55 protein-coding genes (2 of these 55 running past the window's edge) are annotated in these 55653 nt (G+C 67.1%); 39 read left to right on the top strand and 16 right to left on the bottom strand.

The genetic code is table 11. From position 1 onward, the window contains the following. Nucleotides 1–53, bottom strand: partial view of a DUF58 domain-containing protein gene (locus BLV60_RS04695; RefSeq protein WP_093050743.1) — the beginning only. The gene continues 925 nt to the left of window position 1, outside the view; only the first 53 of its 978 coding nucleotides appear in the window; it begins with the start codon at nucleotides 51–53; its stop codon lies beyond the left edge, outside the window. Then, entirely contained in the window at nucleotides 50–970 is a 921-nt protein-coding gene (locus BLV60_RS04690) for an AAA family ATPase (RefSeq protein ID WP_093050740.1), read from the bottom strand. The genes BLV60_RS04695 and BLV60_RS04690 overlap by 4 nt, the downstream gene beginning before the upstream one ends. 80 nt (nucleotides 971–1050) lie before the next feature. On the opposite strand from BLV60_RS04690, the gene BLV60_RS04685 reads away from it, so the two are divergent. The 12 genes from BLV60_RS04685 (at nucleotide 1051) to cydX (ending at nucleotide 15769) form a co-directional block, all read left to right on the top strand. Next, nucleotides 1051–2004: a histone deacetylase family protein gene (locus tag BLV60_RS04685; protein ID WP_093050737.1), complete on the top strand. Its 954-nt coding sequence runs from the start codon at nucleotides 1051–1053 to the stop codon at nucleotides 2002–2004. A gap of 46 nt (nucleotides 2005–2050) precedes the next feature. After that, nucleotides 2051–3331: a mechanosensitive ion channel family protein gene (locus tag BLV60_RS04680; RefSeq protein WP_093050734.1), complete on the top strand. Its 1281-nt coding sequence runs from the start codon at nucleotides 2051–2053 to the stop codon at nucleotides 3329–3331. A gap of 135 nt (nucleotides 3332–3466) precedes the next feature. Continuing rightward, nucleotides 3467–4216: an electron transfer flavoprotein subunit beta/FixA family protein gene (locus BLV60_RS04675; protein WP_093050731.1), complete on the top strand. Its 750-nt coding sequence runs from the start codon at nucleotides 3467–3469 to the stop codon at nucleotides 4214–4216. A 2-nt stretch (nucleotides 4217–4218) separates the two neighbouring features. Then, nucleotides 4219–5151, top strand: a complete 933-nt coding sequence (locus BLV60_RS04670; protein ID WP_093050728.1) for an electron transfer flavoprotein subunit alpha/FixB family protein — start codon at nucleotides 4219–4221, stop codon at nucleotides 5149–5151. Nucleotides 5152–5225: 74 nt separating this feature from the next. Next, a complete protein-coding gene (locus BLV60_RS04665) occupies nucleotides 5226–7016 on the top strand; it encodes an acyl-CoA dehydrogenase (RefSeq protein WP_093050725.1) in 1791 nt (596 codons plus the stop codon). A gap of 79 nt (nucleotides 7017–7095) precedes the next feature. Next, complete coding sequence (locus tag BLV60_RS04660) at nucleotides 7096–8058, top strand: NAD(P)H-dependent flavin oxidoreductase (protein ID WP_093050722.1); 963 nt, start codon at nucleotides 7096–7098, stop codon at nucleotides 8056–8058. Nucleotides 8059–8117: 59 nt separating this feature from the next. Continuing rightward, complete coding sequence (locus BLV60_RS04655) at nucleotides 8118–9230, top strand: acyltransferase family protein (RefSeq protein ID WP_093050719.1); 1113 nt, start codon at nucleotides 8118–8120, stop codon at nucleotides 9228–9230. A 156-nt stretch (nucleotides 9231–9386) separates the two neighbouring features. Then, nucleotides 9387–11075, top strand: a complete 1689-nt coding sequence (gene cydD / locus BLV60_RS04650; protein WP_093050716.1) for a thiol reductant ABC exporter subunit CydD — start codon at nucleotides 9387–9389, stop codon at nucleotides 11073–11075. Next, on the top strand, nucleotides 11072–12784 hold the full coding sequence (gene cydC / locus BLV60_RS04645; protein WP_093050713.1) for a thiol reductant ABC exporter subunit CydC: 1713 nt from the start codon (nucleotides 11072–11074) through the stop codon (nucleotides 12782–12784). The genes cydD and cydC overlap by 4 nt, the downstream gene beginning before the upstream one ends. Before the next feature lie 44 nt (nucleotides 12785–12828). Then, complete coding sequence (locus tag BLV60_RS04640) at nucleotides 12829–14448, top strand: cytochrome ubiquinol oxidase subunit I (RefSeq protein ID WP_093050710.1); 1620 nt, start codon at nucleotides 12829–12831, stop codon at nucleotides 14446–14448. Further along, complete coding sequence (gene cydB / locus BLV60_RS04635) at nucleotides 14445–15599, top strand: cytochrome d ubiquinol oxidase subunit II (RefSeq protein ID WP_093050707.1); 1155 nt, start codon at nucleotides 14445–14447, stop codon at nucleotides 15597–15599. Before BLV60_RS04640 ends, cydB begins: the two co-directional genes overlap by 4 nt. Nucleotides 15600–15619: 20 nt before the next feature. Beyond that, the gene (gene cydX / locus BLV60_RS04630) at nucleotides 15620–15769 is read left to right on the top strand and encodes a cytochrome bd-I oxidase subunit CydX (RefSeq protein WP_093050704.1); all 150 of its coding nucleotides are present in this window, start codon (nucleotides 15620–15622) and stop codon (nucleotides 15767–15769) included. Between the two features lie 11 nt (nucleotides 15770–15780). Here the strand turns inward: cydX and BLV60_RS04625 are convergent, their stop codons facing one another. Next, nucleotides 15781–16362: a GbsR/MarR family transcriptional regulator gene (locus BLV60_RS04625; protein ID WP_093050701.1), complete on the bottom strand. Its 582-nt coding sequence runs from the start codon at nucleotides 16360–16362 to the stop codon at nucleotides 15781–15783. A 49-nt stretch (nucleotides 16363–16411) separates the two neighbouring features. After that, entirely contained in the window at nucleotides 16412–17437 is a 1026-nt protein-coding gene (locus BLV60_RS04620) for an AraC family transcriptional regulator (RefSeq protein WP_093050698.1), read from the bottom strand. 111 nt (nucleotides 17438–17548) lie between these two features. Here BLV60_RS04620 and BLV60_RS04615 point away from each other — a divergent pair, with 111 nt between their 5' ends. The 7 genes from BLV60_RS04615 to BLV60_RS04585 all read left to right on the top strand — a co-directional run bounded on the left by BLV60_RS04615 (nucleotide 17549) and on the right by BLV60_RS04585 (nucleotide 23910). Further along, nucleotides 17549–19108, top strand: coding sequence for a long-chain-fatty-acid--CoA ligase (locus BLV60_RS04615; protein WP_093050696.1), 1560 nt, complete (start codon nucleotides 17549–17551; stop codon nucleotides 19106–19108). A 40-nt stretch (nucleotides 19109–19148) separates the two neighbouring features. Further along, the gene (locus tag BLV60_RS04610) at nucleotides 19149–20333 is read left to right on the top strand and encodes a lipid-transfer protein (protein ID WP_093050693.1); all 1185 of its coding nucleotides are present in this window, start codon (nucleotides 19149–19151) and stop codon (nucleotides 20331–20333) included. Nucleotides 20334–20346: 13 nt separating this feature from the next. After that, on the top strand, nucleotides 20347–20787 hold the full coding sequence (locus tag BLV60_RS04605; protein WP_093050690.1) for a MaoC family dehydratase N-terminal domain-containing protein: 441 nt from the start codon (nucleotides 20347–20349) through the stop codon (nucleotides 20785–20787). A gap of 14 nt (nucleotides 20788–20801) precedes the next feature. Continuing rightward, nucleotides 20802–21221: a MaoC family dehydratase gene (locus BLV60_RS04600; protein ID WP_093050687.1), complete on the top strand. Its 420-nt coding sequence runs from the start codon at nucleotides 20802–20804 to the stop codon at nucleotides 21219–21221. A gap of 25 nt (nucleotides 21222–21246) precedes the next feature. Next, complete coding sequence (locus BLV60_RS04595) at nucleotides 21247–22077, top strand: SDR family NAD(P)-dependent oxidoreductase (protein WP_093050685.1); 831 nt, start codon at nucleotides 21247–21249, stop codon at nucleotides 22075–22077. A gap of 2 nt (nucleotides 22078–22079) precedes the next feature. Then, nucleotides 22080–22868: an enoyl-CoA hydratase-related protein gene (locus BLV60_RS04590; RefSeq protein WP_093050682.1), complete on the top strand. Its 789-nt coding sequence runs from the start codon at nucleotides 22080–22082 to the stop codon at nucleotides 22866–22868. A gap of 100 nt (nucleotides 22869–22968) precedes the next feature. Next, nucleotides 22969–23910 carry a LysR family transcriptional regulator gene (locus tag BLV60_RS04585; RefSeq protein WP_176928711.1) on the top strand — a complete coding sequence of 314 codons (942 nt, stop codon included), beginning with the start codon at nucleotides 22969–22971 and terminating at the stop codon, nucleotides 23908–23910. 12 nt (nucleotides 23911–23922) lie between these two features. Here BLV60_RS04585 and BLV60_RS04580 read toward each other — a convergent pair whose 3' ends face one another. From BLV60_RS04580 to BLV60_RS04555, 6 genes are all read right to left on the bottom strand, one after another. Beyond that, on the bottom strand, nucleotides 23923–24927 hold the full coding sequence (locus BLV60_RS04580; RefSeq protein ID WP_093050676.1) for an isopenicillin N synthase family dioxygenase: 1005 nt from the start codon (nucleotides 24925–24927) through the stop codon (nucleotides 23923–23925). A gap of 34 nt (nucleotides 24928–24961) precedes the next feature. Beyond that, nucleotides 24962–25792 (bottom strand): ABC transporter permease, encoded by an 831-nt coding sequence (locus tag BLV60_RS04575; RefSeq protein WP_093050673.1) that lies wholly within the window; start codon nucleotides 25790–25792, stop codon nucleotides 24962–24964. Next, the gene (locus BLV60_RS04570; RefSeq protein ID WP_093051796.1) at nucleotides 25789–26622 is read right to left on the bottom strand and encodes an ABC transporter ATP-binding protein; all 834 of its coding nucleotides are present in this window, start codon (nucleotides 26620–26622) and stop codon (nucleotides 25789–25791) included. Before BLV60_RS04570 ends, BLV60_RS04575 begins: the two co-directional genes overlap by 4 nt. Beyond that, nucleotides 26619–27647, bottom strand: a complete 1029-nt coding sequence (locus BLV60_RS04565) for an adenosine deaminase (RefSeq protein WP_093050670.1) — start codon at nucleotides 27645–27647, stop codon at nucleotides 26619–26621. The genes BLV60_RS04570 and BLV60_RS04565 overlap by 4 nt, the downstream gene beginning before the upstream one ends. A gap of 1 nt (nucleotide 27648) precedes the next feature. Continuing rightward, nucleotides 27649–28779 (bottom strand): ABC transporter substrate-binding protein, encoded by a 1131-nt coding sequence (locus BLV60_RS04560; RefSeq protein WP_256328855.1) that lies wholly within the window; start codon nucleotides 28777–28779, stop codon nucleotides 27649–27651. Nucleotides 28780–28958: 179 nt separating this feature from the next. Continuing rightward, complete coding sequence (locus BLV60_RS04555; RefSeq protein WP_093050667.1) at nucleotides 28959–29891, bottom strand: DUF2167 domain-containing protein; 933 nt, start codon at nucleotides 29889–29891, stop codon at nucleotides 28959–28961. A gap of 188 nt (nucleotides 29892–30079) precedes the next feature. Between BLV60_RS04555 and BLV60_RS04550 the strand changes: the two genes are divergently transcribed. After that, complete coding sequence (locus BLV60_RS04550; protein ID WP_093050661.1) at nucleotides 30080–30334, top strand: ParD-like family protein; 255 nt, start codon at nucleotides 30080–30082, stop codon at nucleotides 30332–30334. Then, the gene (gene map, locus BLV60_RS04545) at nucleotides 30334–31125 is read left to right on the top strand and encodes a type I methionyl aminopeptidase (protein WP_093050658.1); all 792 of its coding nucleotides are present in this window, start codon (nucleotides 30334–30336) and stop codon (nucleotides 31123–31125) included. Before BLV60_RS04550 ends, map begins: the two co-directional genes overlap by 1 nt. 130 nt (nucleotides 31126–31255) lie before the next feature. Here the strand turns inward: map and BLV60_RS04540 are convergent, their stop codons facing one another. Together BLV60_RS04540 and BLV60_RS04535 are read right to left on the bottom strand one after the other, a co-directional pair. Then, complete coding sequence (locus tag BLV60_RS04540; protein ID WP_093050655.1) at nucleotides 31256–31666, bottom strand: nuclear transport factor 2 family protein; 411 nt, start codon at nucleotides 31664–31666, stop codon at nucleotides 31256–31258. Beyond that, complete coding sequence (locus BLV60_RS04535) at nucleotides 31663–33291, bottom strand: bifunctional 3-(3-hydroxy-phenyl)propionate/3-hydroxycinnamic acid hydroxylase (RefSeq protein ID WP_176928710.1); 1629 nt, start codon at nucleotides 33289–33291, stop codon at nucleotides 31663–31665. The genes BLV60_RS04540 and BLV60_RS04535 overlap by 4 nt, the downstream gene beginning before the upstream one ends. Nucleotides 33292–33440: 149 nt before the next feature. Here BLV60_RS04535 and BLV60_RS04530 point away from each other — a divergent pair, with 149 nt between their 5' ends. From BLV60_RS04530 to BLV60_RS04495, 8 genes are all read left to right on the top strand, one after another. Then, nucleotides 33441–34550: an alcohol dehydrogenase catalytic domain-containing protein gene (locus tag BLV60_RS04530; protein ID WP_093050649.1), complete on the top strand. Its 1110-nt coding sequence runs from the start codon at nucleotides 33441–33443 to the stop codon at nucleotides 34548–34550. A 9-nt stretch (nucleotides 34551–34559) separates the two neighbouring features. After that, nucleotides 34560–35111: a cupin domain-containing protein gene (locus BLV60_RS04525; RefSeq protein ID WP_093050646.1), complete on the top strand. Its 552-nt coding sequence runs from the start codon at nucleotides 34560–34562 to the stop codon at nucleotides 35109–35111. Nucleotides 35112–35117: 6 nt separating this feature from the next. Further along, a complete protein-coding gene (locus BLV60_RS04520) occupies nucleotides 35118–35837 on the top strand; it encodes an FCD domain-containing protein (protein WP_093050643.1) in 720 nt (239 codons plus the stop codon). Nucleotides 35838–35869: 32 nt separating this feature from the next. After that, nucleotides 35870–36427 (top strand): VOC family protein, encoded by a 558-nt coding sequence (locus BLV60_RS04515; protein ID WP_093050640.1) that lies wholly within the window; start codon nucleotides 35870–35872, stop codon nucleotides 36425–36427. A gap of 43 nt (nucleotides 36428–36470) precedes the next feature. Beyond that, complete coding sequence (locus BLV60_RS04510) at nucleotides 36471–37334, top strand: fumarylacetoacetate hydrolase family protein (RefSeq protein WP_093050637.1); 864 nt, start codon at nucleotides 36471–36473, stop codon at nucleotides 37332–37334. Between the two features lie 67 nt (nucleotides 37335–37401). Then, complete coding sequence (locus BLV60_RS04505; RefSeq protein ID WP_256328854.1) at nucleotides 37402–38373, top strand: tripartite tricarboxylate transporter substrate binding protein; 972 nt, start codon at nucleotides 37402–37404, stop codon at nucleotides 38371–38373. 10 nt (nucleotides 38374–38383) lie between these two features. Beyond that, a complete protein-coding gene (locus BLV60_RS04500; protein WP_093050634.1) occupies nucleotides 38384–38962 on the top strand; it encodes an amino acid synthesis family protein in 579 nt (192 codons plus the stop codon). Further along, nucleotides 38962–39978 (top strand): zinc-dependent alcohol dehydrogenase family protein, encoded by a 1017-nt coding sequence (locus BLV60_RS04495; RefSeq protein WP_093050631.1) that lies wholly within the window; start codon nucleotides 38962–38964, stop codon nucleotides 39976–39978. Before BLV60_RS04500 ends, BLV60_RS04495 begins: the two co-directional genes overlap by 1 nt. Before the next feature lie 217 nt (nucleotides 39979–40195). Here the strand turns inward: BLV60_RS04495 and BLV60_RS04490 are convergent, their stop codons facing one another. After that, entirely contained in the window at nucleotides 40196–40882 is a 687-nt protein-coding gene (locus BLV60_RS04490) for a Fe2+-dependent dioxygenase (RefSeq protein WP_093050628.1), read from the bottom strand. 26 nt (nucleotides 40883–40908) lie between these two features. Continuing rightward, complete coding sequence (locus tag BLV60_RS04485) at nucleotides 40909–43215, bottom strand: TonB-dependent receptor (RefSeq protein ID WP_093051790.1); 2307 nt, start codon at nucleotides 43213–43215, stop codon at nucleotides 40909–40911. A gap of 265 nt (nucleotides 43216–43480) precedes the next feature. Here BLV60_RS04485 and BLV60_RS04480 point away from each other — a divergent pair, with 265 nt between their 5' ends. From BLV60_RS04480 to BLV60_RS04465, 4 genes are read left to right on the top strand one after another with little or no spacing between them, the layout of a single operon-like run. Beyond that, nucleotides 43481–44611 carry an AAA family ATPase gene (locus BLV60_RS04480; protein ID WP_093050625.1) on the top strand — a complete coding sequence of 377 codons (1131 nt, stop codon included), beginning with the start codon at nucleotides 43481–43483 and terminating at the stop codon, nucleotides 44609–44611. After that, entirely contained in the window at nucleotides 44608–45060 is a 453-nt protein-coding gene (locus tag BLV60_RS04475) for a bpX5 domain-containing protein (RefSeq protein WP_093050622.1), read from the top strand. The genes BLV60_RS04480 and BLV60_RS04475 overlap by 4 nt, the downstream gene beginning before the upstream one ends. Beyond that, nucleotides 45057–46916 (top strand): hypothetical protein, encoded by a 1860-nt coding sequence (locus tag BLV60_RS04470; RefSeq protein ID WP_093050619.1) that lies wholly within the window; start codon nucleotides 45057–45059, stop codon nucleotides 46914–46916. Before BLV60_RS04475 ends, BLV60_RS04470 begins: the two co-directional genes overlap by 4 nt. Further along, nucleotides 46900–49836 carry a bpX6 domain-containing protein gene (locus BLV60_RS04465; RefSeq protein ID WP_093050616.1) on the top strand — a complete coding sequence of 979 codons (2937 nt, stop codon included), beginning with the start codon at nucleotides 46900–46902 and terminating at the stop codon, nucleotides 49834–49836. The genes BLV60_RS04470 and BLV60_RS04465 overlap by 17 nt, the downstream gene beginning before the upstream one ends. Nucleotide 49837: 1 nt before the next feature. Here BLV60_RS04465 and BLV60_RS04460 read toward each other — a convergent pair whose 3' ends face one another. Beyond that, the gene (locus tag BLV60_RS04460) at nucleotides 49838–50260 is read right to left on the bottom strand and encodes a cupin domain-containing protein (protein ID WP_093050613.1); all 423 of its coding nucleotides are present in this window, start codon (nucleotides 50258–50260) and stop codon (nucleotides 49838–49840) included. An 80-nt stretch (nucleotides 50261–50340) separates the two neighbouring features. Beyond that, the gene (gene pip, locus BLV60_RS04455) at nucleotides 50341–51294 is read right to left on the bottom strand and encodes a prolyl aminopeptidase (RefSeq protein WP_093050610.1); all 954 of its coding nucleotides are present in this window, start codon (nucleotides 51292–51294) and stop codon (nucleotides 50341–50343) included. A 105-nt stretch (nucleotides 51295–51399) separates the two neighbouring features. Here pip and BLV60_RS04450 point away from each other — a divergent pair, with 105 nt between their 5' ends. The 6 genes in view from BLV60_RS04450 to BLV60_RS04425 are tightly spaced (at most 47 nt apart) and all read left to right on the top strand, a layout consistent with a single transcriptional unit that may run on beyond the window. After that, nucleotides 51400–51858 (top strand): ArsR/SmtB family transcription factor, encoded by a 459-nt coding sequence (locus tag BLV60_RS04450; RefSeq protein WP_093051787.1) that lies wholly within the window; start codon nucleotides 51400–51402, stop codon nucleotides 51856–51858. Then, nucleotides 51747–52208: an SRPBCC family protein gene (locus BLV60_RS04445; RefSeq protein ID WP_093050607.1), complete on the top strand. Its 462-nt coding sequence runs from the start codon at nucleotides 51747–51749 to the stop codon at nucleotides 52206–52208. Before BLV60_RS04450 ends, BLV60_RS04445 begins: the two co-directional genes overlap by 112 nt. Further along, a complete protein-coding gene (locus BLV60_RS04440; protein WP_371127350.1) occupies nucleotides 52201–53778 on the top strand; it encodes an MFS transporter in 1578 nt (525 codons plus the stop codon). The genes BLV60_RS04445 and BLV60_RS04440 overlap by 8 nt, the downstream gene beginning before the upstream one ends. A gap of 47 nt (nucleotides 53779–53825) precedes the next feature. Beyond that, nucleotides 53826–54011: a hypothetical protein gene (locus BLV60_RS04435; RefSeq protein ID WP_093050601.1), complete on the top strand. Its 186-nt coding sequence runs from the start codon at nucleotides 53826–53828 to the stop codon at nucleotides 54009–54011. A gap of 32 nt (nucleotides 54012–54043) precedes the next feature. Further along, nucleotides 54044–55156 carry a chorismate synthase gene (gene aroC / locus BLV60_RS04430; RefSeq protein ID WP_093050598.1) on the top strand — a complete coding sequence of 371 codons (1113 nt, stop codon included), beginning with the start codon at nucleotides 54044–54046 and terminating at the stop codon, nucleotides 55154–55156. After that, nucleotides 55156–55653, top strand: the start of a protein-coding gene (locus BLV60_RS04425; protein ID WP_256328851.1) for an MFS transporter. The gene runs 699 nt beyond the window's last position; only the first 498 of its 1197 coding nucleotides appear in the window; its start codon is at nucleotides 55156–55158; its stop codon lies off the right edge, out of view. Before aroC ends, BLV60_RS04425 begins: the two co-directional genes overlap by 1 nt.

Below are 55653 nucleotides of genomic sequence, written 5' to 3'. Positions count from 1 at the left end.
CGCGACAGGAACCAGCCGTCGATGCGCGAGCGGAGGGCGCCTGCAGGGCTCACGGCAGCGGCACTGCGGCGATCATGGCGCGCACCTGCTCGACGGCGCCGCGGCCTGCGTCGCCAACCGGCGTGAGGCGGTGCGCGATCGTCTGCGGCAGCACGGCCTGCACGTCATCGGGAGCGACGTAGTTGCGGTTGGCCAGCAGCGCCTGCGCCTTGGCCGCACGCAGCACCGCAATGCCGGCGCGCGGCGACAGGCCCTGCAAAAACCAGCGGCCAGAGCGCGTGGCCGCGATAAGGTCTTGCACGTAGTTGAGCAGCGGATCGGCCGCATGCACCTGCTGCACACGCTGCTGCAGGGCGGTCAGCTCGCCGGCGGTCAGCATCGCGGGCAGGGAGGCCAGCATTTCTCGGCGGTCGACGCCCGAGAGCAGCTGGCGCTCGGCGGCGCGGTCGGGGTAGCCGAGCGAGATGCGCATCAGGAAACGGTCGAGCTGCGACTCGGGCAGCGCGAAGGTGCCGAGCTGGTCCTGCGGGTTCTGCGTGGCGATCACGAAGAAGGGCGTGGGCAGGGGGCGGGTCTCGCCTTCGACGGTGACCTGCTTTTCTTCCATCGCCTCGAGCAGCGCGCTCTGGGTCTTGGGGCTGGCGCGGTTGATTTCGTCGGCCAGCAGCACCTGCGCGAAGATCGGCCCGGGGTGGAACACGAAGGCCTGCTGGCCCCGGTCGTAGATTGCCACGCCCGACAGGTCGCCCGGCATCAGGTCGGCGGTGAATTGCACCCGGGAGAACTGCAGCCCGAAGGTATGCGACAGCGCGTGGGCGAGGGTGGTCTTGCCGACCCCCGGCACGTCCTCGATCAGCAGGTGCCCGCCCGCCAGCAGACAGGCAACGCAGTCGCGCACTTGGGCCTCTTTGCCCACGATCACCGTGTTAAGCTGAGTTAACAAAGTGGCTAGCTTTGCAGCAACGTCCATATTTGTATCCATATGCAAACGATACCGTAAGACCTGCCGGCCCCATGCCGCGTGAGGTCTAGACGTGGCGACAGAGACACATGGGCAAGACAGGCTACTTCACACATCGCGACTTCTGGAAGCACGACATGGGCGGGGGGCATCCCGAATGTCCCGGGCGCCTGGATGCCATCGAAGACCGCCTGCTGCTTACCGGCGTGGGTGACGCACTGGAGCACTGCGAGGTGCCGCTGGCCACCCTGGAGCAGCTCACCCGGGCGCACAGCACGGAGCACGTCGAGTACCTCGAGGAACTGCATCAGCGCCTGGTGGCCGACGAGCCCGCCGGCGGCCCCGACCACGCGCAGGTCGACCCCGACACGATGCTCACCCGCTTCACCCTGCTGGCCGCGCGCCGCGCCGCCGGCGCTGCGATTGCCGCGACCGACGCGGTGATTGCCGGCGATCTGGAAAACGCCTTCTGCTCGGTGCGCCCGCCCGGCCACCATGCCTGCCGCGAGCAGGCGATGGGTTTCTGCTTCTTCAACAACATCGCCATTGCCGCGCGGCACGCCATCGACGTGCACGGCCTGGAGCGCGTGGCCATCGTCGACTTCGACGTGCACCACGGCAACGGCACCGAGAACATCCTGTCGAACGACCCGAACGTGCTGATGGTCGGCTTCTTCCAGCATCCGTTCTACCCGTACAGCGGCACGGTGCACCCGGCGTCGAACATGCTGAACCTGCCGATCCCGGCCTACACCCGGGGCATGGACGTGCGTGAGCTGATCGAGGCGATCTGGATGCCGCGGCTGGAAGAATTCAAGCCGCAGATGGTCTTCATCAGCGCCGGCTTCGACGCTCACCGCGAGGACGACCTGGGTCAGTTGGGCCTCAACGAGAACGACTTCGCCTGGATCACGGGCCGCATACAGGATGTTGCCAGGCGCCATGCGAAGGGCCGTATCGTCTCGATGCTCGAAGGCGGCTACAACCTCGATGCGCTGGCGCGCAGCGTGGAAGCCCACATCCGCGTTCTCGCGGACCTGTAACGCAGCCGGCGCGAATGGCGCCCACGCTTCCGTTTTCTTTCAATAGATGAATTTCAACGATTTCACCCAACGCCTCGCCCAGGTCGATGCGCGCGGCCTCGGCATCGAGCTGGTTGCGCTGGTGGCCTGCGTGGCGCTGGCCTGGGCCGTGAGCAAATGGTTCGGCCGCGACCAGCCCAAGGACTCGATCTGGTTCGGCGAAAGCACCTTCGACGGACTGCTGTTCCCGCTGCTGGCGCTGGTGCTCACCGATCTCGCCCGGCGCGTGGTGATCGATTTTCAGACCGTGCTGGTGCTGCGCATCGCGGTGCCAGTGTTTCTGTCGCTGGCGGTCATCCGGCTGTTTGCGCGAGTGCTGCGGGCGGTGTTTCCGGCGTCCAACGTCGTGCGGCTGATCGAGCGCACAGTCTCCTGGCTGGCCTGGATCGCGGCGGTGCTCTGGATCGTCGGGCTGCTGCCGCCAGTGCTGGCCGAACTCGACCAGATCACCCTGGCCTTCGGCAAGACGCGCGTGAGCCTGCAGACGATCTTCCAGGGCGTGCTGTCGGCGGGGCTGGTGCTGGTGATCTCGCTGTGGATCTCGAGCACCATCGAAAAACGCATCCTGCGCGAGGCCGTCACCGACCTGTCGATGCGCAAGGTGGCATCGAACGCGGTGCGTGCCTTCCTGCTGCTGGTTGGGCTGCTGTTCGCGTTGTCGGCAGTGGGGGTGGACCTCACGGCGCTGTCCGTGCTGGGTGGCGCGCTCGGCGTGGGCCTTGGCTTCGGGCTGCAGAAGCTGGCGGCCAATTACGTGAGCGGTTTCGTGATCCTGCTCGAGCGCTCGATCCGCATCGGCGACAACGTGAAGGTCGACACCTTCGAGGGCCGCATCACGGACATCAAGACCCGCTACACCCTCATTCGCGCGGGCAACGGACGCGAGGCCATCGTGCCGAACGAATCGCTCATCACCAGCCGGGTGGAAAACCTGTCGCTGGCCGACCGCAAGTTCAACATCACGACCACCATCGTGGTCGGCTACGAGAGCAACGTGGCGCAGGTGCAGACCATCCTGTGCGATGCGGCCAAGGCCCAGCCGCGCGTGATGACCGACCCGGAGCCCGTGGCTTTCCTCATGAACTTCGCGCCCGACGGCCTGGAGTTCACGCTGAACTTCTGGGTGGCCGACCCCGACAAGGGCAAGGACAACCTGCGCTCGGCCATCAACATCGCCATCCTCGACGGGCTGCGCGGCGCGGGCATCGACATTCCCTATCCGCAGCGGGTGGTGCGTGTGGAGTCTTTACCGGATGGACTCGCCCAGCCGCCCAACGCTGTTTTATAATCACGGAAAAGCACGATCGTTCTTTTTTCTTGGCGCCTGCGCCGATGAGAAGAACGGAGAGGCCGCAAAGGTCGCGTCCTAGAATGACCGGCTGCCCTCGAAGCCCCCTTTTTGCAATCCAATGGAGTCAAGTCAATGAAGGTTCTTGTACCTGTCAAACGGGTCGTCGACTACAACGTGAAAGTGCGCGTCAAGAGCGACGGCACCGGAGTGGACATTGCCAACGTCAAGATGAGCATGAACCCCTTCGACGAGATCGCCGTTGAAGAAGCCGTGCGCCTGAAGGAAAAGGGCGTAGTCACCGAAGTCATCGCCGTCTCCTGCGGTGACGCCAAGTGCCAGGAAACCCTGCGCACCGCCATGGCCATCGGCGCCGACCGCGGCATCCTCGTGGAAACCCCCGAAGAACTGCAGCCCCTGGCCGTCGCCAAGCTGCTCAAGGCGCTGGTGGACAAGGAACAGCCGTCGCTCATCATCCTTGGCAAGCAGGCCATCGACGACGATGCCAACCAGACCGGCCAGATGCTGGCTGCCCTGGCTGACCTGCCCCAGGCCACCTTCGCCTCCAAGGTCGAAGTCGCTGGCGACAAAGCCACCGTCACCCGCGAAGTCGACGGCGGCCTGGAAACCATCTCCCTCACGCTGCCGGCCGTTATCACCACCGACCTGCGCCTGAACGAGCCGCGCTACGTCACCTTGCCCAACATCATGAAGGCCAAGAAGAAGCAGCTCGACGTCTTCAAGCCTGAAGACCTGGGCGTCGACGTCAAGCCGCGCCTGAAGACCCTGAAGGTGGCTGAGCCCCCGAAGCGCGGTGCCGGCATCAAGGTGCCTGACGTTGCAACGCTGGTGGACAAACTGAAGAACGAAGCGAAGGTGATCTGAACATGACCGCACTTGTTATTGCCGAACACGACCACGCGACCGTCAAGCCCGCGACCCTCAACACCGTGACTGCTGCACTCGCCTGCGGCGGCGATGTCCATGTGCTGGTGGCCGGTGCCAATGCCGCCGAAGCCGGCAAGGCCGCCGCGCAAATCGCCGGAGTCTCCAAAGTCATCGTGGCCGACAGCCCCAGCCTTGCGGAAAACCTGGCCGAGAACGTCGCAGCCCAGGTGCTGGCGATTGCATCCAACTACAGCCACATCCTGTTCCCCTCGACTGCCAACGGCAAGAACGTCGCGCCTCGCGTGGCTGCCAAGCTCGATGTGGCCCAGATCAGCGACATCACCAAGGTCGACAGCCCCGACACCTTCGAGCGCCCGATCTATGCCGGCAACGCCATTGCCACCGTGCAGAGCAGTGACGCGACCAAGGTGATCACCGTGCGTACGACCGGCTTCGACGCCGCAGCAGCCACGGGTGGCAGTGCAACCGTCGAAACCGCCGAAGGCGTCGCAGACAGCGGCAAATCGAGCTTCGTGGGCCGAGAAGTCACCAAGAGCGAACGCCCCGAGCTGACCGCAGCCAAGATCATCGTCTCGGGTGGCCGGGCCCTGGGCAGCGCCGAGAAGTTCACCGAAGTGATGGCCCCTCTGGCCGACAAGCTGAACGCGGGCCTGGGCGCCAGCCGCGCAGCCGTTGACGCAGGCTACGCCCCCAACGACTGGCAAGTGGGCCAGACCGGCAAGATTGTCGCGCCTCAGCTGTACATCGCAGCAGGCATCTCGGGTGCGATCCAGCATCTGGCCGGCATGAAGGACTCCAAGGTGATCGTGGCGATCAACAAGGACGAAGAAGCCCCGATCTTCTCGGTGGCCGACTACGGCCTCGTGGCCGACCTGTTCACGGCTGTGCCGGAACTGGTGAAGGCGCTCTGATCGCATTGCTGCACTGAGCCAGAGGGCATCGTTCGCGATGCCCTTTTCGTATCCGCTGTATCTGGAGACAAGACATGAGCTACACCGCCCCCATCAAGGACATGCTGTTCGACATCGAGCACCTGGCCAACATCGGCGAGATCGCGAAGCTGCCGGGCTTCGAAGACGCCGGCCTCGAAACCGCGCAGGCCGTCCTCGAGGAATGCGCGCGCTTCAACCAGGACGTGGTCGCGCCGCTGAACGTGGCGGGCGACCGCAATCCCTCGTCGTTCAAGGACGGCGTCGTCACCACCACGCCGGGCTTCAAGGAAGCTTTCGCGCAGTACGTGTCAGGCGGTTGGCAGGGCCTGCAGCATCCGGCGGACTTCGGCGGCCAGGGCCTGCCCAAGACCATCGGCGCGGCTTGCGGCGAGATGCTCAACTCGGCCAACATGAGCTTCGCTCTGTGCCCGCTGCTGAGCGACGGCGCCATCGAGGCGCTGCTCACGGCCGGCTCCGACGAGCTCAAGGCGGTGTACCTCGAAAAGCTTGTGAGCGGCCAGTGGACCGGCACGATGAACCTCACCGAGCCGCAGGCCGGCAGCGACCTCGCCATGGTGCGCAGCCGCGCCGAGCCGCAGCCTGACGGCACCTACAAGGTGTTCGGCACCAAGATCTTCATCACCTACGGTGAGCACGACATGGCCGAGAACATCGTGCACCTCGTGCTGGCCCGCGTGACTGGCGCGCCCGAGGGCGTGAAGGGCATCAGCCTGTTCGTGGTGCCGAAGTTCCTCGTCGGCAAGAACGGCACGCTGGGCGAACGCAACGACGTGCATTGCGTGAGCATCGAGCACAAGATGGGCATCAAGGCCTCGCCCACTGCCGTGCTGCAGTACGGTGACCACGGCGGCGCAGTGGGCTACATCGTCGGCCAGGAGAATCGCGGCCTCGAGTACATGTTCATCATGATGAACTCGGCCCGGTATGCGGTGGGCATGCAGGGCATCGCGATTGCCGAGCGGGCTTACCAGCACGCCGTGGCCTATGCAAAAGACCGCGTGCAGAGCCGCCCGGTCGATGGCTCCATCAATGCCAGCGCGCCCATCATTCATCACCCCGACGTCAAGCGCATGCTGATGACGATGCGCGCCTACACCGAAGGCTGCCGCGCAATGGCCAGCGTGGCCGCTGCCGCCTACGACGCCGCGCATCATCATCCCGACGCGGATGCGCGCAAGCAGAACCAGGCCTTCTACGAATTCATGGTGCCGCTGGTCAAGGGCTACAGCACCGAGATGAGCCTCGAAGTGGCCTCGCTCGGCGTGCAGGTGCACGGCGGCATGGGCTTCATCGAGGAGACCGGCGCGGCGCAGTACTACCGCGACGCCAAGATCCTGACGATCTACGAAGGCACCACCGCCATCCAGGCCAACGACCTCGTGGGCCGCAAGACCGCACGCGACGGTGGCCAGACCGCAAAGGCGATTGCCGCGCAGATCGAGAAGACCGAAGCCGAACTCGCCAAGAGCGACAGCCCCGCCGCGGCAGCCGTGCTCAAGCGCCTGAAGGCCGCGCGCCTTGCGTTCATCGACGTGGTCGATTTCGTGGCCGGCCAGACCAAGGCGTCGCCCAATGCGGTGTTCGCCGGCAGCGTGCCCTACCTGATGCTCGCGGGCAACCTCGTGGCAGGCTGGCAGCTCGCGCGTTCGCTGATCATTGCGCAGGACCTCGCTTCGCGCAGCTTCGACACCGACTTCATGCTGGCGAAGATTGCCACCGCGCGCTTCTATGCCGAGCACATCCTCAACAAGGTGCCGGGCATCCGCGACAGCATCGTCGACGGCGCCGAGAGCGTCACGGCGATGGCGCTCGACGCCTTCTGACGCACCGCCGCTGTCGCCCATCTGACGGGCGATGGCGGCTTCTCTCTCTTATAAAACCGAACCCATCTCCGGAGACGACATGTCCAAGCTGCCCCCCGTACTCGCGAACCTGCCGCTGCCGATCATCGGCTCGCCGCTGTTCATCATCAGCAACCCGAAGCTCGTGATTGCGCAATGCAAGGCGGGCGTGGTCGGCTCGATGCCGGCGCTCAACGCGCGCCCCGCGGCGCAGCTCGAAGAGTGGCTGATCGAGATCACCGAAGAGCTCGCGGCCTACAACAAGGCCAACCCCGACAAGCCTGCCGCCCCGTTCGCCATCAACCAGATCGTGCACAAGAGCAATGACCGGCTCGAGCACGACATGGAGATGGTCGTGAAGTACAAGGTGCCGATCGTCATCACCTCGCTGGGCGCGCGCACCGACGTGAACGATGCGGTGCACAGCTACGGCGGCGTGACGCTGCACGACATCATCAACAACAAGTTCGCGCAGAAGGCGATCGAGAAGGGCGCTGACGGCATCATCGCCGTGGCGGCCGGTGCCGGCGGCCACGCGGGCGTGAAGAGCCCGTTTGCGCTGGTGCAGGAGATTCGCCAGTGGTTCGATGGCCCCATCGCGCTGTCGGGCTCCATTGCCACCGGCGGTGCGGTGCTTGCCGCGCAGGCCATGGGCGCCGACTTTGCCTACATTGGCACGGCCTTCATCGCGACCGAGGAAGCGCGCGCGAGCGACGACTACAAGCAGGCCATCGTCGACGGTAGTTCGGACGACATCGTCTATTCGAGCCTCTTCACCGGCGTGCACGGCAACTACCTTGCGCCCAGCATCGTCAAGGCCGGCATGGACCCGGCCAACCTGCCCGAGGGCGACGTGAAGACCATGAACTTCGGCGGCGGCGAAGGCAGCAAGGCCAAGGCCTGGAAGGACATCTGGGGCTCGGGCCAGGGCATTGGCGCCGTGACCGAAGTGGCCAGCGCCGCGGCCTTCATCGAAAAGCTCAAGCGCGAATACCAGGAAGCAAGGCAACGGCTCGCGCTTTGACTGCCACTGCGAACGGCGCCGCGCCTGCTGCCGGCGCGCCGCCGTCATCGCTGGGGCGCATGCCGCTGCTCGACGCGGCGAAGGGCATCGCCTGTGCGGTGATCGTCGGACACCATCTCTCGCGCTATGGCCCGATGCCGGCAGGCGCGTACGCGCTCGCGCCTGACTTTTTCTCGTGGCTGGCCAACGAAGGCCGGCTGGCGGTGCAGGTGTTTCTCGTCATCGCCGGCTTTCTTGCGGCCGCCAGCCTTGCGCCCGACGGCATGCTGCGCGTGGAGCGGCCGGTGACGCGCATCCTGCAGCGCTATGGGCGGCTGGTCATGCCGTACCTCGCCGCGCTCACTGTGTGCGTGCTGGTCGCGGCGGTGGTGCGGCCGTGGCTCGATGAAGAGGTTGTGCCTGCGTCGCCGACCTTCGGGCAACTGGTCGCCCATGGATTGCTGCTGCAGGACCTGCTGGGCTACGAGTCGCTGTCGACGGGCGTCTGGTACGTGGCCATCGACTTCCAGCTGTTCGCGCTGGCGCTGGCACTGGTGGGCCTGCCCACGATGCTGCAGCGCTCCAGCGGCTCGCCACCGCTGAGCGCACAGGCGCGCTGGATGCCCGTGGCGCTGGTGCTCGGGCTGGCCGTGGCTTCGCTGGCGCTCTTCAATCGCAATGCCGGGCTGGACGACACAGCCTTCTATTTCTTCGGCACCTACGGTGTGGGCATGCTGGTGTTCTGGATCGGGCGCGCCACGCGGTCCAGCACCTGGCAGAGCGCGATCGCACTGCTGGCGCTGGTGGGGGCGGGCGCGCTGGCTATCGACTGGCGCAGCCGTATCGCCACGGCGCTGGTCACGGCGCTGCTGATTGCCATTGCGCAGCGCCGCAACTGGCTGTCGCCTAAGCACTGGCCTGCCGTGGCCCTGCCTTTGCTGCGGCTGGGGCGTATGTCGTACTCGCTGTTCCTGATCCACTTCCCGGTGCTGCTTGCCATGAATGCGGCGGTTGCGAATTCCGGGCCACACGGTGCGTGGTTCGACGCGGTCGGCCTCGTGGCGACCTTCGGCCTGTCGGTGGCTGCGGCGGCGCTGCTGTACCGCTGGGTGGAAGCGCGCCCGGCCTCGTGGCGAGCGGTGTTCACGCTTTTTGCTGCGCTGCTGGTTACCGGGCTAGTCGTTTCTCATTAAGGACAGGGGCGCCCGCGCAGGCGCACTGGCCGAATCTTCCTGAACCCGGTTGCGCTCGAGCGCCGGAGCGTGCAGTCTGCGGGCTCGTCAGCCGCTCGCATCTTCGGTATGATTGTGGAGATTTCAGTAATTACTGAAAATACACGAAGCCAAGGAATGACCAAGCACTCGCCATCCCGATCGCCGCTGCGGGCTTTCGCGTCGCCTGACGTCGGCGGGGTGGTGCAGGGCGCCGCGGCGCTGTTCTGGCTGCCGCAGGCGGCGCTGCTGGCGATGGCGGTGCAGGGACTGGCTTCCGGGCGCGGTTTCGCTGCAGTGATCTGGCCCGCCGGCGCGATCCTGCTGCTTGGGCTGCTGCGGGCGGGTTGCGAGGCCTGGGGCGCTCGCCGGACCTTTACCCGTGCACGTGCACAACTCACGGCGCTGCGCGAGCAAACGGCCACGTCGCTGGCCGGTAGCTCGCCGCTGGACCGCAGCCGCGCGCCTTCCGGCCTCGCAGCCAGCGTGCTCGCCGAGCAGGCCGAGGCTCTGGTGCCGTACCTCGTGCGCTACCAACCCGCGCGTTGGCGCGCGACGGTGGTGCCGATCTTCATCCTGTGCGCGGTGGCCGCCTTTTCATGGGTGGCCGCGCTGGTGCTGCTGTTCGCGGCGCCGCTCATTCCGGTCTTCATGGCCATCGTCGGCTGGCGCGCCAAGGCTGCGAGCGAAGCGCAGATGGTGGAGATGGGCGGCATGAACGCCTTCCTGCTCGACCGGCTTCGCGGGCTGGCGACACTGCGTGCGCTCGATGCGGTGGAGACCACGGCGCAGCGGCTGGGCGATGCAGCGCACTCCCTGCGCCGGCGGACGATGGCGGTGCTGCGCATCGCGTTTCTCTCGTCAGCCGTGCTGGAGCTTTTCTCGGCGCTGGGCGTGGCGATGGTGGCCGCGTACGTCGGCTTTCACCTGCTGGGCTCGCTCGGCTTCGGCGCTTGGGGCCGGACGCTGAGTCTGGGCGAGGGGCTGTTCGTGCTGTTGCTGGCGCCGGCGTTCTTCGAGCCCCTGCGAGAGCTGTCGGCGGTCTGGCATGACCGGGCTGCAGGTGAAGCGGCGCTGGAGGCACTCGACCGCTTGCAGCGCAACGACCTGCCGCTGCCCGGCGCGAACGCCTCGCTGATGCGCGCCGCGACGGGCGTGCCAGTCGGCGCGCCGACCATCGTCATCCACAACCTGCATTTCTCCTGGCCCGGCGAGCAGCACGAGGTCTTCGAAGGCTACGAGCTTCGCATCGCGGCAGGTGAACACATTGCGCTGATGGGCCCCAGCGGCTCTGGCAAGACTGCATTGCTCTCAATACTCGCAGGCCTCGTGCCCGCCACGCGCGGCGAGATCTCGATCGGCGGCGTGGCGCTCACGGACCACACCGTGGCGGCGCTGCGCCAGCGCATGACGTGGATGGGCCAGGCGCCGCACGTCTTCGCCGGCTCGGTTGAAACCAACGTCGCATTGGGGCGCGTGGGCGTGGACACCCCACAGGTCGCCGAAGCCATGCGCTTCGCATCGCTTGAAGCCGTGACGCAGGCGCATCCCGGTGTGACGCTAGGCGAGGGTGGCCATGGCCTGTCTGGTGGAGAAGCCGTGCGACTTGCCCTCGCGCGCGTCGCGGTGCACCCGCACGCCGATCTGCTGCTGGTAGACGAACCAACGGCGCACCTCGACACCGAAACCGCTGAGCGCGTCGCCGACGCTCTGGTGGCACTGGCGCGCGGCAAGACCCTCGTCGTCGCCACGCACGACCCGGTGCTGGCGGCTCGCATGGACCGCGCGGTGAACCTCGGCGCAGAAGCGCTGGAGAAGGCCGCATGAAGGCGACGCCAATCCACGCCACGAATTGGCGCGATCTGCGCCTGGTCCTGCGCCCCTTCCTTGCCGCGCAGCCACGTCCTCTTCTGCTCGGCTGCCTGCTCGCCGCAGTCACCGTGCTCGCGGGGATGGCGCTACTCGGCCTCTCGGGCTGGTTCATCACCGCGACCGCATTGGCCGGCCTGCACGCGGCCACCGCCTTCACCTTCGACGTGTTCATGCCCTCCGCCGGCATCCGCCTGCTGGCACTCGGTCGTACGGCATCGCGCTATGGCGAACGCCTCGTGACGCACGACGCGACCTTCGCCGTGCTCGCAGCGCTGCGCGTTCGCCTGTTCCGCGGTTGGGCAAAGGCCGAGGCGGCGCGCGAGTTGCTGATGCGCCCGGCCCGCCTGCTGTTTCGTTTGACGGCGGACATCGACGCGCTGGAATCGCTCTACCTTCGCCTGCTCGTGCCAGCCGCCGCAGCGCTCGGCGCGGCATTGCTGGCCGGCGTGGTGCTCGGCTTCATGCATGTCGCCATGGGCCTCGCGCTGATGCTCTGGCTCGTGACCGTCGGCTGGGGCATCGCGTTCGTCGTCGCAAGGCGAGCCCGCCGGCCGGCCGTGCAGCGGGCGCATGCCGTCGAGGCGCTGCGCGCACGCGCAGTCGATCTCGTGGCGGGGCAGACCGATCTGGTGATGGCCGGCCGCATCGGCGCGCAGCGCCAGGCGTTGATGAACGCCGACATGCATCTCGCAAAGGCCGACCTGGCATTGAACAAGCTCGAAGCGGCGGCCGGCTTCGCCTATGGCAGCGCGGGCGCCCTGACCCTCGTCGGCGTGCTGCTTGCCGTCGGCCTGCTGGTGGGCGAGGGCGTCATCGGCCCGCCGGCGGCGGCACTGGCGCTGCTGGTGGCGCTCACTGCCACCGAGCCCTTCGCGGCCTTGCGCCGCGGTGCGCTCGATGCGGGCCGCACGTGGCTGGCGGTGCGGCGTCTTGCACCGCGCATGAGCGAGGAGTCCGCCTCAACCTCAACGGCGAACGAACCAGATGCGACGCTCGCATTGCAACTGAAGCGCGTCACCGTGGTCCACGATGGCAGCCGCACACCCGTCCTGAGCGACGCGACATTGACCCTGAACGCAGGCGAGCGCGTCGCATTGATCGGCGCAAGCGGCGCAGGCAAGTCGACGCTGCTCGCCGCCATTGCAGGCGAAATCACGCCGCAGTCCGGCAGCAAGAGCGCACAGCCCGCATGCCTTCTGACCCAACGCACCGAACTCTTCCAGGACAGCCTGCGCGACAACCTCCGCCTCGCCGCGCCCAACGCCACCGACGACCAACTGCACGCCGTACTGCACGCGGCAGGCCTCGAAGACGAAGTGCGCGCATTGGCCACAGGCCTCGACACCCGACTCGGCGAAGGCGGCCTGGGCCTCTCCGGCGGCCAGTCGCGCCGCCTTGCGCTGGCCCGCCTGCTGCTGCGCCCGGTGCCCCTCTGGCTGCTCGACGAACCCACCGAAGCGCTCGACGCCGCCACCGCACACGACGTGCTGCAACGCCTCGCCCGACACGCAGGCCCACGCACCTTGCTGATCGCCACTCACCTGCGCCGCGAAGCCGCGCTCGCCGACCGCCTCGTGTGCATGCGCCAGGGCTGCATCGTCGCCGACCTGCGGCGCGGCACTGAAGCCTTCGACGCCGCACTGCGCAGCCTGCGCCCCGACTGAACACTTACAAAGAAAAAACAGGCAACCCAAAAGGAAGAACCCCCATGGACCTCGACATCGTCGCGCTATCGCGCCTGCAGTTCGCCGTCACGGCGCTGTACCACTTCCTGTTCGTGCCGCTGACGCTCGGGCTTTCGATCATCCTCGCCATCATGGAGACGGTCTACGTGATGACCGGCCGCGTGATCTGGCGCGACATGACGAAATTCTGGGGCGTGCTGTTCGGCATCAACTTCGCGATGGGCGTGGCCACCGGCATCGTGATGGAGTTCCAGTTCGGCATGAACTGGAGCTACTACAGCCACTACGTCGGCGACATCTTCGGCGCGCCGCTGGCCATCGAGGGGCTGATGGCCTTCTTCATGGAGGCCACCTTCGTCGGGCTGTTCTTCTTCGGCTGGGACAAGCTCTCCAAGGTGGGCCACCTGATCTCGACATGGGCCGTGGCCATCGGCTCCAACTTCTCGGCGCTGTGGATCCTCATTGCCAACGGCTGGATGCAGAACCCCGTGGGCGCGGCCTTCAACCCGCAGACCATGCGCATGGAAGTGACCGACTTCTTCGCGGTGCTGACCAACCCGGTGGCGCAGGCCAAGTTCGTGCACACCGTGTCGGCGGGGTACGTGTGCGCCGCCGTGTTCGTGCTGGGCGTGTCGGCCTGGTATGTGCTCAAGGGCCGTCACCTCGAACTGGCCAAGCGCTCGATGACGGTCGCGGCCTCGTTCGGCCTGGCCGCCGCGCTGTCGGTGGCCGTGCTCGGCGACGAGAGCGGCTATCTCTCGGGCGAGCACCAGAAGATGAAGCTGGCCGCCATCGAAGCCATGTGGGAAACGCAACCCGCGCCTGCCGCCTTCACCGTCATCGGCTTCCCTGACCAGGAGGCGCGCGAGACGCATTACGCCATCCACATCCCCGCGGTGATGGGCCTGATCGGCACGCGCTCGCTCAACACAGTGATGCCCGGCATCGACGAGCTCGTGAAGCGCGCTGAAGCCCGCATCCGAGAAGGCCTCAAGGCGTACGACGCGCTGCAGAAGATCCGCGAGGCAGGCGGCACCGGCAAGGTGACGCAGGGCGTGCGCGGGGACTTCGAGGACAACGGCATCAACATGGGCTACGCGCTGCTGCTCAAGCGCTACGTGGACGATCCGCGCACAGCGACGGACGAGCAGATCACCAAGGCCGCATGGGACACCGTGCCGCAGGTGGCGCCGCTGTTCTGGCTGTTCCGCGTGATGGTGGGCATCGGCATGCTGCTGATCCTGCTGACGGGCACCTTCTTCGTGCTCTCCGCCCGCCGCAAGCTCGACAGCTACCGCTGGCTGCTGAAGCTCGCCGTGTTCGCGATCCCGCTGCCGTGGATCGCCATCGAGTCGGGCTGGCTGGTGGCGGAGTTCGGCCGCCAGCCGTGGGTGATCGAAGGCGTGCTGCCGACAGCTGTAGCTGTGTCGAACCTCGGCGTGAAGACGCTGCTGCTCACGCTCGCTGGCTTCATCGCGATCTACACCACGCTGCTCATCATCGAGATGAAGCTGATGCTCAAGGCCATCCGCAAGGGGCCCGAAGCCGAGCATGCGCCGGACGAGGGCGACACGCTCTCGCACATTCCGCCGGCCCACGCAGGCGCGGCCATTCCTTCTCCTTCCACCGGGAGCGCAGCATGATCCTCCACACACTCCTTGACTACGACACCCTGCGCATCATCTGGTGGCTGCTGATCGGCGTGCTGCTGGTGGGCTTCGCCGTGACCGACGGCTTCGACCTGGGCAGCGGCATGCTGCTGCCCTTTGCCGCGCGCAACGACATCGAACGCCGCGTCGTCATCAACAGCGTGGGCCCGGTGTGGGAAGGCAACCAGGTGTGGCTGATCCTCGGCGGCGGCGCGATCTTCGCGGCGTGGCCGCAGTTGTACGCCGTGTCTTTCTCGGGCTTCTACCTTGCGATGTTCGTGATTCTCACGGCGCTGATCCTGCGGCCCGTGGCCTTCAAGTTCCGCAGCAAGCGCGAGTCGCCGCAGTGGCGCGCGCGCTGGGACTGGGTGCTGTTCTTCAGCGGCTTCGTGCCAGCGCTGATCTGCGGCGTGGCCGTGGGCAACGTGCTGCAGGGTGTGCCGTTCCGCTTCAGTGCCGACATGCACATCTTCTACGACGGCAGTTTCTTCGGCCTGCTGAATCCGTTCGCGATCCTGTGCGGGCTGGTGTCGGTGGCAATGCTCGTGATGCACGGCGCGGCATGGCTGCTGCTGAAGACTGCCGGGCCGGTGGCCGAGCGCGCTCGCACCTACGGCATGGTCGCCGCCGTGCTCACCATCGCGCTGTACGCACTGGCCGGTGTGCTGCTGGCAACGAGCATCGGCGGCTACCGCATCAGCAGCGTGGTCGATGCGGTGGGGCCGTCGAACCCGATGCTGAAGACAGTCGAGCTGCACGCCGGCGCATGGACCGTCAACTACGCGGCGCACTCGTGGACGCTCGCTGCACCGGCGGCTGGCTTCGTCGGCGCGCTGGGTGCTTTGCTCGGGCTCGCGCTGCGCCGCCCGGTGCTCGCGCTGCTGACCGCGGCGCTCGGCATCGCCGGCATCATCCTCAGCGTGGGAGCGTCGATGTTCCCGTTCATCCTGCCGTCGTCGATCGATCCGCGCGCCAGCCTCACGGTGTGGGACTCGTCGTCGAGCCACCTCACGCTGTTCATCATGCTGGTGGTCACGGCCTTCTTCATTCCGCTGATCGTGGCCTACACCAGCTGGGTCTATCACGTGCTGTGGGGCAAGGTCGACGAGCAGGCCATCCGCGACGAGAGCGGCCACGCCTACTGAACGAACAGAGGAGAAAAAAGATGTGGTACTTCGCCTGGATCCTCGGCCTGCCGCTGGCAGCCGCTTTCGCCGTACTCAATGCGATGTGGTACGAACTCATGGACGACGAGGCCGTGCGCAAGGCCAAGCTCGGAACGCCCGAGCCGCCGGCGGGGCAGGAGCGGCTCTAGAGGCTCCAGGCCTATTCGGCGGCCTTCTTCTTCGACGCTGCGCCGCCGGTGATGCGGTCCTTGAGCGTCAGCACCTTCGTCACGGTCGCGCCCATGCCCATGAGCTTCATGGCGGTCTCGGGCGCGAGCCGCTGCACATCGTCGAACCACTTCATCAGCCGGTCGATCAGGTCGTGCATTTCGCGCATGCGCTCCTGCGCGTGACGCTCGGCGTCGCTCGTGGGCGATTCGAGCAGGGCGTTGCGCAGCATCGAGAGCGTGGGCTCGATCTCGCGGCGGCGGCGCTCCTCGGCCAGCACGCGAAAGATTTCCCACACGTCCGAAGGCGCCTCGAAGTATTCGCGCCGGTCGCCCGGGTGATGCCGCAGGTGCACCAGTCGCCAGGCCTGCAGTTCCTTCAGGCCCATGCTGACGTTCGAGCGCGAGAACTCGAGCAGCTCGGCGATCTCGTCGGCGTTGAGCGCGCGCTCCGACAAAAAGATCAGCGCGTAGATCTGCCCGACGGTGCGGTTGATGCCCCACTTGCTGCCCATCTCGCCGAAATGGGCGACGAACTGGCGGTTGAGGGGAGGGAGATCGGAGGAAGTTGCCATGCGCCGGATTGTCGCGCGGATGGCTGTAATTTCGGAAAGTCCTGAAAACTCAATCCGCTGGCGCGCGCCGCCGGTACGACCCCGGCGCGCCTCCCGTCCATGCCTTGAAGGCCCGCTGGAACGCCGCGCTGTCGGCAAAGCCCAGCTCCTCCGCCAGCACCGCGAGCGGCACGGTGCTGGTGTTGAGCCGCACGATGGCGAGGTCGCGCCGCAACTGGTCTTTCAGCGCCTGGAACGAGGTGCCCTCGGTCGCCAGGTGCCGCTGCAGCGTGCTGACCGACATGTGCAGCACGTTCGCCGTGGTCGCGAGGTCAGCCCATGCCGGGCGGTGCTGCTGCAGCACCGCACGCACCCGCGCGCTCACGGCCTGCTCGGCGAGCCGGGGCAGGATCACGTTGGCTGGCGCGGCCGCCAGAAAAACCTGCATCTCCTGCGCGTCACGGTGCACCGGCGTGTCGAGCGCGCTGGCGTCGAACCACACGGCCGACAGCGGCTGGCCGAACTGCAGCGGCCCCGGGAACACCTTGGCGTAGCCGTCCGCATAGGGCGGCAGCTCGAAGCCGAAGTCGAAGCGGCGCGCCACCAGCCGGCCGCCGTGCAGCCATGCGAAAAGCCGCCAGTACACCCGCAGCATCAGCTCGTGCAGAAAGTTCTGGTGCGTGGCGGGCTGGATGTTCAGCTTCACGCCGAAGCCCGCGAGCGGGCCTTCGTGCAGCAGCACCAGCGACAGGTCGTCCTGCAGCAGGCTGAAGGTGTGGGCCACGCGGCGCAGCGCCACCTCGAAGGTGCGCGCGCCCAGCGTGGAGCGCGTCATCAGCGCAAAGCTGCCGCGGCGCAGGCGCCGGGTGAGAAAGCCCAGTGCCTCGTCGTCCATCCGGTCCATCAGCAGTGCGAACAGCGCAACGTACTGTTCGGCCGTGATGCGCGCGCCGGTCTCGTCGAGCAGGGCGGGGGCGATGCCCGCGTCTTCCAGTGCCATGTCGATATCGATCGGCGCTTCGCTGCCGCGCGCACGAATGCCCGACAGCATGCCGTGGACGAAGGCGATCGGAATGGTGACGGGCGGTTGCAGCATGAGCCTTGTCGATTGACGTTTTCTGCCATGCGATCGAAGCGAAGTGCAATCGCCGGGCAGCCGCCGGATTTCTACCATGCGGCTACACAAGAACGAGACGGAGACAAACCCATGTACCTCACCCAGGGCCTTCACCGGGCCGTGCAGCAGCGCCCCGATGCCATTGCCGTGCGCTTTGCCGGCCGTGCACGGAGCTTCCGCGACTTTGCCGAACGGGTCGCACGCCTGGCCGGTGCGCTGCAGCGGCTGGGCATGCGGGCGGGCGACCGCGTTGCCATGCTGTCGCTCAACTCCGACCGCTATCTCGAATACCAGATGGCCGTGCCCTGGGGCGGCGGGGTGCTCAACCCCTGCAACATCCGCTGGTCGGCTGCCGAGATTCTTTACTCGCTGGAAGACTCGGGCTCCAGCATCCTGCTGGTCGACGAGACCTTCCGGCCGGTGGTCGAGCAGATGCGCGGCCAATCGAAGAGCCTGCGCGAAGTCGTCTACTGCGGCGACGGCCCGGTGCCGCCCGGCATGCACAGCTACGAAGGCCTGATCGACGCCGCCCAGCCGGTGCCCGATGCCGTGCGCCGCGGCGAAGACCTGGCAGGCATCTTCTACACCGGCGGTACCACCGGTTTCCCCAAGGGCGTGATGCTGAGCCACACCAACATCTGCAGCTCGGCGCTCGCGGCGCAGGCAGAAGGGCTGGCCCCGGCCGGCGGCTGCTACCTGCATGCCGCGCCGATGTTCCACCTGGCCGACATGGGCCTGGCCACGCCGCACTGGTTTGCGGGCAACACGCACGCGATCATTCCCATGTTCGCGCCCGAGGGCGTGCTCAACGCCATCGAGCGTGACCACGTCACCAGCCTGCTGCTGGTGCCCACCATGATCCAGATGCTGGTGGACCACCCCGCCATGCGGGAGCCGCGCGACCTGAGCAGCCTGAAGAACATCACCTACGGTGCCTCGCCAATCTCCGAGGCCGTGCTGAACCGCGCGATGGAGGCCTTTCCGGGTGTCGGGTTCGTGCAGGCCTATGGCATGACCGAGCTGTCGCCCATCGCCACGCTCAACCCCGCGTACTTCCACACGGCCGAAGGCCGCAAGCACGGCAAGCTGCGCTCGGCGGGCCGTGCCGCCGTGTGCATGGAAGTGCGCATCGTCGATGCCGACGACAAGGAGGTGCCGCGCGGCACCGTCGGCGAAGTGGCCGTGCGCGGCCCGAACGTGATGCAGGGCTACTGGAACAAGCCCGAGCAGACGGCGGCCGCGCTGCGCGACGGCTGGATGCACACCGGCGACGGCGCCTACATGGACGACGACGGCTTCATCTTCGTGGTCGACCGGCTGAAGGACATGATCATCAGCGGCGGCGAGAACGTCTATTCGGCCGAGGTAGAGAACGCCATCAACCAGCATCCCGCGGTGGCCGCCTGCGCCGTCATCGGCATTCCGAGCGAGGAGTGGGGCGAGGCGGTGCATGCCGCGCTGGTGCTCAAGCCGGGGCAGGCAATCAAGCCCGAGGAGCTGATCGCGCACTGCAAGACGCTGATTGCCAACTACAAGTGCCCGCGCAGCGTGGCCATCCTCGACGCGCTGCCGCTGTCGGGCGCCGGCAAGGTGCTGAAGACAAAGCTGCGCGAACCCTTTTGGCAAGACCGCCAGCGAGGCGTAGCCTGAGCCTGTCTGTTTTCTTATTCGAACCTCCAAGGAGCCTCTCATGAGTCAAGACGTCTATGTCGTCGGGGTCGGCATGATCCCGTTCACCAAGCCGGGCGCGAACCAGCCCTATCCGCAGATGGCCACCCATGCCACGAATGCGGCGCTGAAAGACGCCGGCATCGGCTACGAGCTGGTGCAGCAGGCCTACGTGGGCTACGTGTACGGCGACTCCACCGCCGGGCAGCGCGCGTTGTATGAAGTGGGCATGACGGGCATTCCGGTCGTCAACGTCAACAACAACTGCTCCACCGGCTCGACCGCGCTGTTCCTCGCGCGCCAGGCCGTGGCCAGCGGCGCCGCCGACTGCGTGCTGGCGCTCGGCTTCGAGCACATGAGCCCCGGCGCGCTCGGCGCGGTGTTCAACGACCGGCCCAGCCCCTTCGACCATTTCGAAAGCATCACCGACGAGCTGGTCGGCAATGAGCAGGTGCCGCTCGCGCTGCGCTACTTCGGCGGTGCAGGGCTTGCGCACATGCAGCAGTACGGCACGCAGATGTCGACCTTCGCGAAGATCCGCGCCAAGGCCAGCCGCCATGCGTCGAACAACCCGGTGGCGCTGTTCCGCACCGTCGTCACCGAAGACGAGGTGATGGCCGCGCCCGTCATGTGGCCCGGCGTGATGACGCGGCTGATGGCCTGCCCGCCCACCTGCGGCGCAGCCGCGGCCATCGTGTGCTCGGCCCGCTTTGCCGAACGCCACGGGCTGGACCGCAGCGTGCGTATCAAGGCGCAGGCCATGACCACCGACCGGCCCATCACCTTCGAGAGCCGCGACATGCGCGAGGTGGTCGGCTTCAGCATGGCACAGGAGGCCGCGCAGAAGGTGTACGACGCGGCCGGCGTCGGCCCGCAAGACGTGGACGTGGTCGAGCTGCACGACTGCTTCGCGCACAACGAACTCATCAGCTACGAGGCGCTGGGCCTGTGCCCGGTGGGCGGCGCCGAGAAGTTCGTGGTCGATGGCGACAACACTTATGGCGGCAAGGTGGTGACCAATCCGTCGGGCGGGCTGCTGTCGAAGGGGCATCCGCTCGGGGCCACGGGGCTGGCGCAATGCACGGAGCTGGTCCAGCAGCTTCGGGGCACAGCCGACAAGCGGCAGGTCGAGGGTGCGCGGATGGCGCTGCAGCACAACCTCGGGCTGGGCGGCGCCTGCGTGGTGACGCTCTACGAGCGCGTCTGAGAAAGGCCACCCGATGATCGACAAGAAATGGATCGGCCACGAGCTGCCGCCTTCGGTGCTGCCCATCGAGCGCAGCCGCCTGCAATTCTTCGCCAAGGCCATCGGCGAGACCGACCCCGTCTACACCGATGCCGCCGCCGCGCGTGACGCCGGCTACCCCGACCTGCCCGCGCCGCCGACCTTCCTGTTCGCGGCCGAGCTCGACTCGGGTGCGTCCGACCGGTTGCTGGCCGACCTGCAGATTCCGCTGTCGAAGCTGCTGCACGGCGAGCAGGGCTTCAGCTATCACCGGCCGGCCTGCGTGGGCGACACGGTGACGGTGCGCTCCACCATCACCGACATCTACGACAAGAAGAACGGTGCGCTCGAATTCGTCATCAAGACATCGCGCGCCACCAACCAGCGCGACGAACTGGTGGCCGAGCTGCGCACGGTGATCGTCTGCCGCCACTGAAGGAGCCCGCACCGATGAATGCCCTGACCTACGACGCCGTGAACATCGGCGACGAGCTGCCCTCGCTGCAGCTGCCGCCTGTGAACCGCACCACGCTCGCGCTGTTCGCCGGCGCCTCGGGGGACCACAACCCCATTCACATCGACACCGACTTCGCGCGCAAGGCCGGCATGCCCGATGTGTTCGCACAGGGCATGCTGGGCATGGCGTGGCTCGGGCGCCTGCTCACGCAGTGGGCGCCGCAATCGCAACTGCGCCGTTTCGACGTGCGCTTCCAGGGCATCACGCACCTGGGGCATGCGGTGCGGTGCAGCGGGCGCGTGGTCGAGAAGCTCGAGCACAACGGCGAGCGCTGCGTGCGCGTCGAGGTGCTCAGCGCCAACCAGTATGGGCAGACGCGCATTGCGGGCGAAGCGCTCGTCGCGCTGCGCTGACATCAACCGAAGAAAGACCAGAGACATGACACTCAAGCTCGGCGGCAAGGTCGCCCTCATCACAGGTTCGGGTCGCGGCATCGGCCGGGCCATCGCGCTCAAGCTCGCATCCGAAGGTGCGCGCATCGTCGTCAACGACCTCGATGCCGGGCCGGCTGAAGAGACCGTACAGGCCATCCGTGCTGCCGGCGGAGAAGCGGTGGCCTGCGTCGGCAGCGTGGCCGCACCGGACTTTGCCGAGCGCTTCGTCGGCACGGCGGTGAACGAATTCAAGGGTCTCGACATCATCGTCAACAACGCCGGCTACACCTGGGACAGCGTGGTGCAGAAGATGACCGATGAGCAGTGGTACGCCATGATCGACGTGCACCTCACGGCACCGTTCCGCATCCTGCGCGCAGCGCAGCCGGTGATCCGCGCGCTGTCGAAGTCCGAGACCGAGGCGGGCCGGCGCGTTGTGCGCAAGGTGGTCAACATCTCGTCGGTGGCGGGGCTGTTCGGCAACGCGGGGCAGGCCAACTATTCGGCGGCCAAGGCCGGCATCGTCGGCATGACGCAGACGCTGGCCAAGGAGTGGGGCCGCATGAACGTCACCGTCAACTGCGTGGCCTTCGGCTTCATCCAGACGCGGCTGACCGCGAGCACCGCCGAGGCCACCACCGCGAACATCGAGGGCCGCGAGATCAAGGTGGGCATCAACCCGGGGCTGCTGGCGATGATGGAGCAGTCCATTCCGTTGGGACGCGGCGGCACGACCGAAGAAGCCGCAGGCGCGGTGTACCTGCTGTGCGCGCCCGAATCCGACTACGTGAGCGGGCAGACGCTGATGTGCACCGGCGGGCTCACGGGGGTCTGAGCATGAACATCAGCGAAGGTATTGCCTGGGGCGTGGAGGAGGGCATCGGCCGCATCGTGCTGAAGCGGCCCGAGCGCGCGAATGCCCTTGGCTTGGCGAACGGCCTTGCGCTGGTGCGGGCCATCGACGAAGTACTGGCGCAGAAGCCGCGCGTCATCCTGCTGACCGGCGAGGGCAGAGTGTTCTGCGCCGGCGGCGCCATCGATGAATTCGTGGCGGCCGGTGAAGCGCTGCCCGAGCTGGTGAGCGAGATGCTCGACAGCCTGCATCCGGCATTGCTGCGCCTGTCGAACAACCCGGCGCCGCTGGTCGTGGCGGTGAACGGAGCGGTGGGCGGCGCCGGCGTGGGGCTCGCGCTGTGCGGCGACTTCGTGCTCGCCGCCGAATCGATGAAGCTGCGCACGGGCTACGCGGCCATCGGGCTGTCGCCGGATGCGGGCGCCTCGTACTTCCTCGCGCGCCGCGTGGGGCCCGTGCGTGCGCAGCAATTGCTGATGCTGAGCGATGCCGTCGACAGCCAGCGCTGCCTGGCGTGGGGCGCCGTCGATGAGCTCTACGCGGATGCCGAACTCGCAGCCGCCGCCGAAGCACTCGTCACGCGGCTCGCCCATGGCGCGAGTGGGTCGTTCGCGGCCATCAAGACCCTGTGCGCCGGTGTGCCGGGCCGGGCTTTCGATGAGCATCTGGCGCTGGAGCAGAAGCTGCTGCGCGAACGTGCCGGCAGCGCCGATGCGCGCGAGGGCGTGGCGGCGTTCGTAGCCAAGCGCGCGCCGCGCTTCACCGGTCGCTGAGGCACGGCGCCTGCATCGCATTCGCCGCGCCATGCGGATGGGATGCGTGCAAGAATCTCCGCGGCGCTTTCGCTTTGCGCCCAGCCCACGGAGTTTCTTCTTGAGTCTTGTCTCCACGACCTCGCTTCGGTACTTCGCCGAAGTCGTTCGCACCGGTTCGATCAGGGCGGCTTCCGAGAACCTGTACGTCGCGGCATCCGCCATCAGCAGGCAACTCGCCATGCTCGAGGACTCGCTGGGCGCACCTTTGCTGGAGCGGCGCCAGGGGCGCGGCAAGGTCAAGCTCACGGCGGCCGGCGAGATCTTGATGCGCTATCACAAGAACGTCGTCAAGGAGTCCGGGCGGCTGCATTCCGAGATCGAGGCGCTGCAGGGCCTCAAGCGGGGCCACGTCAATTTCGGCATGCCCGAATCGTTGACGCGCGACTTCATGCCGCAGTTCTTCTCCGGCTTTGCCAAGCGCTATCCGGGCATCTCGTTCAGCGTGAAGGTCAGCGGCAGCCCCACGTTGGCGGAGATGCTGCTCGAAGACGACCTCGACGCCTGCTTCACCTTCGGGGACATCGCATTCCAGGATCTTTCGATGGTCTATACGCGGTTGCTGCCGCTCTATGTGCTGGTGCCCACCGGGCATCCGCTCGAGGGCTACAAGTCGCTGCGGCTTTCGGATTGCGCCGAGTACAGCCTGTCGTCGCTCGACTCGTCGCTTTGGGCCAAGCAGCAGTACGACGAGATGCTCGCGAAGGCGAAGATCCGGCCGCGCATCGCGCTGGAGACCAACTCTTACGAGCTCATGCGCAACGTGGCGGCAGAGGGCATGTGCCTCACGTTCACGACCACGCCGCTGGAAGACCCGTTCGGGCGTCCCAGGGCCGGTTCCTATGTGCCGCTGAAAGACCCGCGCGCCAGGCCGCAGCGCCTGGCGCTGTGCGTACACAAGGGCCGCAGCCTGCCGATACCGGTGGCTGCATTTCTCTCGGAACTCACGGTTGCGCTGGAAGAGGCGGAGCAGCGTGCCGAACAGGGCCGCCCCGCCGCTTGAGGCCCTGAAGCCTTACCCCGCGGCCAACTCCGCAGGCGTCCTGTACTTCTGCACGGCCGCGAACCGTCGCACCAGGTAGTCGCCCGACTTGATGGGCGCATGGCTGGGCTCGCCTTCGCCGGGCGCGAACTCGGGCAGGCAGGCCACGGGCGTGTCGTAGTCGAGGTTGAAGAATGTGGGAATCGAGTAGCGCTCCTTGCCCGTGCGGTTCGCGACGCGGTGCCTGTTGGACACGTAGACGTCGTTGGTCCACACCTTCACCAGGTCGCCCAGGTTGATGACCAGCGTTCCTTCAACGTAGGGCGCGGCCACCCATTCCCCACCGCGTGTGCACAGTTCGAGGCCGCCGATAGGGTCTTGCGCCAGCACGGTCAGCATGCCGTAGTCGGTGTGCGCGGCGGCACCGAGTTCCAGGTTGGTGAACGACTCCTGCGGCGGGTAGTGAAAGAGCCGCGACTGCACCATCGGCTTGGTGGCGTACTGCAGGAAGAAGCCTTCATCCTTGCCGACGGCCGAGGCGAAGATCTTCAGCAGGTTGCGGCCGAGTTCGATGGTGGCGTTGAAGTACGCCATGGCCGCGGGCTCGAGCCAAGGCTTGTCGGCGGGCCAGCGGTTGGGGCCGTGCAGCGGCCGCCCGTTCGCTACGTCGGGGTCCGTCAGCGGCAGGTCCATGCCGAGTTCGTAGCTCTCCTTCAGGTCCGGCTTGTGGCCTGGATGCTGCGTGACGCCCATGGGCATGAAGCCGCGCCGGAAGCGCTCGTCGATGCGGTCTTTCAGTCGCTCCTCCATCGGCAGCGACATGTAGCGGCGGGTGGCGTCGAACACGGTGTCGATCACGGCCTGCGGCACCCCGTGGTTCCTGACGTAGAAGAAACCGGTGTTGGTGCATGCGGCCTTGAACTGCTCGACCACCGGCCCGATCGGGCCGCCGGCCAACCACGGGCCCAGGTCGAGAATCGGCATTTCCTGCGCGGAGGCCCTGCGGGGTGCCTCGAGCTTCTGTTCGTCTTGGATCATTGCGTTGCTCCTTTGTAGGGGTTGTGTTGTTGCTTCATGTGCCGCGAGACAGGTCGGTGAACGCGTCCGCCCAGAACACCACGCGCCGCGCAATCGCCTTCATCAGGCCGTGCAGCACGATGCCGATGGCCGAGAGAACGATGAGGATCGCGAACATGCCCGCCGCATCCATCGAGAAGTTGCGCTGCAGGATGAGATAGCCCAGCCCGGCCTGGGCGCCAACGAACTCACCCACGATCGCGCCGATCACGGCCAGCACGATGCCGATGTCCAGCCCCGCGAACACATACGGCAGCGCGTGCGGCAGCCGGACCATGCGGAACACATGCCAGGAAGACGCCGTGAATGCGCGCATCAGGTCGATCTGATCCCTGGGCGCCGAGCGAAGCCCCACGATCGTGTTGGCGAGCACCGGAAAGAACACGATGGTCGCGGTGATCACGACCTTCGACGTTGTGTCGAAGCCGAACCACAGCACGAACAGCGGCGCCACGGCCACCTTGGGCACGGTCTGGAACGCGACGACGTACGGGTAGAGCACCAGTTCGAGCAGCGCGCTCTGGCCGATCAGCGCGCCGAGCAGAAAACCCGCGAACGCGCCGAGCGCGAAGCCCGCAAGAATCTCGTAGAGCGTCACCCACAGGTGCGGCCACACCTCGCCCGACTGGAAGACGTCATAGATGGAGCGGGCCACGCCCGCGGGCCCCGGGAAGATCAGGTGCGAGATGCCCAGCGCGCTCACCACGAGCTGCCATGCGGCAATCACGGCCACGAAGACGGCCACGATCAGCGCCTTGCGCCGTGCGGGGGTGAGCCACGGCGCGGGCGGCTCGAAGTCGATGTTCTCGGTGTTCGCGGTGCTCATCCGTCGAGCCCTCCACTGGCGTTCAGGTTGGTCCGGATGTCGCGGACATGGCTGCCGAATCTCTCGGTGTTGATGAGCTCCAGCGTGCGGGCGGCTGGCAGGTCGACGTCGATGACCTTCGTGACGCGCCCGGGCCGCGGCGACATGACGATCACGCGGTCGCCGAGGAACACGGCTTCCGGAATGCTGTGCGTCACGAGCATGATCGTGGCGCCGGTGCGTTCGCGCAGCTTCAGCAGCTCGACGTTCATGGTCTCGCGCGTCATGGCATCGAGCGCGCCGAAGGGCTCGTCCATCAGCAGCAGCATCGGGTCGTTGACCAGCGCCCGCGCAATGCCCACGCGCTGCTGCATGCCGCCGGAGAGTTCGCCGGGGTACTTGGTCTCGAAGCCGGCCAGCCCCACCAGATGCAGGTAGTGGAGGGCACGTTCGCGCGCGACCTTGGGGTCGCGCCCCTGGATCTGCGCGGGCACCAGCACGTTGTCGAGGATGTTGCGCCACGGCAGAAGCACGGGCGCCTGGAACACCACACCCACATCGCGGCTCGGCCCGGTGTGGCGTCGCCCGCCGAGCTCGACCGTGCCGCGGCTCGCGCGCTCGAGGCCGGCCAGGATGCGCAGCAAGGTGCTCTTGCCGCAGCCGCTCGGACCGACCACGGTGACGAACTCGCCGCGTTCGACGCTGAAGCTCACGTCGTGCAGCGCGACCACATCCGCGCCATCCTTCGATCGGAAGGTCTTGTGCAGGCCTTCGAAGCGGAACGCCGGTACGGCGCCCGATGCTTCCTGCAGCGTCGTCCGTCTCGGCGGAAATTGAACGATTGCGTTCATGCCGGTGCCTGCTCCGCGCCGTGGGCCACCCATGCATCGATGGCGCGAAGCGCTGCGCTACGCTGCAGCGGCGTGATGAAGGCGGCCTCGAAGCTGTTGCGCGCCAGGCTCACCATGTCGTCGCGCCCGAGGCCGAGCGCCTGTTGGCACGCAAGGTAGTTGTCGTTGACGTAGCCGCCGAAGTAGAAGGGGTCGTCCGAGTTGACGGTTACGCACAGGCCTGCGTCCATGAGCTTGCGCAGAGGGTGTGCGGCCATCGAGGGCACCAGCTGCAGCTTGAGGTTGGACAGCGGACACACCGTGAGCGGAATGCGCTGCTGCGCGAGTTGCGCGACGAGCGCGGGGTCGTCGAGACAGGCGTTGCCATGGTCCAGGCGCTGCACCTGCAGCAGTTCGACCGCTTCGCGCACATAGGCGGCCGGACCTTCCTCGCCCGCGTGCGCCACCACCTTGAAGCCGCGTTCGCGGCAGCGGCGGAAGAACTCGGCGAACTTCGAGGGCGGGTTGCCCAGCTCCGCACCGCCAAGGCCGAAGCCCAGCAGCCGGTCGTACCAGGGGCGCAGGTCGTCGAGAAGGGTGAGCGCCTCGTCTTCGCTGCGGTGGCGCTGCACGACGACGATCAGGCCCGAGCTGATGCCGTGTTCGGCCTGCGCGGCTTCCATGGCGCCGAGCACGCCTTCCATCACCACGGCCAGCGGCACTGCGCGGCTGGTGTGGCCTTGCACGCCCAGGAACATTTCCGCATGCAGCACGCGATCGGCATGCGCGCGGCGCAGGTAGTCGCGCGTCACGTCGTGGAAGTCCTGCGGCTGGACGAGCACACGGCAGCCGTCGTAGTACAGGTTCAGAAAGTCCTGCAGGTCGGTGAAGCGGTAGGCGGCGCGCAGCTCTTCTTCCGTCTGCCAGCGGATGTCCACGCCGTTGCGCCGGGCCAGCCGCAGGAAAAGCCCGGGCTCGATCGAGCCTTCGATGTGCATGTGCAGTTCGGCCTTGGGCAGGCCCGCGACGAATTGTTCGGGCGTCATGTCACAGCCCCTTGCAGGCCTTGGCGGCCTCGATGACGGCGTTGCGGTCGAAGCGGTTGATGGCCTCGACGAAGCCGGGTTTCAGGTAGAGCATCGACTCGGGCGGCAGCGTGCGCTTGATCAGGCCGTCCTTGAGCATCGCGTCCTGCATTCGGCCGTAGGCGGCCGGGCTCATCGAGCCGATCAGCTTGCCGCCGTTCATGGTCTGTGCGTCGGCCATCGTCTGGAGTTGCGTCTGCAGGAGCGCAAGGTCCCACTTGGCGAGCGTGGCCTCGTCAGCACCCGTGGGCTTGGCGCCGGGAAAGTGCTTCCAGTGGATCTGGCGGGCGCACTCGGGATCGGTCTGTGCGAACAGCGTCGCCTTGGCCGCGCCGCGCGCGATGGCCTCGACCATGGCCGGGTCGGCGTCGATGGTCTTCTGCATCGTGGCGAAGGTGAAGTCGGGCAGCGAGCGCCACGTCGGATCGAACAATATGCGCATGTTCGCGCCCGCGTTCTGGAAGCCGGTGAGCGCGGAGCCCCAGAACATCAGCGCCTGCACGCGGCCAGCGCGCATCGCCTCCAGCGCCGGCGCGCCGGCACCGGTGGCAATGATCTGCACGTCGGTGTCGGGGTTGACGCCGTTGGCGCGCAGGTAGCCCTTGAGCAGCGGCATGCCACCCGTGCCCAGGCTGAAGATGCCGATCTTCTTGCCCTTGAGGTCCGCCACCGTCTTCACGGGGCTGTCCTGCGGCACGCCCACGCCCCAGTCGATCACGCCGGTGCCCATGAGCCCGCGCACGGCGACGTTGTTCTCGGTGTTGGCCTGGATCAGCCCGGTGGAGTTGATCTGCGCGAAATCGACGCCGCCGGCCACCATCTGCTGGATGCCCTGCAGCGAGCCTCCGGTGGTGACGATCTTCACGTCGTAGCCCTCGTCCTTCCAGTAGCCCAGCGCGATGGGCAGCGTCAGCCAGGGGTAGGTGACGTTGACGACCTGGGTGCCCAGCGCGATGGTCACGGGCTTCAGCGGCTTGTTCTGGGCCTGCGCCACGGTGGCAGACAGCAGGAGGACCAGGGCGGCGAGCGCGGCCGCAGCCCGTGCGGCAAAGCGTGCGGAGTGGGCGAAGGCGAGTTGCAGGTGGGGGGGCATGAACGATCCTGTGTTGGTCGGATCGTTGCGAGATTAGCCCTGGGAACCAATCGCTGTGGATCAATATTCCGTCAGCATTGTTCTGATTTTTCGCACATTGAATCGCCCGGTTCGCGTGCTGTTCCGGTGCGGCGTGCAGCGCCTCGTGCGGAGGCTCGTCCGCACGGGGCTGCTGCTTGCTAGTTGCTGTTGCGCTTGAACAGCTTCGCGATGCCCCAGAGCGCCGCGCCGCCCGCCACCACGGCCAGCTTGGCGAATTTGGCCAGGAAGGCCAGGGCGATGGCAAAGAGGCCCAGCTTCTTCACTGCCACGCCTGCCACCAGTGCGGCCAGGCCATAGGCGGCGACCTTGTCGGTCGAGGAGTTGAAGTCTGCGTACTTCTTGCCGTCGTCGTACTGGATCGCGCCGAGCAGCTTGCTCGCGTCGGGCTTGTACTTGTCGAGGTCCTTCGCGTTGGTGATGAGGTTCAGGCTCAGGTAGCCCTCGCGGCCCAGCGCGTAGGTGTTGTAGTTGACGCCCTGGTTGCCGTCGGTGCTGCCCTTGCGCTGGGACAGGGCCGACCATACGAGGCGGTGCGACGCAGCCTCGTACTGCGGCTTCTGCGCCCAGCCCGTGACCTCGATGGCGGGAATGCCGCGCTTGGCGCGCTCCTCGTTGGCGGCCTCGGTGCCCTCCTTCAGGCTCTTGAGCAGGTCGTCGGCGTTCCAGTCCTTCGCGTCGTCGTCCTTGATGTAGCCCTCCTTGACGAACTTCACGACGGCCATCCAGTCGGCGTCGTCGGCGGGGAAGACTACGCCGACGAAGGTGTCGTCGGTGCGGTTGCCCATGCTGCGCATCAACTGCGCGGCCGCGGGCGTCGGCACCCACACGTAGCCGGCAGGCAGCTGCAGGTGGGCCTGGTCGCGCAGCACGATGTCGGCGGGGCCGGCTTTCTGCACGGCCTTGGCGGCCTTGAATGCGGCGTCCTGTTCGGCTTCCAGTGAACTGGCGGTCGAAGCGGGGGCAGTGGTGGACGGGGTGGTTGGCGATGCGGCGTGAGCGGTGTTGTGCGCCACGAAAGCGGCGCACGCGAGCAGCACGCCGGCCGTCAGGCGGGCGGTTTGAATACGCAAGTTCTCTCTCCTCGGTTGTTGTCTGTTTGGCGAGCCGGGAGAGTTTAAGAGTTCAGGTATCGCTCCATTCATACGTCTGCTCGAGATGCCGGCGCTGGGTGGTGCTGTGCTCGATCAAGTGCAGGGCCATACAAGCAGGGCCATACGAGACGTATATAATTCATATACGTTTCATATAGGGGTCGCCGATGGGCATCGTAAAAATTTCGGACTTGATGCACGAGAACCTGCGAGTGGCGGGGAACGCTCTCAGCAGGTCCATCAATGCACAGGCAGAGCATTGGATGCGGGTCGGCATGCTGACCGAGATGCACCCGGAGCTGGACTACCGGGAAATCTGCCAACTGTTGATACAGGCTGAACTCGCGGGGGGGCTGGACATCGCCGCGGCTGTCACGACTCAACCTGGCAAGCCCCGCGCGTCCTCGAGCGGAAAACACTGATGGCTCACGGCGTTCCCATCAAGTCCGCCGAGGAGCTTGAAATGTCACGGCGTGCCGGCAGGCTTGCCGCAGAGGTTCTAGCCATGATCGAGCCCTACGTCGTGCCGGGGGTGAGCACGGAGACGCTCGACCGGATCTGCCACGACCACATCGTGAATGTCCAGGGCGCCATTCCAGCGAACGTGGGGTATCAGGGGTATCCGAAGACCGTTCTCACTTCCGTCAACCAGGTGGTTTGCCACGGCATCCCCTCGGCCGACAAGATTCTGAAGAAGGGCGACATCGTCAACATCGATGTCGCCGTCATCAAGGACGGCTGGTTTGGCGACACGAGTCGCATGTACTTCGTCGGAGCTCCCAGTGTGTTGGCTCGGCGCCTTGTGGAGACGACGTACGAAGCAATGCTGGCCGGAATCCGGCAGGTCAAGCCCGGAGCGACTCTGGGCGATGTTGGCCATGCCATCCAGTCGGTTGCCCACCGGGAGCAATTCAGCGTGGTGCGCGAATACTGCGGGCACGGCATCGGCCAGATCTACCACGATGAGCCGCAGGTGCTGCACTATGGGCAGCGCGGGGGAGGGCTCAGGCTGGAGCCGGGGATGGTTTTCACCATCGAACCGATGCTCAACGCAGGCAAGCGCGAAACCAGGCAATTGCCCGACGGATGGACAGTCGTGACAAAGGACCGGTCTCTGTCCGCCCAGTGGGAACACATGGTGGCTGTAACGTCCGAAGGCTATGAGGTGCTTACGCCCTGGCCTGGAGGCACAGGCGCCTACGCACCGGTTTGATGCTGAGCCTGCTGCGCAGATCTTGAAGACTCGGTTCTCGTCAGCCAGCGGCCGAAGTGGAAACAGCCCAGCTACTCTCTCGGCGCACGCCTCTCGAAGTATTGATGCCGGTTGATCGGGCCCTCGTCAATCACGAGATGCTCATCTCCAGCGGCGTCGTCTGAAACGCCAACTGCCGCCAGCGATCACCCTCCTGGGCCCAGACCTGCATCACGCGCGAGTCGATGCGCACGGTGCCGCTGCCGTCCTTGCGCACGGCCACAAGCAACTGCCGACCCGTCATGAGGGCTGTGCTGCCCAGTACCTGGACCTTCAGTTCCGAGCGGTCGATCTGCCTGTAGTCGACATGTGTGCCGCCCGAGCGGAAGTAGCTCTCGTAGCTGTCGGTCTGGCCCTTGGCGTGAACGTGAACAAGGTCTGGATGAAGAATCTCGCGCAGGCGCGCGAAGTCTGCGCGCTTCATGGCGTTGCATCGCTGTGCTTCGAGATCGAGCAACAGGCGTTCAGTGTCGCGGGACGGGGAAGAGGTGGCTTCGTTCATGTTGCGCTCCGGGCAGTGGGAGTTTTCGGATTCGCTCGAATTGGAGGCTGGATGCCGATGTCCCGGGAAGCTCGTTGCATCAGGACCCCGGCGTCCTCGACGCTGCATGCCACGCCATAGACCAGGTGATCTGGCCTCACGAGTGCGGCCTCGCATCCATGGCGTTCGAACCATGCGGCCAGAATGCCGTCGGCTTCGGCCAGCTTCACCACGCCGGGCGCCGTCGTCGCGGCATCGATGCACAGCAGCTGCGCGCCGAGGCTCGCCGCCGATGTCTTCAACGCCCGAAGCTCCGCCGGATCGGGCGCACGGCGCAGCACCAGCAGAAAGCCGGGCTGCAGCAGGTCGTCCATCATTTGCGGCGCAACGCCGGGCTCGATGCATCCCATGGCCTGAGGAAAGGGCGTGCCCGCGGGCAACTCGTCGCGTTCGATCAGTCCGTGGTGCACGCCGGGCAGCAGGCTCTGGCGCAGTTGCATCCGCACCTGTCCGCCTTGCTGTGCGCGCAGGCGGAGGTCGCGTTCGGCGGCGCGCACCGGGTCGCGTTCGCAGATGATCTGGCCCAGCCGCTTGACGGTCGCCGTCACGTCCTCCACCTGGGGTCCACGCTCGTCGCCATAGCTGTCCAGCAGGCTTTCGGGGGCGCGCTCCTCGAGCACCCATTGAAGCTTCCAGGCGAGATTGACGGCATCGCGCAAGCCCTGGCACATGCCCTGGGCCAGGAAGGGCGGCATCTGGTGCGCGCTGTCGCCCGCCAGCAGCACGCGCCCCTTGCGCCATTGCCCGAGCACCACCGCATGAAAGCGGTAGGCCGCCGCGCGCCAGATGCGCGCGTCAGCGGGCGTGAGCCAGGGGGCGAGCAGCTGCCAGATGGCCTCGTGCGGCATCTCGCGCTGCTCGGCCTCGTCAGCAAGCAGCAGGAACTCCCAGCGCCGGTGGGTGCCCGGACCCACGACGTAGGTGCAAGGCCGTGACGGGTGGCAGTACTGGACGTTGGTGGCGGGCAGCCGGTCGAGCTTGTCTTCGTCGACATGCATGTCGACCACGATCCAGGGCTCGTCGAAGTCGAGGCTCTTGAGCGCGAGGCCCATCTGCTTGCGCGTGGGGCTGGTGCCGCCGTCACAACCGACGACATAGCGCGCGCTCAGTTGCGCCTGCGTGCCGTCGGGCCCGCGAACGTCGAGCTGCGCATGGGTTTGCGACTGGCTCAGCTGCAGCACCTCGTGCCCGAGATGGACCGACACGCCGGGGAGCTTGCCGACGGCCTGGCGCAGCGAGGCCTCCAGTGCCGGCTGGTTGAAGGTGTACGACGGCGCCCACGCGAGCGGGTAGGGCGACGGCCCCATGTCGAAGTGCTGGATGGGTTCGCCGTCGCTGCCCTGGTAGATCGTCGGGCGGTAGGGCGTCATGTGCGGCGCCAGCGTGCCGGCGATGCCGATCTCCTGGAACACACGCAGTGCTTCGTGGTCGAGCGCGAAGGCGCGCGGCAGCGGGTAGATCTGCTGCGACTTGTCGAAGACCGCGACGCGCAAGCCGCGCTGGCCGAGCAGCGCGGCGAGCGTTGCGCCGACGGGGCCGAAGCCGATGATCGCCACGTCGACGGGTTCCGGATTCTGGTGGAGCATGGCTTTGTTTGAATGCATGAATCAATGATTGTGCATAAAACATGATTTCACGCACAAAGGGTTATCACTGATGACGCTATGCCGCGTGGTCGAAAAGAATGCACAAAACACGATTTGTGCATCTATATATCAATCAGCCAGGAGACACCATGACGACGATGAAAGCTGCCCGACTGCACCAGGTCGGCGCCCCGATGGAGGTCGAGCAACTTCCGATTCCCCAGCCCGCCGCCAACGATGTGCAGGTGCGGGTGCGTGCATGCGGCATCGTGCCCAACCTCGGCAACATCCTGGCCAACTGGACGACCTGGTTTCCGGAGCTGCCGCTGCCACCCCTGCCCGCGGTCTTCGGGCTCGACCCGGCCGGCGAGGTAACGGCGGTCGGCTCCCACGTGCACACGTGGAAGCCGGGCGATCGCGTCTACGTGAACCCGAGCCTCTACTGCGGCGGCTGTCGCGCCTGCCGCAACGGCGACCTCATCAACTGCACGCACTACGCGTTCAGCGGCTACTTCGGCTTTTCGCAGAACTCGCTCAAGCTCTACAAGAACTATCCGTTCGGCGGCCTGTGCGAATACATGATCGCGCCCCAGTACGCGCTGGTGAAGCTGCCGGACAACGTGAGCTTCAACCAGGCGGCACGCTTCGGCTACCTCGGCACCATGTACTCCGCGATGCGCAAGGCGCAGGTCGGCCCCGGCAGGAGCGTGCTGATCAACGGCATCAGCGGCACGCTCGGCATCGGCGGCGCGCTCTTCGGCCTGGCCATGGGCGCCACGCGCATTCTGGGTACCGGGCGCAACCGGGAACTGCTGGAGCGCGTGAAGGCGCTGGCACCCGATCGCATCGAGGTCTTTTCCAATGCCGACGGCGAGGCCATCGACGCATGGGCCAAGGCCCGCACGGAAGGACTGGGCGTGGACACCTTCATCGACGCGCTGGGCCCCGGCGCGCCGCACGGCACTTTCCAGCAGGGCGTGCGCGCCCTCAAGCGCGGTGGCCGCGCCTACAACATCGGCGCCATCGCAGGCATGGTGGGCATGGACCTGCACACCATGATGGACGAGCAGCAGAGCATCGAGGGCTCGGCCTGGTTCACGGCCGGCGAGGGGCAGGACATGGCCGACATGGCGGAGGCCGGCACGCTCGATCTCTCGGTGTTCGAGCATGTGTGCTATCCGCTGGACCGCGTCAACGAAGCGATCTCGGGCATCGCGAGCCGCAACGGCGGCTTCAGCAACTTCGTCATCAATCCCTGAAAGCGCGCCATGAAGATCAGACGGGTAGTGGCGGGCACGGGTGCCGATGGCAAGGCGAAGTTTCTTTCGGATGGCGCGGCGCCGCGCAGCGCCCTGTTCACGACCGTGCCCGGCTTTGCCGCGGCGCTGCTGTGGGCCACCGATGCTTCAGACAGCGTGGGCACCGGCGCGGTAGACGACCGCACGTGCGAGGCGGGCTTCGTGCCTGAGAGCGGCGGCACCCGGCTCATGATGGTCACGTTCCCGCCCGACGCGGTGATGATGCGCGCCGACTTCGACGGTGCCGCCTTCGGCGCCGAGTTCGGCCGCCTGGTTCCCGGCCTGGCCGAGACCTTCGAGCCCGACCACCCCGGCATGCACACCACCGACAGCATCGACTACGACATCGTGCTCGAAGGCGAGATCACGCTCGAGCTGGACGACGGCGCGCAGGTGCTGCTGCGCCGGCACGAGGTGGCCGTGCAGCACGGCAACCGGCATGCATGGCGCAACCTCGGCGACAAGCCCGCGACCATGCTGTTCGTGCTCGTGGGCGCGAGGCGGGCGGGAGGCCGGGGATGAAAGACCATGCATAAAATTAATTCCATGCACAAACAAGAAACCTCCACCGCCTACGAGCCGCCGCTGGTCGAGCAGGCCTTCACCCGCTTGCGGCAAGACGTCCTGGCCGGCACGTTCGAAGCCGGCGCCAAGCTCAAGCTCGACGAACTCCAGTCCGCCTACGGCTATTCGAGCAGCCCGCTGCGCGAGGCGCTCAGCCGGCTGGCGCAGGAAGGGCTGATTCGCGCCGACGAGCGCCGCGGCTTCCGCGTGGCGCCGATCTCCGAAGACGATCTGGCCGACATCACGCGCATGCGCGTCATGCTCGACGTGCCTGCGCTGCGGGAAGCCATTGCCCATGGCGATGATGCCTGGGAGGCGGACATCCTTGCTGCGTACCACCGCCTGGAGAAGGTCGAGTCGCGCCTGGGCGACGGCCCCGTCATTCTCGACAACGACTGGTCGCAGCTGCACCGTGCCTTTCACCTCGCGCTGGTGGCTGCGTGCCCTTCCTTGCGCCAGCGCGTATGGGGCGCGAGCCTGTTCGACCAGGCAGAGCGCTACCGGCGTTTTTCCGCCCGCCACAGGAAGACCGCACGCCGCAAGTCGAATGAGCACAAGAAGATCATGGACGCCACCTTGCGCCGCGACGCCGATACGGCCTGCGTCCTGCTCGAAGAGCACATCCTGAGCACGCAACGCAACGTGCTGGCCGCGCTCAAGGCAGCGCAGGCCGCGCAATCGTAGGGGCACGGCCCCTTCAACAGGAGACAGCAAGCATGCTCAAGGTCGCCCGACCCACGCCTTCGCATTTCGGAATCTTCGTCACGGACCTGGACCGGATGGTGGCCTTCTACACCGAGACCTTCGACCTCACGATCACCGATCGCGGCGAAGGCCGCACCTTCAGGAACCAGCTGGTGTTCACCAGCGCCAGCCCCGATCAGCATCACCAGCTGGTGCTGGCCTCGGGCCGGCCGGCCGAGGCGAAGTTCAGCACCGTGATGCAGATCTCCTTCGTGGTGCCGAGCATCCAGTACCTGCGCGATATTTCCGCGCGCGCCGAGGCCCGGGGCGCCACCAGCATCCGTGGCCTCAATCACGGCAATGCGCTCTCGGTCTACATGCTCGACCCGGAGGGCAACACGGTGGAGATCTACGTCGACACGCCGTTCTACGTGGCGCAGCCGCACGGCGATCCGCTCGATCTTTCGAAGGACGACGAGACGCTCATGCGCGAGACCGAGGAGGCGTGCCGCAAGGACCCCACCTTCATGCCGCTTGCGCAATGGCAGGCGCAGTTCGAGTCGCGTTCGCCCGCTGCGCCTGCCGCCTGACGCATTCCGTCTTTTCCGCACACCCCTTTCAACCGGAGTTCCCATGAAGCTTTTGTCATTTGTCCATCAAGGCCGCGAAACCTGGGGCGCCGTCGTCGGTGACGGCGTTGTCGATCTCGGCAAGGCGCGGCCCCGGCATGCGGGCCTGGCCGACTACATCGCCTCGGGCGAGTACCTGCAGGCGGCGCAGCACGTCGAAGGCCTGCCGGTGGCGGCGAAGCTGGCCGACATCACCTTCCTGCCGGTGATCCCGTGCTCCGAGAAGATCGTGTGCGCCGTGCGCAACTACATGGACCATCACCAGGAGGTGCTGGCCGCCGGCATGCATCGCGAGCTGTCGGAGCAGCCGCCGATCTTCCTGCGCGTGTGGCGTTCGCAGTGCGCGCACAACCAGCCGATCGTGCGGCCGCACGTGTCGGAATCGCTGGACTGGGAAGGCGAGCTCGCCGTCATCATCGGCAAGGGCGGGCGCAACATTGCGGAGGTCGACGCCTTCGCTCATGTGGCGGGCTACTCTTGCTACAACGACGGCAGCGTTCGCGAGTGGCAGTTCCACGCCAAGCAGATCGCCTCGGGCAAGAACTTCGAATCGACTGGCGGCTTCGGTCCCTGGATGGTGACGGCCGACGAGATCGCGCCCGGCCGCGAGCTCAAGCTCGAGACCCGGCTCAACGGCGAAGTCGTGCAGAGCAGCCACACGGGCCACATGATCTTCAGCATTCCGAAGCTCATCAGCTATGCCTCGACGATCTTCACGCTCACACCCGGCGACGTGATCGCCACCGGCACGCCGGCAGGCGTGGGCTGGAGCAAGAAGCCGCCGCGCTTCATGAAGCCGGGTGACGTGTGCGAGGTCGAGATCGAAGGCATCGGTGTGCTGCGCAACCCGATCGTGCAGCAGGACTGAAGCCCTTCGCCCGGGCCTCGGCACGATAAGCCGCAGCCTTCCTACAAGAACCATCGGAGACAAATTCATGCGGCGCAGACGATTGCTCGTCGCCGCAGGCCTTGCCATGGCCTGCGCGGCACCCCTTGACGGCATGGCCCAGGGCTATCCGGACAAGCCGGTCAAGGTCTACCAGGGCTTTGCGGCCGGCGGCAACGCCGACACCATCGCGCGCGTGGTCGGCGCGGAGATGACGAAGGGGCTGGCGCAGCCCTTCGTGGTCGAGGCGCAGGCCGGGGCAGGGGGCACCATCGCCGCGGCAACGGTGGCGCGTGCCAAGCCCGACGGGTACACGCTGCTGCTGGCCACGGGCGGCCATGCCGTGGCCGGCGCCCTCTACAACAAGCTCGGCTACCAGACGGTGTCGGACTTCCAGATGATTTCCACGATCACCTACTTCCCGTTCCTGCTGGTGGTGCGGGCCGACTCCCCATACCGCGGACTCTCCGAGGTGCTGGCTGCGGCACGTGCAGACGCGCGCAGCGTGTCGTACGGATCGGCGGGCATCGGCTCCACGCACCACCTTGCCGGCGAGCTGCTGGTAAAGACCGCCAAGGCCGAGATGCTGCACATCCCCTATCGCGGAGATGCGGCCGCGGTCACGGCGCTGCTCGGCGGCGAGGTGCCGATGATCATCGCGCCGCCCACGGCCGTCATGGCCAACATCAAGGCCGGCAAGCTGCGGGCGCTGGCCACCACCGGCGCGCAGCGATGGAACCAGATGCCAGAGCTGCCGACCGTGGCCGAGCAAGGCGTGCCCGGCTACGACGTACGCTCCTGGGCCGGCTTCATGGCGCCAGCCGGCACGCCGCGCCCGATCGTCGATCGCCTGCAGGCCGAGACGCTCAAGGCCCTGCAGGCGCCGGGCGTGCGTGCGCGGCTGGAAGAGATGGGCGGCGAAGCGCGCGGCAGCACACCGGAAGAAATGACCACGATGGCGGCCGCCGAGCTGAAGCGGTGGACCGCCGTCGTGAACGACGCACACATTCCCAAGCAATGAGGTCAATTCCATGTCACTGATCGAGATCCGCAAGCGCAGTCTTTCCATCGAAACGATCTACCACGAGGGCGGTCCGCCGGCCGCGACGCCGCTCAGGCTGGCGGCTGCCTGCGCGGTCATCCACAACCCCTACGCGGGACGGTACGAGCCGGACCTGATGCCCTTCATGGCCGAGCTGCGCTCGCTCGGCACGTTGCTTGCCACTGAGTTGGTCGAGGTGCTCGGGCAGGACAAGATCGAGGTCTACAGCAAGGCCGCGATCGTCGGCGTGAACGGAGAGCTGGAGCACGGCGCGGTCTGGCACGAGGCCGGGGGATGGGCCATGCGCAGCATCCTGGGCGAGCCGAAGGCGATCGTCCCCTCGGCCAAGGCGGTGGCCGCCACCGGCTACCGGCTCATGGTGCCGCTGCACTACATCCATGCCGCGTACGTGCGCAGCCACTACAACTCGATGGAGGTGGGCATCCAGGACGCACCGCGCCCGAACGAGATCCTGTTCGCGCTGGTGATGGGCACGGGAGGGCGGGTGCATGCACGCCTGGGCGGGCTCACCAAGGAGCAGGTGGCCGTGCACGACGGGCAGCGGTGATGCACACCATGAAGGCGATCCAGCTCGAGGCCCCCGGCGGCCCGGAGGTTCTGCAACTGGTGGAGCTTCCTCTGCCGCAGCCGCAGGCGGGCGAAGTGCGCGTCAAGGCGATGGCCATCGGCGCCGGCGGCCCCGACGTGCTGATCCGCAACGGCACTTACAAGTGGATGCCGCCCATGCCGGCGATTCCCGGCAACGAGATGGCCGGCGTGGTCGATGCGGTCGGATCCGGCGTCACGGCCCTACGGGTCGGCCAGCGCGTGTTCGTGAGCGCGCGGGAACTGAAGCAGCGCGGCGGCTGCTACGCCGAAGCCATCTGCGTGCCCGAGGCCGCGCCGTTCGTTCTCCCCGATGCGATCCGCTTCGACGATGCCGTCAGTCTTGGAAACTTCCAGCTCGCACTGGCCATGCTGTCGAGCAATGGCAACTCGCCTGCGACCTCCATCCTGATTCCCGGCGCGGCGGGTGGCGTGGCCACGGCACTGGTGCAGGTGGCGCGCGATCGCGGCCTGCATGTGATCGGGACGGCCTCGACACCGCAGAAGAAGGACTTCGCACTGGCCAATGGCGCGCACGAAGTCGTCGAGAGCGATCCTCAGGGACTGACCGAGAAGGTCATGCAGCTTACCGGCGGGCGCGGCGTCGACCTGGCCTTCGACCATCTCGGAGGCGCGCACTTCATCGCCTGCCTGCGCGCCCTGGCGCCGTTCGGAATGGCGGTTTCCTACAACATCGTCACCGGCCCGCCGGCGGGTGATGTGTTCGAGGAGCTTCGCAAGTTGCTGGGCAAGAGCCTGGCGGTACGCACTTTTTCGATTCACTCCATCGACGCCGATGCCGCTCAACGGCGCGGGCTGATGGAGTCGGCCATTGCCCTCATGGCCGCGGGCCGCGTGTGTGCGCCCAAGGCTGCGCTTTTTGCGCTTGAAGACGCGCGCCGCGTGCACGAGTTGCTCGACAGCGGAGGCATGCTGGGCAAGAGCGTGTTGCTCCCTGCGGCAATACGGGGGCGCTGATTCTGGGCAGACTGTTCCTGCGACGGAAGAGCACGACCGAGGTTCATCAATCGCTGGAAGGCGCGCATGAGCACGCCGTCGCGGTGTGTGTGGCGCAGCGAGTTTCGGCGCCCCTGTGCGGTGTGCGGCCCGCCTCGATCTGCGTCAGATCCAGCAGGCCCGTCAACAGCCGATCGGCGTCGAGATCGGCGCGATTAGCCGGGAGGGTTCAAGGAGCTCAGGTATCGCTCCATTTGCGAAGCAGGTTGTGATACGTGCCCACCAGCGTGCGGCGCGCCGATTCATCGGCGCCGCTCTGGTTGAGGCGCTGGATCGCGTTGTCCATGTCGAACAGCAATGCGCGGTCGCCTGCGTCGCGCACGAGGCTCTGCACCCAGAAGAAGCACGCGAGCCGCACGCCGCGCGTGATGGGCGTGACCTGGTGCAGGCTGGTGGCGGGGTAGAGCACCATGTCGCCGGCCGCGAGCTTCACGGTCTGCATGCCGTGCGTGTCTTCCATCTGAAGCTCGCCGCCGTCGTAGCTGTCGGCGTCCGACAGGAAGAGCGTGGCCGACAGGTCGGTGCGCAGCTTGCGGCCGGTGCGCGGGTCGATGCGCACGCCGCCGTCCACGTGCAGGCCGAAGCGCATGCCTTCGCTGTAGCGGTTGAACATCGGCGGGTACAGCAGGTTGGGCAGCGCCGCGCTGATGAAGGTCGGATGGCGTTCGAGTGCGCTCGCCACGATGGCCTGGCATTCGTGCGCCACCGCCGAGCCTTCGTCGATCTGCTGGTTGAACTTGACCGGCGCGCCCTGGTGTCCCGCGGTGACGCGGCCGTCGACCCAGGCGTCTCCGGCCGCATCGAGGCGCGCGCGAACTGCCGCGAGCGCTTCGCGGTCGAGGACGCCGGGAATGCAGACCAGCATGCTGTGTCGAATGCTCCTGGGGAAACTCAGAGCCGGTAGGTGAGCGACAGCGTGGCGGCGCGGCCCGAGCCCGGCACCGCACGGCCGCCGTCCGATGGGATCAGCGCGTCGTAGTAATGGCGGTTGGCCAGGTTGAACAGGTTCAGCCGGATGTCGTACTTGGGCTGATGGTAAGCCACCATCGCGTCCAGCCGCGCATAGCCGCCGACCTGCACGAGGTCGGTGTTGTTGGCGAAGCGCCTGGCGCTGTAGGTGGTGCCGCCGCCGATCTCCCACTCGGGCGTGATCGCATAGGTGGCCCACAGGCTGGCCGCGTCCTTAGGCGTGTTGGCGGGCACCTTGCCGAGCGTGCCGGGCGCGATGCCGTCGATGATGGTCGCGTCCAGGTGCGTGTAGGCGCCGAACAGCTGCAGCTTGTCGGTCACGCGGCCCGCGACGCCGGCACGTGCGCCGTTCACGCGTATCGTGCCGGTCGCGCTGTAGGTGCCGTCGCTGTTCTGCGAGCGTGCATTGGTCTGCGTGATCTGGAACGCGGCTGCGGTCAGCGAGAGGTTGCCGTCGTTCAGGTCCCACTTGCCGCCGACTTCATAGGCCTTGTTCTTCTGCGGCGGCAGCGGCTGCGTGCTGCCCGTTGTGGCCACCAGCTGCTCGAGCGAGGGGTTGAACGAGGTGCTGTACGACACGTAGTACGACTGCTCGGGCGTCGGCTGCCAGATGGCGCCGGCGCGCACGCTGGTGAAGTCGACGGTCTGGCTTTCGGAGGCGAGCGTGGTCGCGGTCGGAATGCTGTTGTAGATGCTCGCGCGGTAGTGGTCTTGCCGCACTCCGGCCACCAGCTTCCACTGCGGGCTCAGCTCGATGGTGTCGTTCACGTAGCCCGCGACGGTCGTCGCGCTGGCGGTGGCCAGGTTGCCGGGCAGCGAGGGCGCGGTGCTCGGCGTGTTGCCCTGGTACGGCGCGAGCAGCGGCGAGCAGGTGGCATAGCCACTGGTGCCGCCAGCCGGGTTCAGCGCCACGCCCGCGCAGGTGCCGTTGCGGTAGTAGGCCTGGTTGTCGTAGGTGTCGTGGCCCAACTCCAGGCCGGCGAGCAGCGTGTGCTTGATCGAGCCGGTGGTGAACTTGGTGTTGAGCTCGGTGAGGTTGAACAGCGACTTGTCGTGGATCGTGCGGTCATGGCTTTGCTGGCGCACCCACAGGCTGCTCAGCGGCAGCGACGAGAACGCGGCGGCCGGCACGGCCGTGGTGCCGGTGGAGAAGGGCGTGAACACGCCCTTGGCCGACAGCGTGCCGATGCTCTGCGGCGCGGTCTCGCGCGCATCGGTGGTCACGTTGTTGTACTGCGTCTGGTTGCGGATCGAGGTGTCGGGCGTGAGCTTGTGCTGCACCACCGCGCTGAAGGCCTGGATGTCGGAGATCGTGCGGTCGTCGCTGAAGCCGTAGGCCGTGTCGCGGTCGACCTTCACGGGGTGGCCGTTGAGCGGCGGCACGCCGTAGTCGGGCTGGTCGCGGTTGTGCTGCACCAGCGCCGAGAGCGTGACCTGCGTCGGCGTGTTGATGCCGAACTTCAGCGAGGCGTCGAGGCCGAAGTCTTTCAGCTTGGTCTGCTCGCGCGTGCTGGCGTCGCCCTGCTGGCCCATGGCCGCGATGCGGAAGGCCGAGGTGTCGGACAGCGGGTGGTTGATGTCGATGGTCGAGCGCACGAGCCCCGTGGTGCTCGCCGACACCGAGACCTCGCCCGCGGGCGTGAGCGACGGTTTCTTCGTGACCTGGTTGATCACGCCACCGGTGGAGCCGCGGCCGAACAGCATCGACGACGGGCCCATCAGCACCTCGACCGATTCGAGCGCGAAGGTGTCGCGGTAGTACTGGGCGCGGTCACGCGCGCCGTCCAGGTAGATGTCGGTGCGCGCCGAGAAGCCGTTGAGGTTGATGTTCGTGCCGATCTGCCCGCCCTCGGCACCGCCGATGGTCAGGCCCGGCACGTTGCGCAGCGCGCTTGCGAGCGAGGTCGCGCCCTGGGACTGCATCACGGCCTGGTTGATGACGGTGACTGACTGCGGCGCATCGCGCAGGTCGGCTGGCAGGCGGTTGAGCGAAGACGGGTTGGCGCCGAAGCCGGTCTTGTCCTGTGCGCCCTGAACCTGCACTTCGCGCAGCGTGGCGGGGACGGAGGTGCCGGGGGCAGGCGCAGGCGCGGGCGCAGCGGAGGGCGAGGAAGCCGCGGGCTGAGTGGCTTGCTGGGCGAATGCGGTGGGGAGGGACGAAGCGCACAGGCCGATCAGGGCGAGTGCGATGGGCGTGCGGTGACGCATCGGGCGAGTGGAGCGGGTCATCGTGAGTGCCTTGGAGACGATGCAAACGAAAGCAGCATCGGCCGGCATTCTGGCTGCGAATGACTCTTGTTTGAAGCATTCCTCGCCGGGTGTTTGGCCGAGGAGACAGCCTCCTGTCTTTACGTGCGAGGTCAGGTGGAAGGCAGGTTTCTCTGGCTGCCATGGTTGCGTGAAATCAACGCCGGGCCTCGCGCCCGTTCTTTTTTGTAACGGCCCTGCGGCACACTGTCGGGCCGTAGATGTCCCGCAAACAGCTTCTTTTTCGATGACGACCTCCACCACCTCGCTCCAGATTTCCGCAGAACACGTGCGTAGCGCGATCCGCGCTGCCACCACCGGCCTCGTCGGCCGCGAGCAACTGGCGGAGCTGATCGTGCTCGCTGCCGTGGCACAGGAGCATCTGCTCGTGGTTGGCCCACCCGGCACCGCGAAGAGCGCGGTGGTACGGCGCGTGGCACAGAGCCTGGGTGGCCGCTATTTCGAATACCTGCTGGGCCGTTTCACCGAACCGTCCGAACTGTTCGGTCCGGTCGATCTGAACAAGCTGCGCGCCGGCACCGTCGAAACCGACGTGAGCGGCATGCTGCCCGAGGCAGACGTCGCCTTCCTCGACGAGGTGTTCCTTGGCTCCACCGCCATCCTCAACACGCTGCTGGGCGTACTCAACGAGCGGCGCTTCCGGCGCGGCCACACGCAGCTGCATTGCCCACTGCGCGTATGCGTAGGCGCGGCCAATGCGCTGCCCGACGACGAAGGGCTCGCCGCCTTCGGCGATCGCTTTCTGCTGCACGTATTCATCGAGCCGCTGCCCGATCACCAGCTCGAAGCGATGCTGAGCGGCGGCTGGCGGTCGGACCACGCGCCCGTGGCCACCGGCGGCGCGCTGGCCGACCTCGACGTGCTGTGCCAGCAGCTCAGGCAGGTCGACCTGGGCGGCGTGCAGCCGGCGCTGGCCAATGCCATCCGCAAGCTGAGGCAGTCGGGCGTGCAACTGTCGGACCGGCGCATCGTCAAGTCGCAGCGCCTGCTGGCTGCGGCTGCCGTGCTGGCGGGCCGGCTCGAAACCACAGAGGCCGATCTCTGGCCATTGCTCTACGTGCTGCCAACGCAGGAGGCGCAACAGAGCGCGCGCGACGTGTTGCGCGACGCATTCGCCAACGCCACGCACCCTCATTTGCTGAGCGCGGTGGAAGAAGCCACGTTGCAGCCCATGTCGCGCGCCGTGCGGCTGGCCGAGACCGCACGCGCCTGCCTTGCGGCGGAGCCCGCGTCGGCACGCACCCAAGCCGAGAGCGTGCTGCGCGAGATCGACGCCAACTTCAGTAGCGAACTGCTGCCGGAATCCCTGACCGCGTTGCGCACACAGCTCGTCGACCGTCTGGCTGCCGCCGCATGAGCGGTGGTGCCGTGAAGCCGCTCGAATGGCGTTGGCGCCCGCGAGCCGAGCCCTTGCCTGCGCAAGCAGCGGTGGCATGGGGTGCAGCCGCGCGCGGATTGCATGAACGGCTGCTGCAACTCCCGCAGGAACAACAGGTCGGCCTGTCCGCCATGGCCGCACGCGACCTTCTTGTGGTGACAGGCGAGGCTGATGCTCTGCCCTGGGTCGATGGCATCGCCTACGCGGGCCCGACTCCCGAGGCCCCTGGCTTGTGGCTGCCCACGGTCGAAGCGCCCGACCTGCCCCTGGACCTGATCGCGCGGAGCCTGCAGCGCGAGCACCCGAAGCGCCAGCCCTTGCTGCTGTGGCCCCGGCCGGCGTTCGTGCTGCCGCTCGACCGGCTGCTGCCGCTGTCGGTCGAATTGCTCGCGCGCATCGACACGCACTGGAGCGGCGCCCGCGCATGAGCACGACCACCGAACTTCCCGATGCCCTGAAGCCATGGAGCCCCTGGCTCGCCTGGTTCGCGCCCGAGATGGCTGCCGAGCTCGGTGCACTGGTGCAGCGCATGCAGCCGCTGCTGGGCCGCTTCCGTGGCCAGACGCGCGGCGGCGTACCCGAGCCCGACGGGCTCGACGACCTGCGCCGCCGCGGCCCCTACGAGCGCTTGCTTGCTACCGAGTGGTTGCTGGCCGACGAACTGCCCGACGAGTTTTTGCGTCGTGCCGCCTCCAGCGAGCACCTGTTCCTGGCGCCGCGCCCGCGGGCACGCGAGGCCGAGAAGAGCATCGTCGCGATCTTCGATGCCGGGCCGCGGCAGTTCGGTGCGCCGCGGCTCGGGCAGCTCGCGCTCTGGATCCTGCTGGCAAGGCGCGCGGAGCAGATCGGCGGCGTGTTCCAGTGGGGCGTGCTCCAGTTGCCGGGCGGCCTCGATGGCGCGGACGATGTTCGGCAACTGCGCTCGCTGCTCAAGGCGCGCGACTTCGACGTCGGCACCTCCGCGCACGTGAGCGCCTGGCGCGAGGTGCTGGCCGAAATGGAGCACGCACCGGGGGAAAGCTGGCTTGTTGGCTCGGCATCGGCGGAGCAAGCCGTGGATGAGCGCTGGACCAGCCACCGCGTGTGCCTGCAGCGCGCAGTGCTGGGCGACGTGCTCGATGTGTCGCTGAGCGACCGTGGCGGGCTGCGGCGTGCGCAACTGCCGCTGCCGTCAGCGAAGGTCGGCGTGCCTCTGCTGCGTGGCGAGTTCACGCAGAGGGCACCGGACACGTTGCACCGGCGTCATAGCGGCCGCATTTCGCTGCAGCGGCCACCGATCATTTCCCCGTCTGGCACGCACGTGGCGGTGCAACTGCTCGACGAACCCGGCCTGCTGGTGTTCGTCGTGCCAGGTGCGAAGCAGCGCAAGGCGGCCAAGCCCAAGTACCAGTACTGGGGACAGGCGCTCGTGCCGCTGGCGGTCATGCTCCTGGGCAAGCGCACGGGGGCGTTGCTGAGCCATGAACGCTCGATGTATTTCTGGCAGGTGCCCGGGCTCGGCAACTTCGCCGCGCCCGACGCCGAGGAGTTTCGCGCGCCGCCGGGGCTGGCAGTCTGGCTGCCCTCCGCATGGCTGCACGACAGGCAGCACCAGCGCGTCTGCATGATCGACCGAGACAGCAAGCTCGTGATCTGGAACATGACGCCGGGTGTCAGGCCGGACCCCGAGGCCGGCGCGCCGACGTTGGTCGAGAGCAAGGTCGTCGGCATGCTGCAGTGGTCGGAACTCGGCGTGGTCTACGCAGCCGTCCATGACAACCAACTGGTGCTGCGGCGCTTGGGTGCGACAGACGGGCCGGAGTCGGTCCGGGTGATCTGCACCCCTGTCGCCGAAACGCGGGTGCTCTTTGCCAACGGCTGGCAGTGGCGAAGCGGCTTGGGCGGCATGGCCCTGCGCGTCGCGACTGAGCCCCACGACGTCTGGCGCATCCATCAACCCGATCCGGCATTCGTCGGCGGACAGCACGGCCGGTACCCACAGAAGTGGAAGACCTTCGAGATCCGCGCTCCGCGCGCCCTGGCGCTGATCGACGACAGCACGCACGGCCGTTACGCGCTGCTGAGCCTTTCGCCGTCGCTCGACGGGCTGGACCTGCATGCGCAGAACGGAACCGAAACCATCTACAAGGCGCCCGAGCGCATCGAGAAGATCAGCGTGTGCCCCTGCACGGGCCTGGCCGTCATGCTGACCGTGCACAAGAAAATCATCGTCTACGCGGTGCCCCAGCGGGCCCTGCGTGCGGTGCTGCATGGCGAAGGAGCGAGCGATGCCAGCGCAGCCTGAGTTCCTCGCGATGCCTGCTGCACAGGTGCGCCATCCTTTGCTCAAGGGACGGCAGCCGGTGGCAGGGCTCTGGTTTCCGTCGGACTGGTTCGACGAGGCCGCGCGTGCCCACCGCATCGTCGACGCATGGCGCGCAGGCGCGCAGGCGTTCCGCTTCGCCGAAGGGGATCTGCTGCGTTTCGCGGTCCCGGTTTCGCTCGACTGCGATCACGCCACAGGCTGGCCGTTGCGTCGGGAAGGGCAGGCGCTCTGCTCCGCCGAACTCGATCTTGCCGAGCGCACCGGGTTGCCGCCGGCCGACGTCTGGCTCGTGAACGGCGGCGAGGTTCTGGCTTTGCGGATTGCGCAGGCCGAGCCGCTCGATCCGTCACTGTGGCTGGCCCTCGGCCCGGCCCTGTTCGATACCTTCGACTGCCGCGAAACCTTGCCCGAACCCGTTGTGCTCGATGCCGACGGGCACACGCTGCGCGAGGTGCTCGGTGACGCCGTGCCGCCGGCCAGTGCGGCACAGGCCGAGTTCCTCAAGGCCATGACCGAGCGTGCGCAACGGGAGAAGGTCTTGAAGCAGGTCAATGCCGGGCCGGGTGCCACCCCCGGCAGCAGCCGTCGCGACGGTGGAATGGGCATGTCGATGCGCACGGTGGCGTGGCTGGCCGGCATTGCGGCGGCGTTGTTTTTCGCGCGTGCGTTGTTCAACGCGCTGGAAAGCCCGTCGACCCCGGCGGGGGCGCAGACCAGGGCCCATGCGGCGACCTCGCAGGTCGATACGTCTTCGCTGTGGGTGTCGTTGATCGTGTTCGGGCTGGCGTTGTTGCTGGCGTGGTGGGGACTTCGCAAGAACGCCGGCGACGCGGCACGCGCACCCAGTCGCACCAAGCCGCGCCCGGGTGCTCGGTCGCCGAAATCGCTCAAGCAGCGCGGTACCGCGCAGCCGGGCCGTTCACGCTGGCGCGACTGGATGGCCCGTCTCGCGATCACGTCGCGTCTGTCGCGTCTGCTGGGCCGCCAGCAGGCCGCGTACCTGAGCCGCATGCTGAAGATGTTCGACGACGGCGACCTCGAACAGGCACTGCGCCACGCGATTCCGCTGGGCGGCGATGCGCAGTCGCTCGGGCAGGCCTTCGGCACGCCGGGGCCGCGCAACGACCTGTCGCTGAGCGGTTCGCTGGGGCAGAACTCCAGCATCAGCCTCGGCAACGACTTCGAGGCCCATCTGCGCCAGCTCTATCGAAAGACCTACGAGAAACTGGATCGCGAAGGTCGCATCGACGAGGCCGTGTTCGTACTGGCCGAGTTGCTGCAGGCGCGCCAGGAGGCCCTTGACTACCTCGAGAAGCACCAGCGCCATGCGCAGGCCGCCGAACTCGCGCTGGCCTGGGACTGGCCGCCCGCCGTCATCGTGCGCCTGCTGTGCTTGGCCGGCGACTGGCGCCGAGCTCTGGCCGTGGCGCGGCGCGACAACGCATTTGCCAGCGCCGTGCTGCAGATGCAGGAACGATGGCCCGACGCGGCCAACCGCCTGCGCGAGGAGTGGGGCCAGGCGCTGGCGCAGCAGGGCGAGTGGCTGAAAGCGGTTGACGCCGTATGGCCGGTGGCCGCATTGCGCGAGCAGGCCGCCGCCTGGCTGCTGGCCGCGGAGGCCGCGGGCGGACAGCTTGCGGCTCGTGCGTTGGTGCAGCGCGCACTGCTGCTGCCAGACACCCTGCAAGCCTGCGCGGCGCGACTGCGGTCACTGCGTGACGATCCGTCGCTGCACGGCGAACGTGCGGCGCTCGCTGTAGCGCTGAATGCGGCATCGGGACACACCGACGCCTCGCGCGGATTGGTGGCCGTGCTGATGCCCGCGTTGCTGGCCGATCAGTCTCAGGGGCTGGGCCGACTGGACAAGAAAGCGCTGCAGTCGCTGATGCGGCTGAATGCCGACACGCTGCTGCAGGCCGATCTTCCGGGTGGCGAGCTACCCGGCATCGAGGCCAAACCGCTCGCAAAGCAATCGACGATGCTGACGTTCGAGGCGCCTGCTGCGGGCGTGCATGCGGTACTCGATGCCGTGCTGCTGGACGAAGGCCGCTACCTCATCGCAACCGGCGAGGCCGGTGCGGTCATGACCGATAACACAGGCCGCGTGCTGGCGCGCTTTGCTGTGCCAGCGTACCGGCTGGTCGTGGCACACAGCGGACAGCTCGCGCTGGCGTTGGCGCAGCGCGACGGCCTGTGGCGCGTGAGCCGGATCGACCTCGTGCAGCGGCAGGTCAGCGACCTTGGGTTGAGCGAAATCGACCATTTCGCCGGCGAGTTCGACGGCATTGGCTGGACAGTGGCGCGCGGGCGGCGTATCCAGGTCATCGACACGGGCAGATCCCTGCAGGACGTGCTCTGGCAGGTGAGCGACCTGCCGGGCGTGGTGACGGATCTGTTGGTCACGCGTGAGGTGGAGCAGTTCGTTGTTGACGATGAAAGCCTGGGGCCATGCCTTTGGCGCTATCAGTGTCCGCAGCGTCGCCTGTTGAGCCGTGAGCCTCTGGCGATCTCGGCCAGGGAGTTGTCGCGGCGGCTGCTGCATCCGCAATCGATTCCGCTGAGCTTGAGCGGCGAGTACGTAGAAGACGGGCGCTTTGAATTGAACTGGTTGGGGCTGGGCGGGATGAACGGCCGTGTTCGTTTCTCGACTACGGACGCCAGCGAGTTGCAGTCGTGGATTGACCGCGACTGGCTGGTGTTGCGGCCGCCCGACGCTCCGCGCGACGTGCTGCTGTATCAACTGCGTGGCGGGAGCGTGGGGGCGTCGGTTGCTTGGCCTCTCGACGCGGCGGTGCACGCCCGTCCCGTCACCAATGGCTGGCTACTCTTCGACGATCAGGGCCGCGTGCTGCACCTCGATATCGAGCGCAGCACGACGGTGGGCTTCGCCATCCGCTGACCTACTTCCAGGGCGTAGGCGCCGGAATCTCGCACACCGGCTCCACGTCGATGCTCTTGAAGTCCGCCGGCGAGACGATTTCCAGGTACTCCATGTCGGGCGAATAGTCGAACAGGAAGTGCCGGATGCCCGGGCGCTGGTGCACAACGTCGCCGGCCTCGACCAGCGTTTCCTTGTCTTCGTACATGAAGCGGGCCCAGCCCTTGACCATGATCACGATCTGGAAGTCCGCCTCGTGGCGGTGCCAGCCGGTGCCCGCTTCCGGTGCCATGTTGGCCTTGACCAGATGCGCGATCACCTTGCCGTTGGTGGCCTCGGCGATGCCAAGGTCGCGATAGAGAAAAAAGTCACGCAAACCACCCGATACGAACTCTGTGTCGCCGGGCTTCACGTGGGAGAACTGGGTGGCGGTACGGTCCAGCATGGGGCGCTCCTTCGCAGGTGGTTGTGTGGTGCGGTGCAGCACGCATAAAGCGTTCCCGGGCCGTAGCGGCTGCGCGCGATTCAGCGGCTGGCAAAACCGTCGGTCGCGCGCAGCAGCCGGTCGAGGATGCCGGGCTCCGAGTAGGCATGCCCCGCGCCCTCGATCAGATGGAACTCCGCCTCGGGCCAGGCCTTGTGCAGCGCCCATGCGTAGCGCGCGGGGCAGGGCATGTCGTAGCGGCCGTGCACGATCACCCCGGGAATGCCGTGCAGCCGGTGCGCGTCGCGCAGCAACTGGCCCTCTTCGAGCCAGGCGTCGTGCACGAAGTAGTGGTTTTCCAGCCGTGCGAAGGCCAGCGCGAAATGATCTTCGCCATGCGCTTCGGCAATCGCCGGGCTCGGCAGCAGGGTGATGGTCTCGGCCTCCCACACGCTCCAGGCGCGCGCCGCCTCGATGCGTGCCACCGGGTCGTCGCCGGTGAGTCGCTTGCGGTAGGCCGCGATCATGTCGCCGCGCTCGGCCTCGGGAATGGGAGCCTGGAACTTCTCCCACTTGTCGGGGAACATCTCCGACACGCCGAACTGGTAGTACCACCGGAGTTCTGCCCGGGTCACGGTATAGATGCCGCGCAGCACCAGTTCGCTCACGCGTTCGGGATGCTTCTGGGTGTAGGCGAGGGCGAGCGTCGAACCCCACGAGCCGCCGAACACCAGCCACTTGTCGACGCCCGCGCGCTCGCGCAGACGCTCGATGTCGGCGACCAGATGCCATGTGGTGTTGGCCTCCAGGCCGGCGTGCGGCAGCGAGCGGCCGCAGCCGCGCTGGTCGAACAGCATCAGGTCGTAGCGTGCCGGGTCGAACAGCCGCCGGTGTTCGGGCGAGATGCCGCCGCCAGGGCCGCCATGCAGGAACACTGCGGGCTTGGCGCCGGGCGTGCCCGCGCGCTCGTAGTAGATCTGGTGGCCGTCGCCCACGTCGAGCATGCCGCTTTCGTACGGTTCGATCGGGGGATATGGTTGGCGCAGTTCGGTCATTGGAGGGGCCTTTGCCTGTCGATGATTCAGGATGAATGGTCGCACGAAGGGGCTTTTGGGAAGCGCCGCTTGACGGGCCTGCAGGCCTTCCAGATACTCAACCGCATGGTTCACTCAGCCGCTCATCCGGACACCGACGCCCTCGACGCAGTCTTCGCCGCGCTCTCCGATTCCACGCGGCGCGCCGTGCTCGAAGCCCTGGGCGAGCGCAGCCTCAGCGTGACCGAGCTGGCCGGGCCGCACGACATGTCCCTCACCGGCTTCATGAAGCACCTGCGCGTGCTCGAAGACGCGGGGCTCATTTCTCGCACGAAAGAGGGCCGCATCGTGCGTTGCGAGCTGTCGCCCCGGCCCATGCAGGAGGCCGCCGTGTGGTTGTCCCGCTACGAGAAGTTCTGGACCGGGCGCCTCGATGCACTGGCGCGCTTTCTCTATCACCAGGAGGAGACCGAATGGCGAACCCTTCCACCGGCGACGCAGAGCGCCCCTCGCTCAGCCTCAGGCGGCACTACCGCGTCTCGCCCGACAAAGTCTGGCGCGCGTGGACCGACCCGCAAGCGCTGAAGCTCTGGTTCGGGCCCGAGGAGATCGTTTCGGTACCCATCGCCGAGGTCGACCTGCGCGTGGGCGGGCGCTTTCGCGTGGCCATGCTGGCCAACGACGGCGAGACGCACGACGTGAGCGGCACGTATCTCGAAGTGGTTCCGAACCGCGAGCTGGTCTTCAGCTGGGCCTGGCGCAGCACGCCGGAGCGCGAGTCGCGCGTCACCCTGAGCATCGAGCCCGATGCCGAGGGCTGCGAGCTGGTGCTGCTGCACGAGCAGTTCTTCGACGAAGCCGCGCGCGATGCCCACAACCACGGCTGGAGCGGAGCGCTCGTCAAGCTGGAGGGCTGGCTAAGCCTTGCTGCCTGAAAGAATGAAGAACACACCAGCTCCGGCCCGCGCCACGGTGCGCGAATGGACCGGCCTGGCGGTCATCGCGCTGCCATGCATGCTCTATTCGATGGACCTCACGGTGCTGAACCTCGCGATCCCGTCGATCAGCGAAGACCTCAAGCCCACGGCCTCGCAGTTGCTGTGGATCGTCGACATCTACGGCTTCTTCGTGGCCGGCCTGCTGGTCACCATGGGCACGCTGGGCGACCGCATTGGACGGCGGCGGCTGCTGCTGATCGGCGCGGCGGCGTTCGGCGTCGCCTCGGTGCTGGCGGCGTTCTCGACCAGCGCCAACATGCTCATCGCTACCCGGGCGCTGCTCGGCGTGGCGGGCGCGACGCTGGCGCCGTCCACGCTCTCGCTGATCCGCAACATGTTTCTCGACCCGGGGCAGCGCACCGTGGCCATCGGCGTGTGGATCTCGAGCTACTCGGCTGGCGCCGTCATCGGCCCGGTGCTGGGCGGCGTGCTGCTGCAGTTCTTTCCGTGGGGCTCGGTGTTCCTGATCGGCGTGCCGGTGATGGTGCTGCTGCTGGTGCTCGGACCCTTGCTGCTGCCCGAGTACCGCAACCCCGACGCGGCCCGGCTCGATCTGGCCAGCGTGGCGCTGTCGCTGGGCGCGGTGCTGCCGGTGATCTACGGTGTCAAGCAGATCGCGGAGCACGGCATGCATGCGATGCCGGTGCTGTCGATCGTGCTCGGGCTGGTGCTCGGAGCGCTGTTCGTGCGCCGGCAGAAGCGGCTGGCCGACCCGATGATCGACCTGCGGTTGTTCAGCTTGCCGGCCTTCAGCGTTTCGCTCGGCTCCTACATGCTGGCCTGCTTCGTGATGTTCGGCATCTTTCTGTACAACGCCCAGTACCTGCAGCTGGTGCTCGGCTTGTCGCCGTTGCATGCGGGCCTGTGGAGCATGCCGGGCGCGGGGGCCTTCATCGTCGGCTCGATGGTCGTGCCGGCACTGGCGCGGCGCATGCGACCGGCCTTCGTGATGGGCGGCGGGCTGGCGGTGGCGGCGCTGGGTTTCGGCATGCTGGCCGTGCTGCCCGCGCAGGACGGGCTGGCCTGGATGGTGAGCAGCGCGGTCATCTCCTCGCTAGGGTTGGCGCCGGTGTTCACGCTGGCGACCGACCTGGTGGTGGGCAGCGCACCGCCGGAGCGCGCGGGCGTGGCCTCGGCAATTTCCGAGACCAGCTCGGAATTCGGCGGCGCGCTGGGCATCGCGATCCTCGGCAGCATCGGCGCGGCCATCTACCGCAACACCATGGCCGATGCCGTGCCGATGGGCCTTGCGGGCCCGGCCGAGGTGGAAGCCGCCCGCAGCACGCTGGGCGGCGCGGTCGTGCTGGCCGGGCAGCTTGGCGGGAGCGCGGGCGCCGAACTGCTCGAGGCGGGCCGCGAGGCCTTGCTGCATGGCCTGCGCCTCACGGCCGGCATCTGCGCGGCGGTATTGCTGTTCGTAGGCGGGTTGGTGGCCGTGCGGCTGCGTGGGGCGGGAGGGGCGGTAGCACCCGAAACCCCGGGTGCCGCCGCATTGCCGGAGCGTTGACGAAACCCCATACTGGGGCTTCCACGACGCGATCACCGGAGCCTTCCATGAGCAACGAACTGCGCAAGAAGCTGCATGACCTGGCCGAACTCTGCGAAAACGCCCCCGACCCGCAGACCAAGGCCATCATCGAGGCGATCCGGCTCCAGACTGCGGTGCTGAACGAGCGGCTGTTCTCCATCGAGCTGCAGGTGGGCGCGCTGACCAAGCGCCTGGAAAACACGACCGACTGAGGGGCGGCCGCTTTGTAGGGATAATCCCCGCCATGAGCGGCAACACCTTCGGAACACTCTTCGCGGTCACCAATTTCGGCGAGTCGCATGGCCCGGCCATCGGCTGCGTCATCGACGGCTGCCCCCCGGGCATGGAACTCAGCGAGGCCGACATCCAGGGCGACCTCGACCGCCGGCGCCCAGGCACCAGCCGCCACGTCACCCAGCGCAACGAGCCCGACGCAGTGCAGATCCTGTCGGGCGTGTACGAAGGCAAGACCACCGGCACCCCCATCGCACTGCTGATCCAGAACACCGACCAGCGCAGCAAGGACTACGGGCAGATCGCCCAGCAGTTCCGCCCCGGCCACGCCGACTTCACCTACTGGAAGAAATACGGCATTCGCGATCCGCGCGGCGGCGGGCGCTCCTCGGCACGGCTGACCGCACCCATGGTCGCGGCCGGCGCGGTCGCCAAGAAGTGGCTGGCTGAGAAGCATGGCATGGTGTTTCGCGGCTGCATGACGCAGATCGGCGAAATCGCCATTCCGTTCGAGAGCTGGGAGCACGTGCCCAACAACCCCTTCTTCGCCCCCATCGCCGACGTGAGCGCGCTGGAAAACTACATGGACCGCCTGCGCAAGGCCGGCGATTCGTGCGGCGCGCGCATCCGGGTCACCGCCACCAGCGTGCCCGTTGGCCTCGGCGAGCCGCTGTTCGACAAGCTCGACGCCGAGATCGCCTACGCGATGATGGGCATCAACGCGGTGAAGGCGGTCGAGATCGGCGCCGGCTGGGACAGCGTCACCCAGCGCGGCACTACGCACGGCGACTCGATCACGCCCACTGGCTTCGTCACGAACAACGCCGGCGGCATCCTCGGCGGCATCAGCTCGGGGCAAGACCTCGAGGTGAGCATCGCGATCAAGCCCACCAGCTCGATCATCAGCCCGCGCCAGTCCATCGACATCAACAACAACCCCGTCGAAGTCGTCACCAAGGGCCGTCACGACCCGTGCGTCGGCATTCGCGCGACGCCCATCGCTGAAGCCATGCTGGCGCTGGTGGTCATGGAGCACGTGCTGCGCAACCGCGCGCAGTGCGGCGACGTGCAAACGCAAGCCGGCAAGACCGAGGCCGCGTCGCCGCAGGCGTCCTTCCTGTAGTGTCCGCCCCGCCACCAGTGGCGGCCGCGCGCGGCCACATGCTGGCATTCGCTGGTCTGTCGGCCAGCTATTTCGCGCACATCGGGTTCTTCAACCCGTACCTTCCCCTGTGGCTCAAGGATTTGGGGCTGCCGATCTTCACCATCAGCCTGCTGGCTTCGGTGCAGTCGATCACGCGGGTGTTCGCGCCCTATGCCTGGGGCGCGCTCAGCGACCACACGGGGCAGCGCGTCAAGCTGCTGCGCTTCAGTGCGGCCGTGGCGCTGCTCAGCTCCTTCGGGCTGTGGTGGCACGGCGGCGCGTGGTGGCTCGCGCTGGTGCTGCTCGTGATGTTCACCCACACCAGCTCGATGATGTCGCTCACCGAGGCCGCGATGGCGCAACTGGTGGCCGGCGACTGGGGGCGCTATGGGCGCATCCGGCTGTGCGGATCGGCCGGTTTTCTGCTCACGGTGTTCGTGGCAGGCGAGTGGTTCGAGCGCTTCGGCATGAAGCAC

This window comes from Variovorax sp. YR634, from assembly GCF_900106655.1.
Classification (GTDB): domain Bacteria; phylum Pseudomonadota; class Gammaproteobacteria; order Burkholderiales; family Burkholderiaceae_C; genus Variovorax.
Note: the sequence above shows the minus strand (reverse complement) of the source record. Positions and strands in the feature narration are given on the sequence as shown.

Coding starts and splice junctions, on each gene's coding strand:
- BLV60_RS04495 (WP_093050631.1), top strand. CDS start 38,962: ATGCACACCATGAAGGCGATCCAGCTCGAGGCCCCCGGCGGCCCGGAG.
- BLV60_RS04605 (WP_093050690.1), top strand. CDS start 20,347: ATGATCGACAAGAAATGGATCGGCCACGAGCTGCCGCCTTCGGTGCTG.
- cydB (WP_093050707.1), top strand. CDS start 14,445: ATGATCCTCCACACACTCCTTGACTACGACACCCTGCGCATCATCTGG.
- BLV60_RS04570 (WP_093051796.1), bottom strand. CDS start 26,622: ATGAACGCAATCGTTCAATTTCCGCCGAGACGGACGACGCTGCAGGAA.
- BLV60_RS04575 (WP_093050673.1), bottom strand. CDS start 25,792: ATGAGCACCGCGAACACCGAGAACATCGACTTCGAGCCGCCCGCGCCG.
- BLV60_RS04500 (WP_093050634.1), top strand. CDS start 38,384: ATGTCACTGATCGAGATCCGCAAGCGCAGTCTTTCCATCGAAACGATC.
- BLV60_RS04490 (WP_093050628.1), bottom strand. CDS start 40,882: ATGCTGGTCTGCATTCCCGGCGTCCTCGACCGCGAAGCGCTCGCGGCA.
- BLV60_RS04435 (WP_093050601.1), top strand. CDS start 53,826: ATGAGCAACGAACTGCGCAAGAAGCTGCATGACCTGGCCGAACTCTGC.
- BLV60_RS04615 (WP_093050696.1), top strand. CDS start 17,549: ATGTACCTCACCCAGGGCCTTCACCGGGCCGTGCAGCAGCGCCCCGAT.
- BLV60_RS04595 (WP_093050685.1), top strand. CDS start 21,247: ATGACACTCAAGCTCGGCGGCAAGGTCGCCCTCATCACAGGTTCGGGT.
- BLV60_RS04625 (WP_093050701.1), bottom strand. CDS start 16,362: ATGGCAACTTCCTCCGATCTCCCTCCCCTCAACCGCCAGTTCGTCGCC.
- BLV60_RS04525 (WP_093050646.1), top strand. CDS start 34,560: ATGAAGATCAGACGGGTAGTGGCGGGCACGGGTGCCGATGGCAAGGCG.
- BLV60_RS04475 (WP_093050622.1), top strand. CDS start 44,608: ATGAGCGGTGGTGCCGTGAAGCCGCTCGAATGGCGTTGGCGCCCGCGA.
- BLV60_RS04675 (WP_093050731.1), top strand. CDS start 3,467: ATGAAGGTTCTTGTACCTGTCAAACGGGTCGTCGACTACAACGTGAAA.
- BLV60_RS04470 (WP_093050619.1), top strand. CDS start 45,057: ATGAGCACGACCACCGAACTTCCCGATGCCCTGAAGCCATGGAGCCCC.
- BLV60_RS04580 (WP_093050676.1), bottom strand. CDS start 24,927: ATGATCCAAGACGAACAGAAGCTCGAGGCACCCCGCAGGGCCTCCGCG.
- BLV60_RS04480 (WP_093050625.1), top strand. CDS start 43,481: ATGACGACCTCCACCACCTCGCTCCAGATTTCCGCAGAACACGTGCGT.
- BLV60_RS04465 (WP_093050616.1), top strand. CDS start 46,900: ATGCCAGCGCAGCCTGAGTTCCTCGCGATGCCTGCTGCACAGGTGCGC.
- BLV60_RS04670 (WP_093050728.1), top strand. CDS start 4,219: ATGACCGCACTTGTTATTGCCGAACACGACCACGCGACCGTCAAGCCC.
- BLV60_RS04520 (WP_093050643.1), top strand. CDS start 35,118: ATGCATAAAATTAATTCCATGCACAAACAAGAAACCTCCACCGCCTAC.
- map (WP_093050658.1), top strand. CDS start 30,334: ATGGCTCACGGCGTTCCCATCAAGTCCGCCGAGGAGCTTGAAATGTCA.
- BLV60_RS04680 (WP_093050734.1), top strand. CDS start 2,051: ATGAATTTCAACGATTTCACCCAACGCCTCGCCCAGGTCGATGCGCGC.
- BLV60_RS04660 (WP_093050722.1), top strand. CDS start 7,096: ATGTCCAAGCTGCCCCCCGTACTCGCGAACCTGCCGCTGCCGATCATC.
- BLV60_RS04655 (WP_093050719.1), top strand. CDS start 8,118: ATGCCGCTGCTCGACGCGGCGAAGGGCATCGCCTGTGCGGTGATCGTC.
- BLV60_RS04535 (WP_176928710.1), bottom strand. CDS start 33,291: ATGCTCCACCAGAATCCGGAACCCGTCGACGTGGCGATCATCGGCTTC.
- BLV60_RS04510 (WP_093050637.1), top strand. CDS start 36,471: ATGAAGCTTTTGTCATTTGTCCATCAAGGCCGCGAAACCTGGGGCGCC.
- BLV60_RS04505 (WP_256328854.1), top strand. CDS start 37,402: ATGCGGCGCAGACGATTGCTCGTCGCCGCAGGCCTTGCCATGGCCTGC.
- BLV60_RS04690 (WP_093050740.1), bottom strand. CDS start 970: ATGGACGTTGCTGCAAAGCTAGCCACTTTGTTAACTCAGCTTAACACG.
- BLV60_RS04460 (WP_093050613.1), bottom strand. CDS start 50,260: ATGCTGGACCGTACCGCCACCCAGTTCTCCCACGTGAAGCCCGGCGAC.
- aroC (WP_093050598.1), top strand. CDS start 54,044: ATGAGCGGCAACACCTTCGGAACACTCTTCGCGGTCACCAATTTCGGC.
- BLV60_RS04640 (WP_093050710.1), top strand. CDS start 12,829: ATGGACCTCGACATCGTCGCGCTATCGCGCCTGCAGTTCGCCGTCACG.
- BLV60_RS04450 (WP_093051787.1), top strand. CDS start 51,400: ATGGTTCACTCAGCCGCTCATCCGGACACCGACGCCCTCGACGCAGTC.
- BLV60_RS04685 (WP_093050737.1), top strand. CDS start 1,051: ATGGGCAAGACAGGCTACTTCACACATCGCGACTTCTGGAAGCACGAC.
- BLV60_RS04620 (WP_093050698.1), bottom strand. CDS start 17,437: ATGCTGCAACCGCCCGTCACCATTCCGATCGCCTTCGTCCACGGCATG.
- BLV60_RS04665 (WP_093050725.1), top strand. CDS start 5,226: ATGAGCTACACCGCCCCCATCAAGGACATGCTGTTCGACATCGAGCAC.
- cydX (WP_093050704.1), top strand. CDS start 15,620: ATGTGGTACTTCGCCTGGATCCTCGGCCTGCCGCTGGCAGCCGCTTTC.
- BLV60_RS04515 (WP_093050640.1), top strand. CDS start 35,870: ATGCTCAAGGTCGCCCGACCCACGCCTTCGCATTTCGGAATCTTCGTC.
- BLV60_RS04530 (WP_093050649.1), top strand. CDS start 33,441: ATGACGACGATGAAAGCTGCCCGACTGCACCAGGTCGGCGCCCCGATG.
- BLV60_RS04550 (WP_093050661.1), top strand. CDS start 30,080: ATGGGCATCGTAAAAATTTCGGACTTGATGCACGAGAACCTGCGAGTG.
- cydD (WP_093050716.1), top strand. CDS start 9,387: ATGACCAAGCACTCGCCATCCCGATCGCCGCTGCGGGCTTTCGCGTCG.
- cydC (WP_093050713.1), top strand. CDS start 11,072: ATGAAGGCGACGCCAATCCACGCCACGAATTGGCGCGATCTGCGCCTG.
- BLV60_RS04485 (WP_093051790.1), bottom strand. CDS start 43,215: ATGACCCGCTCCACTCGCCCGATGCGTCACCGCACGCCCATCGCACTC.
- BLV60_RS04445 (WP_093050607.1), top strand. CDS start 51,747: ATGGCGAACCCTTCCACCGGCGACGCAGAGCGCCCCTCGCTCAGCCTC.
- BLV60_RS04565 (WP_093050670.1), bottom strand. CDS start 27,647: ATGACGCCCGAACAATTCGTCGCGGGCCTGCCCAAGGCCGAACTGCAC.
- BLV60_RS04560 (WP_256328855.1), bottom strand. CDS start 28,779: ATGCCCCCCCACCTGCAACTCGCCTTCGCCCACTCCGCACGCTTTGCC.
- BLV60_RS04590 (WP_093050682.1), top strand. CDS start 22,080: ATGAACATCAGCGAAGGTATTGCCTGGGGCGTGGAGGAGGGCATCGGC.
- BLV60_RS04540 (WP_093050655.1), bottom strand. CDS start 31,666: ATGAACGAAGCCACCTCTTCCCCGTCCCGCGACACTGAACGCCTGTTG.
- BLV60_RS04610 (WP_093050693.1), top strand. CDS start 19,149: ATGAGTCAAGACGTCTATGTCGTCGGGGTCGGCATGATCCCGTTCACC.
- BLV60_RS04600 (WP_093050687.1), top strand. CDS start 20,802: ATGAATGCCCTGACCTACGACGCCGTGAACATCGGCGACGAGCTGCCC.
- pip (WP_093050610.1), bottom strand. CDS start 51,294: ATGACCGAACTGCGCCAACCATATCCCCCGATCGAACCGTACGAAAGC.